Genomic DNA, 56,145 nt, shown 5'->3' with positions numbered 1-56,145 from the left:
CAAATGGCAGCCCGAAATATGGCCGATGGCATACGCCATGGTGAGCACGGTCAGGCCAAACGCGAGCGAGACGCCCACAAAGCCAATACCGAGTTGAGGAAATCCCGCGGCGAGCACTGCGCTTCCGCAGCCGCCCAGCACGAGCCAGAACGTACCAAACATTTCTGCGCCGAGGCGCTGTCCTAATCGCATGATTCGAAGTCCTAAAAATATATAAAAAACTGAAACACTTCCACTGCTTGTGATCCCCTTTATTTGGTTCGATCAGAACAGCGGGTAGGCAGTGTAATCCGAGTATCGGGAGTAAATGTCAACAATTGTCAAATGAACCAGAACTAAGGCAAGTCTTAATAAGAGTGACCTATAGTTTCAGGAATTTTCTTATTCGGTTTCAGACTTTCTGCAATTGCGTTAGCGACCGTTGCATCTTTTATTCAATGCCGTTAGGCTTCTCAATAATCGCTGCCTATTAGAAGGAATGAAAATGTCGCAATACATCGAGTTGAAAGCGCAGATCGCAAAACTTCAGGAGCAGGCTGAAGAAGCGCGTCGCGTGGAACTGGAAGCGGTACTCGCCGATATCCGGCGAAAGATTGTCGAGTATGGTCTTACGGCACAAGATCTCGGATTGACCGTTGTGCGTCGTGGGCGGCCGCCGAAGAAGGAGCCATTGCCGCCGGTCTATCAAGATCCGAAGTCAGGTAATACCTGGAGTGGCCGCGGCAAACCGCCGAAGTGGATCGTGGGTAAGAGCCGCGAGCGATTTCTGATTAATCAGGATCATTCCTGAAATAGCCGCGCATTGAGACAGGCAGCGAAAGGATTGCGATGAGCATGCCCGAAGGCAAAAAAAGTCCACCTATTGAGGTGGACTTTTTGCGTTGCAATAAACCAATCCATTCCGGTTACAGGCATTTAATCTGGCCGGATGTCGCGCTTGCGTAAATGAACAATATTGAGCGACACCGGTTTGATCAATGCGATTCCCGTTTAGCCGACTGCAACCTGACGGAGCATTGGGCGCTTTGCTGCTTGAAGAAGCGCGGTGTAGCTATCCACGTAATTCTGAGCCATTGTGCTCGCGCAGAAACGGCGTTCGAATTGCGCGCGGATTTCAGTACGCGACAGTTCATCGAGGCGTTGCAACGCGCCAACCGCACCTTGCACGTCTTCACAAATAAAACCCGTCACGCCGTGATCAATAACTTCCGGCACCGAACCGCGATTAAATGCAATCACCGGCGTTCCGCACGCCATGGCTTCGATCATGACCAGGCCAAACGGCTCCGACCAGTCGATCGGGAACAGCAACGCCTTGGCGCCTGACAAGAACTCGGGCTTTTGCTGCTCGTTGATTTCGCCGACGAATTCCACGTTCGCGCTCGACAACAACGGTTCGATCGTGCTCTTGAAATATTCCTGATCGACCTTGTCCACCTTGGCTGCAATTTTCAGCGGCAAACCAGTTTGCGCCGCGATCTGAATCGCCAGATCTGCGCGCTTTTCCGGGCAAATACGACCCAGGAACGCAAGATACTCAGGCTTCTTGTGCTTTTGCGGTGTTAGCAGATTCTGCGGCAGACCGTGATAAATCGTGTTGAGCCACGCGGCTTGCGGCAGCGGCTGACGCTGCGAATCCGAAATCGAGATAACCGGCGCTTCCGGGAATGCATCGAAAACCGGTTGCAGTTCGGGCAGATCCAGGCGGCCGTGCAGCGTCGTCACGAAAGGCGTGTCCATCTGCGAAAACGTCGAGAAGGGCATGTAGTCGAGGTGGAAGTGCAACACGTCGAACTCATGCGCGCGGCGGCGCACTTTTTCCAGCAACAGCGCATGCGGCGCGTTCCAGTCGCGGATGGTCGGGTCGAGGCGCAACGCACGTGGCCACGCGGCGTCGAGCGTCGCCTTGGTTTCCGAATCCCCGCTTGCGAAGAGCGTAACGTCGTGGCCGAGATCAACCAGCGCATCGCTCAGATACGAGACGACGCGCTCTGTGCCGCCGTAAAACTTCGGAGGAACGGCTTCATGCAAGGGTGCAATTTGTGCGATACGCATAACGTGACTCTCCTGTTCGTTACGGCTTCAAATGACAGATTTCCGATAGAAAACCGTTGAAGCCTTGCGGACGGGCCAGCCTCTATGCTGCCGCCCCCGTTGGAAATCGGACCCGGGTGAATCGGGTAATCCCTTACGACCCATTATCAAGATGACTCCGGTGATCGCCGAGTCATTTTTCAATCGCTTAACCTTGTTACAGGGCGAAACACCGCCGGTTACGATCCGGAAACAGCGGCTGAAGTCCTTACCTGGCGGGCGATTGCGCTCGTATCAGCGCTCCATGGTGATTACTGCGCGATGCCCAGGACGCAGAAGAGAGCAATGGCTGTGCCAACTTAGGCAAGAGGCGAATGCCCGCCTCATATGGGATTCGGTCGGAAAACCAGGCAATCCGCTGTCACCGAGTCAATTGTTTCGGCTCCGCGCCGTTAAACAGTCACAGCAACAGTCTTGTAAGAAAACTTTGGCGCTTTCGGTAATTTAAAAACCGCGATTAACCGCATTGCGAGAAGAATCGGCATTTTCGACCGATTGCGCCCACTAGCCCGGGCGCCACGTTTCACCTTACCTCGCACCACGCCCCGCCAATAAAGACGCAGCCGAATTCGCACCTTTCCATTCCCTTCAAAGTTTTCCATCGTCCTGCCGTAAACCACTTAACGGCGGTTTCGCCGATGCAACCAAGAGGATTCGATTGTGCTGATTTTCATCGGAACACTAGTGACGCTTTTGTCGGTTTTCGGCGGTTATGCGCTGGAAGGCGGGCATCTGGGCGCGCTGGTCCAGCCTGTGGAAATCCTGATGATCGCGGGCGCGGGCGTCGGCGCTTTCATCCTCGGCAACGGCATGAAGACGATCAAGGCCACGCTGCGCGTGATTCCCACGCTCTTCAAAGGCTCCAAGTACAACAAAGACGTGTACATGGAACTGATGGCGCTGCTCTACGTGCTGCTCGCCAAGGCGCGCAAGGAAGGCACGTTGACGCTGGAATCGGATATCGACGATCCCGCTAAAAGCCCGATCTTTTCGCAGTATCCGAAGATCCTGGCCGATCACCACACTGTTGAATTCCTGACCGATTATTTGCGCCTGATGGTGGGCGGCAACATGAACGCGTTCGAGATCGAAAGCCTGATGGACGAGGAAATCGAAACGCATCACGCCGAAGGCGAAGGCCCGGCGCAAGCGCTGCATAAGGTCGGTGACGCAATGCCGGCGTTCGGCATTGTCGCGGCCGTGATGGGCGTGGTTCACACGATGGCATCGGCTGATCAGCCACCGGCCATTCTCGGTGAAATGATCGCGCAGGCTTTGGTCGGGACGTTCCTCGGCATTTTGTTGTCGTACGGATTGATCGGGCCGCTGGCGAGCGTCGCGGAACAGCGCGTGGCCGAGTCCACGAAAATGTTCCAGTGCATCAAGGTCACGATTCTCGCAAGCCTGAACGGTTATGCCCCGGCAATTGCGGTCGAGTTCGGCCGCAAGGTGCTGTTCTCCACAGAGCGTCCGTCGTTTTCCGAACTGGAAGAACACGTGCGCCGCGTGAAGGCGAAATAACGCTTTCAAGCGACCACGCGCTCCCGGAGAAACCGCCATGTCCACCAAGAACGACCGCCCGATCTTCATCAAACGGATCATATCGAGCAAGAAGGCGCATCACGGCGGCGCGTGGAAACTCGCTTACGCCGACTTCATGACAGCGATGATGGCGTTCTTCCTGCTGATGTGGCTGCTGAGCGCGGTGACGCCCGTGCAGCGCCACGGGATTGCGGAGTATTTCAACATGCCGCTCAAGAACGCGATCATGGGCGGACAGCGGTCGGGCATGGACGCAAGCATTATCGACGGCGGCGGGCGCGATATCTCCTCGCCCGAAGACGGCACGACACGCATGAGCGACGGCACGCGGCGCTCGAATCGTATCGATGAACAAATGCTGAAAGACGCGCAAGGCGAACTCGAACGCCGCGATCAGGCGCGGTTGCATGACCTGCAAGTGAAGCTGATGTCGGCGATCGAAGCGAATCCCGTATTGCGCCAGTTCCGCCAGCAAATTCGCATCGATTCGACGCAGCAAGGTTTGCGAATCGAAATTGTCGATACACAAAAGCGCCCGATGTTCGCCCTCGCCAGCAACTCCGTGCAGCCGTACATGCGCGACATCCTGCGCGAAATCGGCAAGGCGCTCAACGACGTGCCGAACCGCATCGTGGTGCAAGGACACACCGACGCCACGCAATACGCGGGCGGCGAGAAGGGCTACAGCAACTGGGAATTATCGGCGGATCGGGCCAACGCCTCGCGCCGCGAACTGATTTCGGGCGGCATGGATGAAGCGAAGGTGTTGCGCGTGATCGGACTGGCATCGACGCAAAACCTGAACAAGAAGGACGCTTTCGACCCGGAAAACCGGCGCATCAGCGTTCTGGTCCTGAACCACAAATCGGAAGAGTCGATGACGCGCGACGACTCGCAAGCGACCACGATCACCAGCAATCCCCTCAACGCTGGCAACGCCACGCTCGGACTCGGCGCGCTCGTGCCGGGCAAGCCGGCCGCGAAATAACCAGCTTCAGGACACGCATCAAGACATCGGACAGGTACGACAAAACCATGATCAAGAACATTCTGACAATCGACGATTCCGCTTCCATGCGCAAGGTTTTATCGGCGACGTTTGTGGCGGCGGGGTATCGCGTGGAAGTTGCCGCGGACGGGGCGGAAGGCTACGAAGCCGCGCTCGCCGAGCAATTCGATCTGATTGTGACCGACCAGAACATGCCGGCCATGAGCGGACTCGATCTGATCGCGAAGTTGCGCGGGCATCGTGCGTACGCGAATACGCCGATCCTCGTGCTCACGACCGAATCCAGCGAGCAGTTCAAGGCAGCGGCACGCGAAGCAGGCGCAACGGGCTGGATAGAAAAGCCGATCGATCCCGACATGCTGACCGAACTGGTCGCGACCTTGTCGGACGCCGAGCAATCGCACTGAAGCAACTGAATTATCGAAGCACGCAGTACAAGACAAAACACACGCAGTTACGACGCGAACAGCGACGACAGACAAGGCATCCGGTGGTGACCCAGGCATGACACTCGACATTACGCAGTTCTATCAAACTTTCTTCGATGAAGCCGACGAGCTGCTCGCCGACATGGAGCAACTGCTGCTCGCGCTGGATCTGGCGAACCCCGATCCCGAGGACCTCGGCGCGATCTTCCGCGCGGCGCATTCCATCAAGGGCGGGGCGGCGACGTTTGGTTTCTCGGCGCTGACCGAGACCACGCACATCCTTGAATCGCTGCTCGACCGGGCGCGTAACAACGAACTGGTCTTGCGCCGCGACATGATCGACACCTTCCTTGAAACCAAGGACGTGTTGTCGGATCAGCTGGGTGCGTATCGTGCGAGCGCGGAGCCGGATGCGGCGGCCGCAAAAGCAATCTGCGCCAAGCTTGAATTCCTTCGTGACAACCATTCGGGTGACGCGTGTAACGACGTGGGTCATGCGCCCGAAGCCGCCGCGGAACCCGCGCCGTCTTTCGCCGATCAAGCCGCCATCGCCCAGGATCTCGCGCAGGTTGCAATGGCGCTGGGTCCGAACGAGCCGCCCGCGCATGTGGTCGAGCAGGCCAATGAAGCCGTGGAAGAAGACGGCGACTGGACGGAATTTCCGGGCGCGCCGGAAGGTACGGACGCAAGCGCTGAAGACGGTTCGCATCTGAAGATCACGTTACGGGGAGTAGGGGAGAAGGACCAGGCTCTGTTGACCGAGGAGCTTGGAAACCTGGGGACTGTCGTCGGGGAAAAGAAGTCGGGCGGCGACCTGACGTTGTGGCTGGACTCGGATGTATCGGCGGATGACATTGTTGCCGTGTGCTGTTTCGTGATCGATGAATCGCAGATCGCGATTGGCCGTGGCAATGCATCGAGCGCATCAGTAGTTGAAACGCCGGTTGCAGCCGTGCAGGAAACCAAAGAGGTGGCGCAAAAAGCACCCGAAGTTGAAAAGACGGAACCGGCGGCGGCCTCGACCGCTGCCGCCGAGTCCCGCGTGGCTACCACTACGGCGGCTGCTGCGGCAGCGGCTCCAGCCGAAGCGCCCAAGGCACGCGCGGCAGCGGCGCCGGCTGCATCGGAAGGAAGCTCGATTCGCGTCGGCGTTGAAAAGGTCGATCAGCTGATCAACCTCGTCGGCGAGCTCGTGATCACGCAAGCCATGCTCGCCGAAACCACGAGCACGTTCGATCCCGCGCTGCACGACCGACTCTTCAACGGCATGGCGCAGCTCGAACGCAATGCGCGCGACTTGCAGGAAGCCGTGATGTCCATCCGCATGATGCCGATGGATTACGTCTTCAGCCGTTTCCCGCGTCTCGTGCGCGACCTCGCCGCGAAGCTCGGCAAGGAAGTCGAACTCGTCACGTTCGGTCAGGCGACGGAACTGGACAAGAGCCTGATTGAACGCATCATCGATCCGTTGACGCACCTCGTGCGCAACTCGCTCGATCACGGCATTGAAACCGTCGAGGCGCGCCGTGCGGCCGGCAAGGCGGCGGCCGGGCAACTGGTGCTGTCGGCGGCGCATCACGGCGGCAACATCGTAATTGAAGTCAGCGACGACGGCGCGGGCCTGCGCCGCGACAAGATTCTCGCGAAGGCCGTGAAGCAGGGCATGCAGGTCAGCGAATCGATGTCCGACGACGAAGTCTGGCAACTCATCTTCATGCCGGGCTTTTCGACCGCCGATCAGGTCACGGATATTTCCGGCCGCGGCGTTGGCATGGACGTGGTGAAACGCAACATCCAGGCGATGGGCGGCCACGTTGAAATCCAGTCGCGCGAAGGCCGCGGCACGACCACGAAGATTGTCTTGCCGCTTACGCTGGCGATTCTCGACGGCATGTCGGTGAAGGTCGGCAGCGAAATTTTCATCTTGCCGCTGAACTTCGTGATGGAGTCGCTGCAACCCGTTGCCGACGATATCTACACCGTCGCCGGCGGCGAGCGCGTGGTGCGTGTGCGTGGCGAATATCTGCCGCTGGTCGCGCTGCATCAGGTCTTCGAAGTCAGCGACGCACGCACCGAACCCACGCAGGGAATCATCACGATCATCCAGTCCGAGGGACGGCGCTTTGCAATGTTGATCGATGAACTCGTCGGCCAGCAGCAAGTGGTGGTGAAGAACCTCGAAACGAATTACCGCAAGGTGCACGGCATTTCGGCCGCAACCATTCTCGGCGATGGCAGCGTGGCGCTGATCGTGGACGTGGCGGCGCTGAACCGCGAAAACCGCGCGGCGCATGGCGCTGTGGCGTCGCTTACTCATTAAGCATCAACCAAACAACCGCAATCTGGGGGCTCAAATGGCAGCAGACATTCAATCGATTACTTCCGCGGCGCAGCGCCGCGATGTTCAACGCGTTTCCACCCAGGCTGAAGCGGCCGGGCAGGAATTCCTCGTCTTCACGCTGGGCGCGGAAGAGTACGGCATCGACATCCTGAAGGTGCAGGAAATTCGCGGCTACGACAACGTCACGCGCATTGCGAACGCGCCGGGTTTCATCAAGGGCGTGATCAATCTGCGCGGGATCATCGTGCCGATCGTGGATATGCGCATCAAGTTCAATCTTGGCCGCGTCGAGTACGACAACCAGACGGTCGTGATCATTCTGAACGTGGCGCATCGCGTGGTGGGCATGGTGGTCGACGGCGTGTCCGACGTCCTCACGCTGCAAGCCGATCAGGTCATGCCCGCGCCGGAATTCGGCGCCACGCTCACGACCGAATATTTGACGGGACTCGGCACGGTCGATGGCCGCATGCTGATCCTGATGGATATCGAAAAGTTGATGACAAGCAAGGAGATGGAGTTGATCGACTCCGTCGCGGCTTGATCCCGGGATTCGAACCGACTTATCCGATTGAACCGATTGAACCGTCTGGAAGAATGACATGCTTAAGAACTGGTCGATTCGTACCACGCTGACGCTCGTGGGTTTGCTGTTCGTCGGCTTTGCCGCAGTCGTGGCCGCGTTGTCGCTGAACGGCTTGCGCTCGGCGGGCAATTCGCTGTCCACGCTCGCGGACAGCGACATGGTTTCGGTGCGCGCGCTCAACGACGCGTCGTCGTACTTGCTGCGCGCCCGCGTGACGCTCGACCGCGTGCGTTCACTCGATGAAGCCGGCAAGACCGACGAAGCGAAGAAGGCGATCGATCGCGGCCAGTTCCTGCTCGACAAATCCAACGAGAACTGGAAGCTTTTCCTGTCCACGCCGAAGCGCACTTTGCCGCAAGCCATGCTGGATGAAGTCGTGGCGAAGCGCGACACGCTGATGCGCGAAGGCGTGGATCCTGAATTCATCGCGATCCGGGCGAACGATTTGCCGGCGTATCACGCCATCGCCGATACGAAAATCAGCCCGATGTTCGTTGCGCTGGACACAGCGGCGTCCGCGGTCGTGGACTTCACGCAAAAGCACGCCGATACCCTGCGTGCCGACACGCAGGCAAATATCACGCTGCTGATCGAGGTGATTACCGGCGTGATGGTGCTGGCTGTGCTGACGCTGGTTGCCACGCGTTTCGCGATGGGCGGCATGATCGTGCAGCCGATCAACGACGCCGTCGATCACTTCGAGCGCATCGCGCGCGGCGACCTGACGCGCTCCGCTCATACCGATAAAACCAACGAGATTGGCCGTCTGTTTGCGGGAATTGAACGGATGCGGGTGAATCTGACCGCGATGGTGGGATCGGTGCATCACGGCGCGGAATCCATCGATGTCGGCGCGCGTGAGATCGCAAGCGGCAACACGGATCTGTCGCAACGTACTGAAGAGCAAGCGGCGTCGCTGCAGGAAACGGCGTCGAGCATGGAACAGTTGACGAGCACGGTCAAACAGAACGCAGAGAACGCGCGCCAAGCGTCGCAACTTGCCGTGAATGCGTCCGATATCGCATCGCGCGGAGGTGAAGTCGTCGAGCAGGTCGTGGACACCATGAACGCGATTTCATCGAGTTCGAGCAAGGTGGTGGACATCATCGGCGTGATCGAGGGGATTGCTTTCCAGACGAATATTCTCGCGCTGAACGCGGCGGTCGAAGCGGCGCGTGCCGGCGAAGAAGGACGCGGATTTGCGGTCGTGGCCGGCGAAGTGCGCAGCCTCGCGCAACGCAGCGCGGCGGCGGCGAAAGAGATCAAGTCGCTGATCGGCGACTCGACGGCGAAAGTGGAAAGCGGCTCGCAACTCGTGGCGCGCGCCGGCACGACCATGGATGAAATCGTCCAGGCGGTACGTCGCGTGACGGACATCATGGGCGAGATCAGCGCGGCGTCCGACGAACAATCGCAAGGCATCGAACAGGTCAGCCGCGCCGTTGGGCAGATGGACGAAGTCACGCAGCAGAACGCCGCGCTGGTAGAAGAAGCGGCGGCTGCGGCGGCGTCGCTCGAAGAACAGACGCGCAAGCTCAAGGACGTGGTCGGGCATTGGCAAGTCAGCGGCGACGCAACCCAGCCGGGACGCGTTGAACCGTCGGTTGCCGCGACGCTGAGCGCAACGCGCGGCATCGCCCCGATAAAAGTTGTTTCGCGGCCTAACGTCGCGGCCAATCGCGCCGTTAATAAGGTAGATGCGAAGGTAAATGCGAAGGTAGATGCGAAAGCAAACGCGAAGGTTATCTCCGAGGCTGCGGCGGCTGGAAAAGCTGAACCGACGGCCAAGGCACCGAAGCTCGCTGCAACTGCAGCCGGCGACTGGGAAACCTTCTGAGACAGCAGTAAAAAATCATGCAGGCTCACCGCACGTTCCAGCAGAACGAAGGCTAGAAAATGGCAACGCGCTCACCCGTCGATACACCCCGCGAGCGGACCCGCAATGGTTCGGAAGTGGAACGCGACTTCGAATTCACCAACGCCGACTTCGGCCGCATCCGCGACCTGATTCATCGTCGTGCCGGGATTTCGCTGTCCGAGCATAAGCGCGACATGGCGTACAGCCGTCTCGCGCGACGTTTGCGCGCGTGCAATATCGATACGTTTCGTCTTTATCTGGATCGGCTCGAAGCACAGCCGGACAGCGCCGAGTGGGAAGCGTTCACCAACGCGCTGACCACGAACCTGACCGCGTTCTTCCGCGAATCGCATCATTTTCCGATTCTCGCCACGTTCGCGAAAAGCCGGCCGCAGCCGTTTTCGGTGTGGTGTTCGGCGGCGTCGACGGGCGAGGAGCCGTATTCCATCGCTATGACGCTGATGGAAACGCTCGGCGATTCCGCCGCGCGCCAATGCACGGTGATCGCGACGGATATCGACAGCCAAGTTTTGCAGAAGGCCGACGCTGGCGTCTATTCGCTCGATTCGGTGAAGACGCTCGGCAATGACCGGCTGAAGCGCTTTTTCCTGAAAGGCACGGGCGCGCACGCGGGCATGGTCAAGATCCGTCCGGAAGTGCGCGCAATGGTGAAGTTCGAGCAATTGAACCTGACCGATTCCAAATACGCGCTGCCCGGCCAGTTCGACGCGATTTTCTGTCGCAACGTAATGATCTACTTCGATAAACCCACGCAAGCGCAAGTTCTCGCGCGCTTCGAACCGCTGATGAAAAGCGGCGGTTTGCTGTTCGCCGGGCATTCGGAAAACTTCACGTACGTGACGCAGGCGTTCAAGTTGCGCGGCCAGACGGTGTACGCGCTGTCGCGTGATTCCGTTGCTGGACCCGCGAAGAAGAAGGCGCTTGCCGGGGAATTGGCATGAGCGCTTTGCCGATCGCCACGAACCTTTATTTCGACAACCACTTCAAGCTCCCGGGCGTGAAGCTGTTGCCGAACGAGTTCTACATGACGGGCGAGAACATGGTCCTCGTCACGGTGCTCGGTTCGTGCGTGGCGGCGTGCATCACCGACCGGACAGCCGGCATTGGCGGCATGAACCATTTCATGCTGCCCGACGACGGCGCGGACGCATCGCAATCGGGCGCGGATTCCATGCGCTACGGCGCGTATGCCATGGAAGTGCTGATCAATGAAATGATCAAGCGCGGCGGCCGGCGCGAACGCTTCGAAGCCAAGGTGTTCGGCGGCGGCGCGGTGCTGGCCGGCATGACGACCATCAATATCGGCGATAGAAATTCCGAGTTCGTGCGCCGCTATCTCGCGCTGGAAAAGATTCGTATCGTGGCCGAGGATTTGCAGGGCATGTATCCGCGCAAGGTCGCGTTCATGCCGCGAACCGGCCAGGCAATGGTCAAGAAACTGATCACGCATCAAGACCCGAGCGTGGTCGAACGCGAGCAGGCGCTGGTGCGGCAATCGCCCGAAGCACGCAGCGAACGGCTCGCGAAGGCGCGTGCGCGCGTCGAGCTCTTCAGCCAGCCGAAAGCGAAAACACCCGACAAACCCCGCATCGAATTATTCGGTGCCGCAGCCGGCCTGCAGCGAACCGTCCGCATGAAGACGGCGGAGGAAGCATGACAACGGCCCGGAGCACGGAACCGAAAATCAGCGTGTTGTGCGTCGATGACTCGGCGCTGGTGCGCAGCCTGATGACCGAGATCATCAATTCGCAGCCCGATATGCACGTGTGCGCGACCGCGCCCGATCCGCTGGTCGCGCGCGACTTGATCAAGCAGCACAACCCGGACGTGCTCACGCTCGACGTGGAAATGCCGCGCATGGACGGCCTCGATTTCCTGGAAAAGCTGATGCGGCTTCGGCCCATGCCGGTTGTGATGGTGTCGTCGCTGACGGAACGCGGCTCGGAAATCACGCTGCGCGCGCTGGAACTCGGCGCAGTGGATTTCGTGACGAAACCGCGCGTGGGCATTCGCGACGGCATGCTCGAATACGCGGAAAAGCTCGCCGATAAAATCCGCGCCGCCGCACGCGCCCGGGTTCGGCAAACGCCGCATGTCGTTCACGCTGCGGCAGGTTCGAGCGGCGCGGCCGCGGCGCACAAGCCCACGCCGAACCTGAACAATCCGCTGGTGAGCACGGAGAAGCTGATCATCGTCGGGGCATCGACGGGCGGCACCGAAGCGATCCGCGAGCTTCTGCTTCCCCTTCCGCCCGATGCACCCGGCGTGATGATCGCGCAGCACATGCCGCCGGGCTTCACGAAGTCGTTTGCGCAACGGCTGAACGGCTTGTGCCGCATCGCCGTGAAGGAAGCGGAGCACGGCGAGCGCGTCTTGCCGGGCCACGCGTATATCGCGCCGGGCGACGCTCACCTCGTGCTCGTGCGCAGCGGCGCCAACTACGTCGCGCATCTCTCCGATGCCCCGCCGGTCAACCGGCATCGGCCATCGGTGGATGTGCTGTTCCGTTCCGCCGCGCAAAACGCCGGCAAGAACGCGCTCGGCGTGATCCTGACCGGCATGGGCCGCGACGGCGCGCAGGGCATGCTGGAAATGCAGCAGGCGGGCGCCTACACGTTCGCGCAGGACGAAGCGAGCTGCGTGGTCTACGGCATGCCGCGAGAAGCCGTTGCAACGGGCGGCGTCAGCGAGATCGCGCCGTTATCGGAAATGACCCGGCGCGTGATGGCGCGCCTCAATTCCATGGGCGAACGCGCGCAGCGCGTCTGACCCGCCACCTGATTCGAATACTCGTGCGGCGTGCGCGCCGCCTGAAGAAACAACGGGAATACAAGGAGCAGTGAAGATGGACAAGAACATGAAGATTTTGGTCGTCGATGACTTCCCGACGATGCGCCGTATCGTGCGAAACCTGCTGAAGGAACTGGGTTTTTCGAACGTCGATGAAGCCGAGGACGGCGCGGCCGGTCTCGCGCGTCTGCGCGGCGGCGGTTTCGAATTCGTCATTTCCGACTGGAACATGCCGAACCTCGACGGCCTCGAAATGCTCAAGCAGATTCGCGCCGACGCCACGCTTTCGCACTTGCCCGTGCTGATGGTGACGGCGGAATCGAAGAAGGAAAACATCATTGCCGCGGCGCAGGCTGGCGCGAGCGGATACGTGGTCAAGCCGTTCACGGCCGCGACCCTCGACGAGAAGCTCACGAAGATTCTCGAAAAGATGGCCAAGGCCGGGAGCTGAATCGTGAACGAAATGACGACCCAGGAAGCGCTGGCCGCGATCGAGCAAGAAGGCGATGCATCGAGCGACCGGATATTGGCGCGCATTGGACAACTGACGCGCACGCTGCGCGACTCCATGCGCGAACTCGGCCTCGACAAGCAAGTTGAAGCCGCCGCCGAAATGGTCCCGGACGCGCGCGACCGCCTGAAATACGTCGCGACGATGACCGAGCAGGCCGCCGATCGCGCGCTGAACGCCATCGAACTTGCCAAGCCGATGCAGCAAACCATGCAGCGCGACGCAGAAGCGCTCGATGCCCGCTGGGAAAAGTGGTACGGCGCGCCGCTGGACAACGCGGACGTCAAGACCTTGCTCGCGGACACCCGCGGTTTCCTGCAGCAAGTGCCGGTTCACACGGTCGCGACCAACGCGCAGTTGCTCGAAATCATGCTCGCGCAGGATTTCCAGGATCTGACCGGGCAGGTGATCAAGAAGATCACCGACGTGGTGTACGTGATCGAACAGCAATTGCTTGGCGTGCTGCTGGAAAACATCGCACCCGAGCGGCGTGAACAGTTCGCGGCGCAGGCCGCGGCGCTGGCTGCATCGACCGTTTCGGGTACGCCGGAAACGTTGCTGAACGGCCCGCAGATCAATCCCGAAGGCCGCACCGACGTCGTTCAGGACCAGACGCAGGTCGACGATCTTCTGGCCAGCCTGGGTTTCTAACTTTAAGTCTGACCTGATGAGCGCGCTGGGCAAAATGCCCGGCGCGCCCGTCCACGCGCGGCCGCGCAGGTCAAAACAACACCCATTTCGGCCAATCCGGCAACTATCGCGTTGCAACATATGTTCACTTTCCCGAGACCGACGCATTCGGCTGGCATACTGACGTCTCGGCGAATGACCCGCAACCTTGCGGCGTTTCATCAGACGAAACAGTGCATCGCTTGAAATAATCGAAACGGAGAATTGAAGTGGACACTTCGATCATTTCATTCGGCTTGCGGCGCGCTCGCGTGCTCGCAAGTCTGGCAGCAGGATTGACGTTCGGCGTGTTGGCGGTTTCGCCTGCCTACGCGGTGCTCGGCGGCGCGCCCATGACGGCGCCCGCGGGCGCAACCGTCAGCAATTCGGTATCGCATGCGGCATCGGCGTCGGCGGGTTCTGCGGCTGCGGCGTCCACAAGCGCCTTCACCGTGCGCACGACCACGTTGCCGGTTGGCACCGTGGTCAATGAATATGTGGGTGCGGACGGCACGGTCTTCGGCATTGCGTGGCAAGGCCCGCGCATCCCCGATTTGCCGACGCTACTCGGCAGTTACTTTCCGCAATACGTCCAGGGTATCCAGAACCAGCGCGCCAACGGCGGTGGCCGTGGGCCGGTGAGCGTTGCCGGCAGCGCGCTGGTTGTCCGTTCCGGTGGCCACATGGGCGCGTTCGTCGGCCAGGCATATCTTCCACAAGCCTTGCCCGCCGGCGTCAGCGCCAGCGACATCCAATAACGGACGGAGACTTTCATGATGCGTCCGACGTTTTCATCGTCATTTTTCTCTTTGAAGTCCGGCTTGTTCCGATGCCTCGCCGTGCTCAGCTTGTCCGTGGTCCTCGCTGCCTGCGGCGGCGGAGGCGGCGACTCGGGCAGCAGTTCTGTCAGCAGCGGCGGCAGTTCCGGCAGCGGTAGCAGTGGCAGCGGCGGCAGCAGCGGTGGCGATACAGGCAGCACGCCGAACGCGCAGCCGATTGCATCGACGGCCGCGAACACGGTGCCGATCACCGTCGGCCCGGGCGCGCAGAACTTCGTCAATATTCCGAACGTGACCGTGACCGTTTGCGCGCCTGGAACCAGCGTGTGCCAAACCATCGACAACATTCAGGTCGATACCGGCTCGTACGGCCTGCGTCTTGCCAGCGACGCCGCCGCGCAAATCATCACGAATCTGCCGATCAATCAGTCGACGAGCGGCGGCCAGCTCGCGCAGTGCACGCAATTCGCCGATGGCTTCACGTGGGGCACCGTGCGTACCGCCGACGTGAAGATCGGTGGCGAAACGGCCAGCGCCATTCCGATTCAGATCGTGGGCGATCTGGCGAATTCGACGGTTCCGGCATCCGGCTGTATCAATGGCAGCAACGAAAGCACGTCACGGCAACTGGGCGCGAACGGAATCCTGGGCGTGGGGGTATCGGCGACGGATTGCGGCGCTGCCTGCGCGAACGCTGCGACCAGCAACTACTACTCGTGTCCGTCGGGGACAAATTGCTCGCAGACCGCGGTGGCTATGGCAAGCCAGGTCGTGAATCCGGTGACGAAGTTCGCCGTGGACAACAACGGCGTGATCGTGCAATTGCCGCCGGTGGCGAGCGCGGCCGCTTCGGCGACGGGCACGCTGGTGTTTGGCATCGGAACGCAGAGCAACAACACGCTGACCGGCGCGACATCCTTCAAATCCTCGGCATTCGGCAATCTGGGCGGCTCGTACAAAGGCACGTCGGTGACGACGATCGTCGATTCCGGTTCCAACGGATTGTTCTTCAACGACACGTCGTTGCCGAACTGCACGACGAGCTTCACGGACTTCTACTGTCCGACTAACTCGACGGCGCTGTCTTCGACGGTAATCGGCCAGGACGGCACATCGGCCACGGTGAGCTTCACGGTCGCCAACGCCAAGACGCTGGCTGGCAGCGGCACGAACTACGCGTTGAACGGGCTGGCCGGGAACATTGGTTCGTTCCCCACGCTGTTCGACTTCGGCTTGCCGTTCTTCTTCGGACGCCATGTGTACTTCGGGATCGGCAACAACGGCAACGCGCCTTTCGTGGCGTTTTAAACTCGCCACGTAAATAGCAAAAAGCCCGGCGGATTGTTAGTCCGCCGGGCTTTTTCTTTGCCCGCGCTTGTCGCCTATTCACCCGCCCGAGGTTTTCTAGGCGCCTTCTCCATCGCCCGGTCGTAGAGCCATCGCGGAACGACATGCAGCAAGGCGCCGGCCACGCGCATCTGCCATGGAAACGTGGCAAAGCGCGTTTTCTTCCCGATGGCATCGGCGGTCTTTCTTGCAAACACATCGGCGTCCATGAGAAAGGGCATCGGATACGGATTCCGGCGCGTCATTTCCGTGCGGATGTAGCCCGGCGCGATCGTCACCACCGATACCCCCGCCGGCCGCATCTCCACCCGCAGCGCTTCGAGATACTTCAACGCCGCCGACTTCGACGCGCTATACGCGCCCGATCCCGGCAACCCGCGCACGCCCGCCACGCTCGCGATCCCCACGAGCGTGCCGCGCCGCCCGGCGACCATCTGCGCGACGAACGGCTCGAACGTCGCGATCATGCCGAAATAATTGGTATCCATCACGTCGCGGAAGGCTTCGAGATCGCCGTGGCCGGTCAGCGCGCCACGGCTGATCCCTGCGTTTGCAATGACGATATCGGCGCCGCCATGCAACGCGCAGAAGTCCGCGGCTGCGGCAGCGAGGGCTGCGGCATCGCGGACATCGGCGGGATAAATGGAGATCGATGCAGAAGGAAAGCGCGCGGCGAAAGCCGCAAGCGTGTCGCCGCGACGGGCAACGAGGCCGAGCACCGCGCCGCGCCTCAGATATTCCTCGGCGAGCGCGAGCCCAATGCCACTCGACGCGCCGGTGATGAAAACCCTCAGCCGGGCCGGCGTGTCGTTCGTAGCGGCGTTCACGTCCTTACATCTTCTTCGCGCGAACCTGATTCACGATGAAGTCCATGACCTGGATGGTGCCCGGCAGGCTGTTCGTGGTCGCCGGACCCGTTTCGTACTTGCCCTGAATCGCGATGGTCGGCACGCCGTCGATCTTGTAGGCATCGAGCAGCTTTTTGTCGCGCTGCAGATTGCTTTGGGTCGAGAACGAGTTGTACGCGTCCATGTACTTCTTCTTGTCGACGCCTTGCGTGGCAAGGAACGTAGCCTGCGCTTCAGGCGTCAGCAGGTAGTTCTTCTTCTCGTGGATCTCGTTGAAAACGGCGGGCGTGAGCTTGTCAGCCAGGCCGAGTGCATCGAGTGCGTGGAACATCTTCGAATGCGGAATGAAGTCGTCGCGAAAGGCAACCGGCACGCGCTTGAACACCACGTCGGGACCTTGCTTCTTGATCCATGCTTCCAGATACGGGTCGAATTCGTTGCAATGCGGGCAGCCGTACCACATGAATTCGATCACCTCGATCTTGCCCTGCGCCTCGACCGGCTGCGCTGCCTGCAACACGGTGTAGTCGGTGCCCGCCACAGGCGCGGCCGGCGACGCATGAGCGGCGCTCATAAAACTCATGGAGCCGGCAGCGAGGCCGAGGGAAAGAGCGAGGGCGCTGAAAAGTTTTTTCATGGTGACCGGGAATGAGCGTGAGAGGCAAAAGGGGAACACACGACGCTTAAGGGAAGCTTAAGGTCCATGGCGACTGGCTGGCCGGTCGCGGACCGCACGCGCCCTGAATGCTCTCAGGACGCGCGCGGTTCATCGAACTCATTGCTTCGAGAAGCGGATCACGGCGGTATCGACGCCTGCGTCCGAGAGCCGTTGACGCGTGTTGTTCATGTCCTCGAACTTCGTGAACGGGCCGATCCGCACGCGGTAATACGTGACGTTGCCGGCATCGCGTTGCGTGACTTTTGACTCGAACCCCTGGAAGCCGAGACGGGCGCGCTGCTGTTCGGCGTCGGCCTGGGTCTTGTAGGCGCCGACTTGCAGGAAGTAGCCAGTGTTCACGTCGCCAGGCGCGGGCGGCGTGACCTTGGCTGTTGAAGAAGCCGATGCATCCGCCGGCTTCTTGCCCGTTGCCGCGGTCGATGAACCGTTCGGCGCCGTAGCCGGTGAAGCGGGCTTCGGCGCTGCGGGCTTAGTCGTCACGACCGCGTTGTTTTCGCCGGGCGGCACTTCCACGATTTGCGGCTCGTCGAGCACACCCGACGACTGCGTCTGGTTGTTCGTCTGGCCTGGCGCGGTGTTCGGCGGCGCGGGCTGTGCGGCTTGCGGCACGGCCTGGCCTGGCGTCTTGCCTTGCAGCGGACGGTTTGGATCGTAGGGCTGGCCGGTTGCCGGCGTTGCATTCGAGTCGCTTGGAGCGGGCGCCACTTTCGCGACGAACGGGGTGGGCGCGCGCGTGATGTACAACGCCACGATCACTGCAATTGCGAGGCCGACAATCAAGCCCAGCACGATACCGAGAAAAGTGCCCCCGGTTTGCTTCGACTGCTTCGACGTGCTGCGTGGTTTTGCCATCGTATGAATCACCTGCAAAAAGTCTTCTGAATGGGCGTCGATTATAACGGCGGCCTCAGGCGCGCCATGGCTCGAACGGTCGCACAGCGGACCGGAAATCTCCGGCCCTGTGCCGTAATCACATCTTCACGGGAGCCGATACGCCGATCAGCGCAAGGCCGTTTTCGAGTACTTGCCGCGTGGCGGCCAGCAACGCAATACGTGCGTTACGCACGCTGTCTTCGTCCACCAGCACGCGCTCCGCATTGTAGAACGAGTGGAATTCGCCCGCGAGGTCACGCAGGTAGAAAGCGACGGCGTGCGGCGCGAGTTCATCGGCGGCGTGGGACAGCATGTCCGGATATTCCGCGAGCTTGTTGAGCAACGCCATGGCGCGTTCGCTCGAAAGCGGCGTCAGATCGACGTTCGGCAACGCAGCGAGATCGCCCGCGTAGCGCGTTTTCCAGTCGCCGAGGATCGTGCAAATGCGTGCGTGCGCGTACTGCACGTAATACACCGGGTTCTCGTCGCTTTGCTTGAGCGCCAGGTCGATATCGAAGACAAATTCCGTGTCCGCCTTGCGCGAAATCAGGAAGAAACGCACGGCGTCACGGCCACGGCGGATGGTGTCTTCGTCGATCTGATCCGGCGCGACTTCCTCGCCCGGCGTCATGCCGCCCGACCATTCGATCAGATCGCGCACGGTCACGTAGCTGCCCGCGCGCTTGGAGATCTTCACTTCCACGCCGTTGCGCATGACCGTCACCATCTTGTGCAGCACGTAGTCTGGATAACCCTTCGGAATGCCGATGCCAAGCCCTTGCAGCCCGGCGCGAACCCGCGCGATGGTGCCGTGATGGTCCGAACCCTGCACGTTGATCACCTTTGTGAAACCGCGCTGCCACTTCGCCACGTGATACGCGACGTCCGGCACGAAGTACGTGTACGTGCCGTCGGACTTGCGCATCACGCGGTCTTTGTCGTCGCCGTCGTCGGTCGTGCGCAGCCACAGAGCGCCGTCCTGCTCGTACGTCTTGCCCGCTGCGATGAGTGCGTCGACGGTGGCCTGCACGCGGCCCTCGTTATACAGCGATGACTCGAGATAAAACTGGTCGAACGCAACGCCGAACGCAGTCAGATCCAGATCCTGCTCGTGGCGCAAGTACGCGACCGCGAAAACGCGAATGGCGTCGAGATCATCCACATCGCCTTTCGCGGTGACGGGCGCGCCGTCCTTGGCCGCGACCGTGGCTCCGGCCAAATAGTCACGCGCGATATCCGCGATGTATTCGCCGTTGTACGCGTTCTCGGGCCATTCCTTGTCGTCGGGTTTGAAACCGCGCGCGCGCAATTGCGTGGAGGTCGCGAGATTGCCGATCTGCACGCCAGCGTCGTTGTAATAGAACTCGCGATGCACCGCGTTGCCTTGCGTGGCGAGCAGGTTTGCCAAGGCATCGCCGAGCGTGGCTTGACGGCCGTGACCCACGTGTAGCGGGCCGGTCGGATTCGCCGAGACGAACTCGATCAACACCTGCTTGCCTTCGTCGCGCGTGCTTTTGCCATAATTCACGCCCTCGGCGAGCGCCGCCGGCACGACCATTTGTTTCGCCGATGCCGCCAGCCGCAAGTTGATAAAACCCGGCCCGGCGACTTCCGCCGCTTCGACCAGACCTTGCGCCGCGGGCAGGCTCAACACGGCATCGACGATTTGCTGCGCCAGTTGGCGCGGATTGGCGCGCAGCGGTTTGGCGAGCTGCATGGCGACATTCGACGCCACGTCGCCGTGCGCCGCGACCTTCGGGCGCTCGAGCACAATGGCCGGCGTGACAAAATTCGCTTCCGATGCGCCTTGCGACGCCTGTACGACTTGCTTGACTGCATCGGTCAGCAGCGTTTCGAGGGTAAGTTTTTGTGCGGGCAGCATGCTGATTCTTGATCCGGTGATGTGTTTGTTCGTTCCGAGCGCGGGTAATTTCGTTAATCCACGCGCCGGTATAAGCGCGACAAACAGAGTTTGGGCAGTTGATTAAACTGCCGCGCGCGCATGCGCATGTTCGGGTCTGGAGGCAGGGCTGCAGCCGTTCCCGGCGAAACCGATAAACCACGGTTTTGGTATCCGGCGCAACATTTGCTCAGGTAATTCGGGATTTTAGCAGGTGCTAATATGTCGAATCAGGGTCGAGTCGGGGAAAAGAATCACGAGTTGCTAGAACGCGCGGACGCGCCGGACCGATTGGCTGGACTTCGCCGCGCACCCGCTGAACTGCCGGATAGATAGCCCAACATAGCTAAATACATAGCCAAACAATAGGCCAACAAAAGGAAGGGACCTTGCCATGCTGATCACATTCAAAACCAGCGCTGCACCCGACGTGCAGATGCTCGATAACCTTGCTGACTATTTGCTTGGCATCATCGGAAAACGGCTCGGCGAGCGCGGCGTCATCACGCACGACGAGTTGCCGGCGTGCATCCAGAAGCTGGAAGCAGCGGTCGCCGTGGATAAGCAGGAACGCGCCGAACACGACGGCCATTTCCACGAAGGCGAAGCCGGCCACGAGCCGCACGAGATTCCGGTGGGGTTGTCGCAACGGGCTTATCCGTTCCTCGACATGATGCGTCTCGCGCATCAGGCAAACGGCGACATTCTATGGGGCGTTTGAAGCCCGGTTGCAGCGAGTATTAAGGCAGCACATAAAAAACCCCGCAGCTGCGGGGTTTTTTTGTTCATATCAAAACAACCTGGCAATCGCTTTATTGCGACGCCGCCATATCGCTCATCGGCTTCTTCGCTTTGGCCTTGCGGGGCTTTTTCTTGTGCTCGGTAACCGGCGGCGAGTAGCTCGACGCGGTGCTCGTACTCGCTCCCGTACCAGGCTTTGGGGCTTGCGCAAATGCGGCCGGACTCAACGATGTACACAGCACGGCAACCGCAACAGCCACGACAGGCGTCAGCTTGATCATTTTCGACTTTCTCCGAGACGTTTAAAGAATGCGTGGCCGTCGCCATGACGGCCCTGCGCACACTCCCAAGTGTAAGGAAATCCAAAATAACCGTAACAGACTTCGCCAAAATTACGCTTTCGTGATTCCCGGTATCAGCCTAGAGCAACGGTGCGAGCGCGCGCTCGGCATCGTTCTTCGATAAAGCCATGCGCTGCGCGAAACTTTCCACCTGATCGTCGGCGATCTTCCCGACCGAAAAGTACGTACTTTCCGGATGCGCGATGTAAAAACCCGACACGCTCGCCGCCGGCAACATGGCAAGCGACTCGGTCACCGTCATGCCGATCTCGTTGGCTTGCAGAACGTCGAACATGTCCTGCTTGACCAGATGATCCGGGCACGCCGGATAACCCGGCGCCGGACGAATCCCGCGATACTTCTCTTCGATCATCGCGGTGTTATCGAGCGTTTCGCCAGCCGCATAACCCCACAATTCGCGACGCACCCGCGCGTGCAGCGCTTCGGCGAAGGCTTCGGCGAAGCGATCGGCCAGCGCCTTGAGCATGATCGCGCTGTAGTCGTCGTTATCGGCTTCGAACTGCTTTTCCTTTTTCTCGACGCCAAGCCCCGCCGTCACCGCGAACATGCCGATGTAATCCGCCACGCCCGACTCCTTCGGCGCAATGAAATCCGCCAGCGACCGGTTCGCGCGCTGCACGCCGTCCACGATCGGACGCACCGTTTGCTGGCGCAGGTTGCGCCACGTCATGGCGACTTGCGTGCGGGTATCGTCGGTATAGATTTCTATGTCGTCGTCATTCACCGTGTTTGCCGGCAGCAGCATCACCACGCCGTTCGCCTGCAGCCAGCGGCCCTGAATGATGCGCGAGAGCATGGACTTGCCATCGGAGAAAACACGCCGCGCCGATTCACCCACGATCTCGTCATTGAGAATCGCCGGATACGGACCGGCGAGATCCCAGGTCTGGAAAAACGGCGCCCAGTCGATGTAGTTCGCCAGCTCCGCCAGATCGTAATTCTTGAACACGCGCCGCCCGATAAACGTCGGTTTTTTCGGCTCGTAACGCGTCCAGTCGATCTTCGTCTTGTTCGCGCGCGCCTCGGCGTAGGTCACCATTGGCGTGGCCTTGCGGTTCGCGTGCTGCGTGCGAATGCGTTCGTAGTCCGTCTTCAGATCGGTCAGATATTTGGTCGCGCCGTCATCCGAAAGCAGGCTCGACGCCACCGATACCGACCGCGATGCATCCGGCACATAAACCACGGGGCCATCGTAATGCGGCGCGATTTTGACGGCCGTATGCACGCGCGAAGTCGTGGCGCCGCCAATCAGCAGCGGCGTTTGCTTGCCGCGGAAATAGTCGTCGCGCTGCATTTCCGACGCAACGTAAGCCATCTCTTCAAGGCTCGGCGTAATCAGCCCCGACAAGCCGATGATGTCCGCGCCTTCCTCTTTGGCCTTCGCCAAGATGGTCGCGCACGGCACCATCACGCCCATGTTGACCACTTCGAAGTTGTTGCACTGGAGCACGACTGAAACGATGTTCTTGCCAATGTCGTGCACGTCGCCCTTCACGGTCGCGATCACGATCTTGCCCTTCGGCCGCACGTCCTCGCCGGCATCGGCCATGCGCTTCTTTTCTTCCTCGATGTACGGGATCAAATGCGCGACCGCCTGCTTCATCACGCGCGCCGACTTGACCACTTGCGGCAGGAACATCTTGCCCGCGCCGAACAGGTCGCCGACGATATTCATGCCGTCCATCAGCGGCCCTTCGATCACGTTGATCGGCCGTCCGCCCGCGGCTTCAATGCGCTGACGGACTTCCTCCGTATCTTCCACGATGAAATTCGTGATGCCGTGAACGAGCGCGTGAGCGAGGCGTTTATCGACGTCCTGATTGCGCCATTCCAGGTTCTCTTCTTTCTTCGCGGCGCCGGTCTTGAATTTATCGGCGATTTCAAGCAGACGATCCGTGCCGTCTTCCCGGCGATTCAGCACCACGTCTTCCACGCGTTCGCGCAGTTCGGGATCGAGATCCGCGTACACGCCGAGCTGCCCCGCGTTGACGATACCCATGTCCATGCCCGCCTGAATCGCGTGATACAGGAACACGGTATGGATGGCTTCGCGCACCGGATCGTTGCCGCGAAACGAGAACGACACGTTCGACACGCCGCCGCTGATCTTGGCGAACGGCAGGTTCTCCTTTATCCAGCGCGTGGCATTGATGAAATCGACGGCGTAGTTGTTGTGTTCCTCGATGCCCGTCGCGATCGCGAAAATGTTCGGATCGAAGATGATGTCTTCCGGCGGGAAACCGACTTCGTTCACGAGGAAATCGTACGAACGCTTGCAGATTTGCGTCTTGCGTTCGAACGTGTCCGCCTGGCCGTCTTCGTCGAAGGCCATGACGACGGCGGCGGCGCCGTATCGGCGGATCAGCGTGGCGTGATGGCGGAACGCGTCCTCGCCTTCTTTCAGCGAGATCGAGTTCACGATCGCCTTGCCCTGCACGCATTTGAGACCGGCTTCGATCACGTCCCATTTCGATGAGTCGATCATGATCGGCACGCGCGAAATGTCCGGTTCCGACGCGATCAGGTTCAGGAACCGCACCATGGCCGCCTTCGAATCGAGCATGGCTTCGTCCATGTTGATATCGATGATCTGCGCGCCGTTCTCAACCTGCTGCCGCGCGACGGCGAGCGCCTCGTCGAACTGGTTGTTGAGGATCATGCGTGAGAACGCCTTCGATCCCGTCACGTTGGTCCGCTCGCCCACGTTGATGAAGAGCGAACCGTCGGTGACGTTGAACGGCTCGAGGCCGGAAAGGCGCATGGTGTGATCGGTCATGGCTGGGCTTTAGCTTATGGATTCTGGGATTCGGACGGCCAGTGGCTGCGCGCCAATTTGCAGCAGTCGTTCAAACCACTGCCGGAAATGCGGGCACTGTTCGCGGATTTTATCGAGCGTGATTCTTATTGCGCTTGCCGGGCCGTGCGTTGTTTTTCTATAGCGCGGACGAAGAATCTCAAGACGTTTGGATGGCGCGGTCTGCGGAGAATCATTGATGCATTCCGGATTTGTTACTTCGGCGCGAACTTTTGCCAGCGCCGCGCGATGTTTGTCCCACTCCGGTTCTGCATCGCAAAGTTTGCCAATGTCCGAGAACAACAACGACTCGAATTCGTGAGGCTGGACATGCGCGATGAAACGCTCCGGCCGGCATCCGACGCGCGCGACAATGTCCGCGTGCAGCAAACGCTCGATATGCGAAGCACGGTTTGGCGGTGCCATGCCGACAGATTCGTTGACACCTGCAAAAGACTTGTCGAGCGCGTAGAGGTCGAACATCGTGCTTACGTATGCATCTTTATGCTCCAGCAGCACGTTTCGGACGGCGCGTCTTGTGCGGTCGAGACTGAGTCCGCCACCGCGATGTCCGCGCGACGTTTCGATGAGCAAGGGCTTCGCAATGATGTTGGATAAACGCAGGACGGGCGCCAGCACGGATTTCACAAAAGCCTCTTCGGTCTGGCCCTCGCCGACAATAAACAAAAGCGTCATCGCGATGGTCTCCCGCCCAGCACATTCTGATTCCAGAGTTCACCGAGCGAATAATCTTCGAGCCAACCTTTGAGTTGCTCTGAATCGAGTCGTCGAAATGTAGATGCGCCGTCTTTCCGATCCACGACGACGACATCTTCAGGCTCCATCAAATTCATCAGTTCCACAGATTGCGTGGAGACGATAACTTGCTTGCGTTCGGCCGCGCGCTTCAACAGGTCGGCGAGTATGTTGATTGCATAGGGGTGAAGGCCCAGTTCCGGTTCATCGATAAGAATCGTGTCCGGCATCAAGTCCCACGGCTGCATTAAAAGCGTGCTCAAGCAGATGAAACGAAGCGTTCCGTCGGATAGCGCGTGGGCGTTGAACACCACGTCAGGCTTGCCTGTTTCCAGCCATTCAAGCTGAATCTGCTTGCTTTCTTCGCGCACCGGGACGAAATCGTCGAAAAACGGGGCGACGAGTCTGATCGTGTCCACGATCATGCTGTAACTGTCGGGATGGGACGTTCGCAGCATGCCAAGATAGGCAGCAAGGTTTCCCCCATCGACTTGCAGACGCAATGTGTCGAAGGGAGCGTGAAGTTGTTTTACCTTGGCCGTGGCGCCGGTGTCGTGGAAGTGATACACGCGCCAACGATCCATACCTAGGCGTACGGACGAAGTGTAGCGGCCACCGCGTTCTCCAAACCCTGTTTCTGCATTCGGTCCGACAAAGCCTTCTTCTTGTCCAGAGGCGTCGTATTTCCCTAGCGGTCGGTCAATTCTGTTCCAAAGCCCCTCGTCCTCAAAAACCAGACGGTTATCGTTTGTCGGGACTAGCTGAAAATAATATGAGTCGTCTTCGCCTGCTAATTCTGCGTAGATTTCCTGCGTTGCCTGCCGCGAAAAATGCAGCAACGCATCGGGCCCCCCCTGGACCGCTACGAACAGCTGAAATCGCTTTCCAACAATCTCTGCCAGCATCCGGAAGAAGCTAATAAAGTTCGATTTCCCCGCGCCATTGGCCCCAATCAACACGTTCAAATTGCGCAACTCGAAGTCGCGCAATTCACGTATTGATTTGTATCCTGTGATCGTCAGTTTCTTGACGGCGGCCATTGATCAGTTCCAGTAGGAAACGCGTGGAAAACAAAGCTTCAAACCGTCTCTGCCTCATCTTCACGATAATGCGACGGCCATTGCCTCGGCTTCACATCGGCGAGCGCCTTCGCGATTTCCGCGATATGTTCCGGCGTCGTCCCGCAGCAGCCGCCGGCCAGATTCACCAGTCCAGCCTGCGCGAATTCCTTCAGCAAATTCGACGTGACATCCGGCGTTTCATCGAAGCCGGTATCGCTCATGGGGTTGGGCAAACCCGCGTTGGGATAACACGACACATACGTATCGCAAAGCTTCGCCAGTTCCGCGATGTACGGCCTCATCAGCGCCGCGCCCAACGCGCAGTTCAGACCAAACGTCAAAGGCCGCGCGTGACGCAGCGAGTTCCAGAACGCCTCGACCGTCTGGCCCGACAAGATCCGGCCGGATGCGTCCGTCACCGTGCCCGAAATCATGATGGGCAACAATTCGCCCGTATCTTCGAACAACTGATCGAGCGCGAAAAGCGCGGCCTTCGCGTTCAACGTGTCAAAGATGGTCTCAACTAGGAACAGGTCGCAGCCTGCGTCCATCAACGCCTTGGCTTGCGCGTAATACGCGTCGCGCAGTTCGTCGAAGGTGACATTGCGCGCGGCTGGATCGTTCACGTCCGGTGAAATGCTCGCGGTCTTGGGCGTCGGTCCAATAGCGCCCGCGACAAAACGCGGCTTGTCCGGCGTCGAAAATGCATCGCACGCTTCACGCGCAAGCTTCGCGGATTGCGCGTTCATTTCGTCCGCGATCGATTCCATGCCGTAATCGGCCTGTGCCACGGTCGTCGCGCCAAACGTGTTCGTTTCGATAATGTCAGCGCCCGCCGCAAGATATTTATCGTGGATCTCGCGAATCACATGCGGCTGCGTAATCGATAACAACTCGTTATTGCCTTTGATATCGCGGTCATAGTCCGCGAACCGTGCTCCCCGATACGCCGCTTCGTCGAGCTTGTAACGCTGGATCATGGTTCCCATTGCGCCGTCTAGGATGAGAATGCGCTGCTGCAAAAGGGCAGGCAAAACGGCGCCGCGCGTGTACGGGCGGCGTTCGGCGGCGGATTTCGGGGCGAGGGACGGATTCATGACGGACATGGCTCCAAACAGGCTTAAATAGCCCAACATTGTATCTGTAGTAAGGCACAAACGCTTTTTGACGGCACTTCTGCACAATGCCGCAAAGAACAAAAAACCCCGCCACTTTCGTGACGGGGTTTTTTAAGGGTGTCGCGGGTGTTCTTACTGCTCAGCCGGGATTGCTACGGTTAATGAAGAATTACCGGCTGGTTCATCAGTATGTCGAATTGGCCGAGAAACTCATCGACATCTTCAAGCGATTGTTCTTCCTGCATCAATTTTTGAACATGTTCGCGGAATCGTGCCGCAAGGGCGCCATCGATAAAAATTTCGCGTTGCATGGTCTTGTCCACGATCTCGTAACCGCCGGCTTTCATCGCGAGATGATTGTCCTGCGGCGGGAATTCGACTACGCAATAGTTGGGGCTGTTGTAAATCATCTGCATGGCGACACTCCTTATTCCTGTTTGCCCGTAAGGCGTTTCTGCGTCTTACATTGAGCGTTTGGGTTGGAATTCAAGGGGTGGCCTCGACGTTGATTCCGAAAGCCCATCGAGGACCTTTGTTAGACATTCTCCCGCAAAAATGTTTCCAGAAGAGCCACGAAACGCAGTGTTTCTTCTACCGGGGACAGATGTGCCGCATCAAGTATTTCAAATTTTGCATCAGGAACTGAATTCACCGCCACTTCAGACTACGCCTACGGTCAATCAACCTGCATTCACTATAACAACGTGCCGGGCGCCTTTGTCGTTGACGTTCCAGCAACCATCCAGCCAACGTTCATGCCACTTCAGGATGCGCTTTCCGTGCTGCTTTGTCAGAACACTTTGTACCGTTTTGATCACGATACCTAACGTGCTGTTTTGCCGCACGTTCGCTATGCCGCTCATATCGATAAATCTGCCGATGTTCTTGTCACGCAACCCACGCGCCCGAAGCTATTCGAATACCTTTTTAACGGTTGTTTCCGTAGCAATCTTTAACGCGCCTTGCATGCTTTGCCGTTGCATGCAACACGCCGCCGGTCAGGGCTTGTCGGGCTCGGGCGCGCCGGGTGTCGCTTCTGGCGACGCATCCGCCGTGCCCGCACCCGTCGCGGGCGTCGGCGGCTGAAGTTTGCCGCGCCAAATCAGTTCCATCTGCAAGCCGTTGGGCTCGGTTTGCACGATCCGGACCGGCAACCATCCAATCGACGGCGCAAGCCAGATATCGAGACGGCGCCGATCGCCATCGCGTCTCGCCAAGCGTGTGAAATGGCGCGCCTGGACGTTGCCATCGCGGGCCTGGACGTTTTCGTCGCCCACGGTTTCTATCGGCCAGATCTCGTTGCTGTCGTTGTCAGCAACGCTGAACTGACGCACCACACCGGGTTTATAGGTATCGGGCGAACCGCGTACGAGGCTGGCAAGTTGCATGACGACGCTAAAACGATCCTGGGCACCATCGGCGAGCGGCTGGCTGTTCGGCGTACGCGTATAGACGAGTTGTTTCGTGGTGCGATCGAAGACGGTGATGTCGGCCGCGCGACGGCCGCGCTGTTCGGAATATTGCTCGGGCGCGATGCCGAAGCCATCGATATGACCCTTGCTGGAATAGACGAACGGTCCAACGAAAGGCAAAGGAATCGATACAACCATCTCGTAGTGTTGCGCGGAATTGATCCAGTGGATGGTGCCGGTCTGGTTCATGACGCCGTTGATGAGCGTGTCGTAGCGAAGCTCGCCAGTGGGCGGGACGTCGAATTTATCGCCGGATGAGGCCGCTTTTGCAGTTGCAGCCGACGCTGCCTGGGCAGCGGCTGCATCGCTGGATGCTTTTGCTGCGGCTTGAGCGGCCTGAGCCGCTTGCTGGGCTTGTTCGGCTTTTTCCGCCTCAACCGCAGCGGTCTGTGCGGTCTGTGCCGTTTGCTGCGTGGTCGTGATGGCGTGCGCCGGTTGCGGAGCCAGGCGAGGCGCGGGCGTGGGTTTCGGCGCTGGCGTCGGCGCGGCAGTCGCCGGTGCTTGCGCGACCGGCTTGGGCGTCAGCAATTCGACCTGTACCGGAACGTGCTCAGGCGGCGCGGGATTCGACACATTCCGGCTCCTGTCCACCCAACGTCCCGCCACCCAATGCAGAGCCAGAACCGCAAGCAGCACGGCCAGCCACAAGGTCCATCGGAAGGATGGAGCAGCGGATGAGTCATCGGACGATGCGCCGGATACTGCGCGGCGGCGGCGAAACAAGGAAAACGGCATCAATTAGGTCGAGAGCGTTCGAGCACGTAAAAGTCGCGCATGGAAGGACAGTTTCATGTTGCTGATGGTGCTCATGATGTATTGGCAGGCACTAGAGCAATGTGACTCGCGCAAACCTCGCGACGTTCCCTGCGCGTCAACGAACCCGATGGCTGAAATCTTATCGTTCACCCGGTTTGTATCCGAGTTCGTAGGAAAGCTGATTGGCGCAACCGCGCAATGCGATATCGATGTCACCGCCCCAGCGGGTATCGAATGTTCCTTCATGACCTAGCGCTATCAGCCCAAGCGCCAGGTCGCCGGTCGAATCGAATACCGGCATGCAGAACGCGTGGATCCCTGGCAGCAACATGCCTTCCACACGCGATGCGCGGTGCGCGCGAATATCGGCGAGTTGAGGTTCTATGTCAGCCATGGTCCGGCGCGTAGCAGCGAGTTCGCGATCGAGCATGACCTGCGTCTTGCTGCGCGGCAGCCACGCGGCAAACAGCAAACCGGTCGCCGATGACAACAGCGGCATCACATCGCCGAGCTTCAACGACGCCTTCGCCGGATGGCTCGATTCCATCCAGTGCACGACCGTCGGTCCCTGATTGCCCCACACGGCAATGCCCACCGTCTGGTCCAGTTCATCGCGCAAACTGTTCAGTGCGATGCGCGCGAGCTTCACGCCATCTACACGGGCAAGCCGCGCCAAACCCATCTGCAATGCAAAGCCGCCGAGTTCGTAGCGCCCCGAAACCGGATCCTGCGATACCGCGCCGAGCCGCAGGAAACTCACGAGATACCGGTGCGCCTTCGCCGGACTCATGCCCGCGCGCTGGGCGAGATCGCGCAACATCATGGCGCGCGGTTCGTTGGTCAATACGTCGAGGAGGCGAAATCCGACTTCGATCGACTGGATGCCGGAACGCGACTTTTCCCCGGCGGGGTCCGGTGAGTCCTCAACATCGGATTCGGGCAGTTCCAACGTGGCAAACGATGCTGGACGACTTGAAGATGACATGAAGAAATCGATTCCGGCTGACGATGGCCGGTAAAAACGAGGTTGAATGCGATTCACCATCGTAAAATAGATTCCTTCCATCGTCACTAAACGTCGAAACGCTCTATGAAACTTGCCACGCTGAAGGACGGGACACGCGACGGTCAACTGGTCGTCGTATCGCGCGATCTGCGGACGGCGGCGATTGCCGATGCCATCGTGCCAACGCTGCAACGCGCGCTGGACGACTGGAATTTCTACGCGCCGCAATTGCTCGATTTGTCCGACGCCCTGAATCAGGGCCGCGCGCGCCATTCGTTTTCGTTCGATGCCAAAGCCTGCATGGCACCGCTTCCGCGCGCGTTCCAGTGGGCCGACGGCTCGGCGTACGTGAATCACGTCGAACTCGTCCGGCGCGCGCGCAAGGCCGAAATGCCGCCCGAATTCTGGACCGACCCGCTGATGTATCAAGGCGGCGCGGACGACTTGCTGGGTCCGACTGACGACATTGTGTGTGCATCGGAGGCATATGGAATCGATTTCGAGGCCGAGGTCGCCGTGATCACCACCGACGTCCCGATGACCGCCACTCCCGCCGACGCGCTCAAGCATGTGCGCCTTCTGATGCTCGTGAACGACGTCTCGTTGCGCAACCTGATCCCCGCGGAACTCGGCAAGGGTTTCGGCTTTTTCCAGAGCAAACCTGCCACGGCGTTCTCGCCGGTTGCGGTCACGCCCGACGAACTCGGCGATGCATGGAGCGAAGGCCGTGTCCACCGACCGATGATCGTTCACTGGAACAACAAGAAAGTCGGCCAGCCCGATTGCGGCACGGACATGGTGTTCGACTTCGGCCAGCTGATTGCGCACGCGGCCAAGACGCGCAACGTGCGGGCGGGATCGATTGTGGGTTCCGGCACGATCTCGAACAAGGACGCAAAGCGCGGCTATGCGTGCATCGCGGAAAAGCGCTGCCTGGAGACCATCGAGCATGGCGCGCCTGCGACCGAGTTCATGAAGTTCGGCGACAGCGTCAAGATCGAAATGTTCGATGACGCCGGCAAGTCGATCTTCGGCGCCATCGATCAATCGGTGGTCGCCTTGCACGAGCAAAACGTTACCCGCTAACGGGTTTCGCCCGATGCGCCGCCATGCCGCGCCGCCCTACACTTAGCCGAATTATCCATAACAAGGAGATTTCAATGCATTCAGGCGGGGGATGGGGCGCGGTTTTCAGGCGTGTGGCGGCGGCAAGTGCATTGATCACGCTTTCGGCAGCAGGTTGGGCGCAGACGCCGCACGTGAAGATCGGGCTGGTGTTGTCGCTGACGGGGCCGGCTGCGTCGCTCGGCATTCCGGCGCGCGATACGGTCGCGTTATTGCCGAAGGAAATGGGCGGACGTCCGGTGGATTACATCGTTCTCGACGATGCATCGGATACCACGCAAGCCGTCCAGACCACGAAGAAGCTCATCTCCGAAGATCATGTGGACGCGATCATCGGGTCGTCGATCACGCCGAATTCGCTCGCCATGATCGATGTCGTCGCCGATGGCAAGACGCCCATGATCTCGCTTGCGTCGTCATCGAAGATCATCGAGCCCGTCGATGCCAAGCGCCACTGGGTCTTCAAGACGCCGCAAACCGACGCCATGATGGCTTCCGCCATTGCCGAACATGCCAGCAATCACGGCGTGAAGACGATGGCGTTCATCGGCCAGGCCGACGCGCTTGGGGAGACGTTCTACGCGGAAGTATCGAAGTTCGCGCAGCTTCACAAGATCACGATGGTCGCCAACGAGCGCTTCAATCGCACGGACACGAGCGTGACCGGACAAGTGTTGAAGATCCTCGCGGCGAAGCCCGACGCGGTTGTGGTGGGCGCGGCGGGAACGCCGGCCGCATTGCCGCCGAAGACCTTGCGCGAACGCGGTTTCAAAGGCCCGATTTATCATAACCACGGCACGGGAAATCGCGATTTCCTGCGCGTTTGCGGCGCCGATTGCAACGGCACGTTCTTGCCGACAAGCCCGGTTCTCGTCGCGTCGCAATTGCCCGACGATCATCCGGCCAAACGTCTCGCGCTCGACTACATCAAGCTCTATGAAACGAAGTACGGCGCGGGCACGGTGTCGGCGTTCGGGTCCTACGCGTGGGACGCGGGCATGTTGCTGAACCGGGCGGTTCCCATCGCCATAAAAGCCGGCGCGCCGGGCACGCCAGAATTTCGCACCGCGCTGCGCGATGCGCTTGAAAACACGAAGAATTTCTCCGATACAAACGGCCAGGTCAACATGACGGCGAACGATCACATCGGCCTGGATCAGCGGGCGCGCGTGATCGCGGAAATCGAGAACGGCAAATGGGTTTATCAACCGCGCTGAGAGACTAAAACCATGAGCGATCTTTCTCTTTACGCGCGCTACACGTCGCTGGAATTGCGCCGGCACGATCACGGCGTGCTCGAAATCATCATGAACGGCGCGGGCGCGAACAAGAGCGGGCTCGCCACGGCGGATGCGAATACACATCGCGAACTCGCTGATATCTGGCGTGATATAGATCGTGATCCGGACACGCGCGTGGCGCTGATTCGCGGCGAGGGGAAAGGGTTTTCCGGTGGCGGCGACCTGCATCTGGTTGAACAGATGGCATCCGACTTCGATGTCCGCGCGCGCGTCTGGCGCGAGGCGCGCGATCTTGTCTACAACGTGATCAATTGCAGCAAACCGATTGTGTCCGCCATGCACGGCCCGGCGGTCGGCGCGGGTCTGGTCGCGGGGCTTCTCGCGGATATATCGGTTGCGGCGAAAACGGCGCGCATCATAGACGGTCATACGCGGCTCGGCGTCGCTGCCGGCGATCACGCGGCGATCGTGTGGCCGCTGTTGTGCGGCATGGCGAAGGCGAAGTATTACCTGCTGTTGTGCGAACCTGTCAGTGGCGAGGAGGCGGAGCGGATCGGGCTGGTATCGCTCGCTGTGGATGAAAGCGAGTTGCTGCCAAAAGCGTTCGAAGTCGCGAATCGCCTGGCGCACGGTTCGCAAACGGCCATCCGATGGACCAAGTATGCGTTGAACAACTGGCTGCGATCGGCGGGTCCCGCCTTCGATACTTCCCTCGCGCTCGAATTCATGGGTTTTGCCGGACCCGATGTGCAGGAAGGCATCAAGTCGCTGCGCGAAAAACGCGCGCCGGACTTTCCGGGCGGCTCGCCGTTCTGATTCATGTTTCTCAAAATTTCCCGCAGCAAAGGAGCCCAGTCTCATGACCGATACACCCGGCGGCACGCCGCCCTTTGGAAGTTTCCCCGGCATGTCCGGCTTTCCTCAAGGCGACATGATGGAAAAGATGTGGGACATGATGAAGATGAACCCGTTCGCGGCGGTCGTATCGCCGGGTGGATCGCCTTCGCTTTCCATGATGTCGGACATGCTCGCGCCGCTTACGAACGTCGAGGAACTCGATAAGCGCATCAAGGACATGCGCGCCGTGGAGCAATGGCTGAAGCTCAACCTGAATATGCTGCAATCGGCAATTCAGGCGCTCGAAGTGCAGCGCGCGACGCTCGCCACGTTGCGGGCGTTCGGCGCGTATGCGCAGTCATCGGTGGACAGTGCGAAGAATGCCGGCGCGGCGAATGCGGCGAGTGCATCGGCGGGCGCCTGGCCAGCGCCACCTTTGAAGGAAGAACAGCCTGCGCCGGATTCGGAAGCGACCGACGAAACCGGCGCGCACGACGCTTCATTCGATCCCGCCGGCTGGTGGAACATGCTCCAGTCGCAGTTCAACAATCTCGCCACGCTGGCGATGGCTCAGCAACCGGGACCGGCTGAGGCAACGAGCGAAAACGCCGAACCGCCAAAAGCCGCCGCGCCCAAAGCGCCGAGAAAAACCGCTGCGAAGAAAGCGGCCGCGCCCAAAACGGCGGCGAAAAAAAAGCCGCTATAAAGCGGCATCATTCGAAGCGGCGCACTTTACTGCGCCGCTCCATTCGCGAGCAACTGGTTGCGCAATCCTGGCGCCGATGTCCTCGGATCAAGCCAGATCGAGAAAAACGCGCGTGCGAAGTCATCGCCGGGAATGGTGCCGATGACTTTGTCGTCGGCATAAAACGTGGTGCCACGCTCGGGCACGAACACGCCGACCACATGATCGCCGGGCTGAACGTCCGGGAATATCTTTTCCAGTTCCTGCTGCCATAACAGCGTCTGCGACTTGCTGGCGAGCTTGAGATCGTCCATTTCTTCGCGGCCGCGCTTGGCAATGGATGCGCCCTTGAAAGCCCGCGCGTATTCAATGTCGAGCGCGAACGGCCGCGCCGTCAGTTCCTTGCTCGACAAACCCGTTGGCCCGACGTAAAGCTTGGCATCGTAGATATGAAAGCCGTACATGCGCAACTCGCCTTCGCCCTGAACGCGCGCTTGCGGAATTGTTTGACGCACGAGCGGAGCGGCATCGAAGGCGAATGCCTGAAGCGGCAAAAAAAGCAGCGCCAGGGCGATCGCAAAAATGCCGCTTATCAGGCGTGTTCCAGCGTGAACTGAATGACGTCGGTGTTCGAGTGCGCGAACGCGGCCTCGCAATAACATAGATAAAAGTCCCACAAGCGGATGAAACGTTCGTCGAAGCGTTGCGCGCGGATTTCGTCGAGGCGCGCCACAAACGCATTACGCCACAGCTTGAGCGTGCGTGCATAGTCGAGACCGAACGAAAGCTGATTGACCACTTTCAGTCCGTGGCGTTCGGCGGCCTGCACGAACACGGCCGGCGAAGGCAGCATGCCGCCCGGAAAAATGTATTGCTGGATAAAGTCCGTGCTCGTGCGGTATCGGTCGAACAATGCGTTATCGATGGTGATCGTCTGCACGCATGCGCGCCCGCCGCGCTTCAGGTTGCGCTTGATGCACTCGAAGTAACTCGGCCAGTATTCTTCACCCACGGCCTCGAACATTTCGATGGACGCAATGGCATCGAACTGGCCGTGGGTATCGCGGTAATCCTGCAGGCGCAGATCCGAGCGATCGGCAAGACCGGCGTCGGCCATGCGTTGCTGCGCGAACGCGAGTTGTTCGGTGGAAAGCGTGAGTCCAGTCACACGCGCTTTCGCTTCGCTCGCCGCGAGTTCGGCGAAACCGCCCCAGCCGCAACCAATTTCCAGCACGTTCAAATCGACGCCATCCAGTTTCAACTCGTTCAACAATCGCCGATATTTCGCACGTTGGGCATCGGCGAGGGTCTGGTCGGGCGAGCCGTCGAAGAGCGCGCTCGAGTAGGTCATCGTGCTGTCGAGCCAGAGCGTGTAGAACGCGTTGCCGAGATCGTAATGTGCGTGGATGTTGCGCCGGCTGCCTTCCTTCGTGTTCGCATTGCGCAAATGGCGCAGGCGGTTCGTGAGCTTGCCGAACCACGAACCGTAGATCACGGCTTCAATCGTCGTGCGATTCCTGACCATGATGTCGAGCAGTGCGGCGAGGTCATCGGTATGCCAGTCGCCTGCAAGATACGTTTCAGCAAAGCCGATATCACCGCTTTTCAAGGCCGCGGCGCACACGTTCCAGTTCGTCAGTACAACTCGCGCGTGTGGTGCATTTACGGCGGCGGGATCGTCGGCGGTCTGGCCGAAACGGCGCGTGGTGCCATCGGGGAGCTGGACATCGAGGACGCCGTATTGCAATTGCCCGAGCAACCGGAGAACCACGCGCGCCGCCGCGGGTTTATGCAGCGCGCGGCGCGTGCGCAAGAGCGGCTGGATAAACCACGACACCGCTGGACTTCGAAGCGATGAAGGAGAAGAGGGCTGTGTCGACATTTGCAAGTCACCTGGTCGGCAGTTCGGCCCGCTCGTGCGAGACATTCGCGGACGGCGGAGTGGGTTTGCTCAGAAACGGCACGCGTTTGAAGAACAGCTTCATCGCTTGCCAGTGAATTTTCGCGACGACGCCAAACGTCATCAGCGGATAACCGAAGAACACGCGCAGCACGTTGCTGGCATTAAGTGGACGCGCTTTTCCCGCGATGCTCGTCAGCAAAAGCGGACCATCGTTGTCTTCATAGTCGATACGCGCAAGCGAGCGCATCGGCTTGCCGTGCTTGGGCGGCGAGAACATGAAGCGGAAGGTGTAGCGCCCCTCGACCTTGCAGAACGGCGATACATGGAAAACCTTGCGCGCGGTGAGCGGCGCGCCGTTCAGGATGCCGCCGCCGGGATCGAGCAGATAGCAATGGCGCTCGCCGAACGTGTTGTTCACTTCGCAGACCACGGCGCGCATCGATCCATCCGCGCGTTCGCAAAACCAGAAGCTGACGGGATTGAATACATAACCCAGCACGCGCGGGAACGTCTGGAGGTAGATCTCGCCGTCGGCGTCGTAGATGCCGTTTTCATGCAGCATCGATTCGATCCATTGCAGCGCCGTTTGCCCCGGCGCGCCGTGATCGCTGTCGTGAAAGCTCAGCAAGCCGAAGCGGTTGTATGCGAATACGCGCGAGTCTTGCAGCGTGCCTTGGGCGAGTCGCGCGGCGCGAGCGCGAAGCGGCAGGCGCAACGTGTACACGCCGTATGAAAACGCGTTGCGCGCAGGGCGTAAGCGCGTGTGACGCACGGGGCCGACGAGCAGCGAATCGGGCGAATCGAATGACGGCGGGTTCATGCTGCAAGAGCCGGTTCGTCGCGATTCAACGCAATGGCGGTCAGTCTGGCCGCGGCGTCCAGCCCGGATTTCAGGCCGTCTTCGTGGAAGCCGTAGCCCGTCCATGCGCCCGCGAACCAGGTATTGCGTGCGCCTTGTATCGATGGCAAAGCGCGTTGAGCCTGGACAGCGGTTTGATCGAAGACGGGATGGCTGTACGCGAACTCGCGCAGCACGGTTGCGGCGCGTGGCTCACGAACCGGATTGAGCGACACGATCACCGGCGTTTTAAACGGCAACGGCTGCAGTTTGTTGATGAGGTAATGCACGCACAATTGCGGTTCGGCACCAAGCTCGCCGGTCCGGCTTTCATAGTTCCACGCGGACCACGCGCGTTTGGCCGGCAACAGCGACGTGTCCGTATGCAACACCGCGCGATTGGGCGCGTAGCCGATTGCGCCGAGCGTCGCGGTTTCATCGTGAGAGGGATCGGCGAGCAGCGCAAGCGCCTGGTCGCTGTGGCACGCGAGCACGACGTGATCGAAGTGTTCTGCACCTCGCGCGCTTTGAATTTCGACGCCGAGAGCACCCCGTTTCACCGATGTAACCGGCACGCCCGCATGCGCACTGCCAATGGCGGGCAACATCCGCCGTACATATTCGCGCGCGCCGCCGTTGACCGTGTGCCATTGGGGCCGATCGTTGACTTGCAGCAGGCCGTGGTTGTGACAAAAGCGGATCAATGTGCCGATGGGAAACGCCATCATCTGCTCGGTCGAACATGACCAGATTGCGCCGATCATCGGCAGTAGATACCAGTCGCGAAACGCCGCGGAATACCTTTCCCGTTCGATAAAACCGCTCACCGGCTCGGCCAGTTCGGCGTCCTTGCCGGCGAGCGCCATGGCGGTCGTCGTGCGGTTGAAGCGCAGGATATCGGCAAGCATGCGCAGGAACGCGGGGCGCAACAGGTTGCGGCGCTGCGTGAAAACCGTGTTGAGATCGCTGCCGGCCCATTCGAGATGTTTGTCGGTAACGGCCACGGAAAACGACATATCGGTTGCGGTCGTTGGAACGTCGAGTTCCTCGAAAAGCTTCACAAGATTCGGATACGTGCGGTGGTTGAACACCAGGAAACCCGTGTCCACCCCATGCGTGACGCCGTCCAGGGTGACATCGACCGTGTTTGTGTGGCCGCCAAAATATGCGTTGGCTTCGAACAACGTGACATCGATACCCGCCTGAGACTTTGCAAGTCTGTAGGCGCACGCCAACCCCGAAATCCCCGCTCCGATTACCGCAACTTTCATGACGTTGCTCCGTGTGTCTTTGTGTCCGCGTCCGGCGTTTTTTGCCATTGAACGTCTGGCGTCGCTCCTCGACAGTCAAGGTGATTTACGCAATCTCCGAAGCGCTGGATGCAGGACTGAGGAATTAATGTCCACGCGTAAGGTAAGTTTTGTCCACTACAAAACGCGAAACTCGTCTATCATCAATAATGTTGCTAATCGTTAAGAATGTCCATAGGTATTGGGTTTCTGGCGATTTCCAGGGTCTTGTCAAACTTATTGAGTTGTAATTTTGTCCATGACAACTACATCGGAAAATAGTCTGCCCCTCAAAAACGGTGCGCATGAAGATGGGAACATTGGCGCGCAATCGGGCGCTGTTGGCATCGGCGTCGGCATTGGGGCTATCGCGCACGAGATCGGCCTGACCAAGGACACGCTGCGAGTCTGGGAGCGGCGTTACGGCTTCCCGCAACCGCTGCGATCAACGGGCGGCGAGCGGCTTTATCCGCAGGAGCAGGTCACCAAGCTGAGACTCGTCAAGCGTCTGCTCGACGCCGGTCATCGGCCGAGCAAGGTATTGCCGCAATCCATCGCGTTGCTGCAGCAATTGGCCGAAGACTCTGGTGTGGGGCAGGATGCGCCGGACGTGGAGCTGGACAAGATGGTGGAATTACTGCGCTCCGGCCGATACGACGACTTCCGCTTCGAACTGCTCAAGCGCGCCACGCGAGAAGGCCTTGCGCATTTCGTGCTGGACGTAGCGGCGCCGCTGTCAGCGCGTATTGGCAATGCGTGGGCCGCCGGAACGCTGCAGGTCTATCACGAGCATCTTTTCAGCGAAGCCATGCAGGTCACGCTGCGTTCGCTGATGCGCCCGCTTTCCGAGGCATTGCGCGGTCGCGGTGCACATCCGCGTGTATTGCTCACGACCATGCCGGGTGAAGGTCATGGCCTGGGCATTCTGATGGCCGAAGCCATGTTCGCGCTGGCCGGCTGCGAGTGCATTGCGCTTGGAACGCAGACGCCGCCGCAAGATATCCTCGATGCCATTCCCGCCCACGACGTCGATATCCTTGCGTTGTCTTTCTCGGCGTCAATGCCGGTGCAGTCCGTTGTCAACGGGCTTACCGATCTGCGCCATGCATTGCCGGCTAAGGTTTCGATCTGGGTTGGCGGGAGCAGTCCTGCGCTGCGGCGCAAGTTGCCCGACGGCATCATCACGGTGAATGGACTTGCACCGATCGAAGATGCCGTTGCGGAGTGGCGCCAAAGCGCCATGCTATGATCGGCGCGGCTGTTTGCCGTATGGAGATGCACCCGCTGTCAAGGATTGCAGACGGTATCCCTGGGTTGTTACCAACGCTCGAAAGGGAACGGCACACGTCTTGCGCCTGTCATAACTGAAAGGCATGCTCGGGCGCTGTACATCGAACGTCGGACGGCTTTTAAGAAGTCTCTAAATAGTTTCAAACGAGCCTCGAACAGCTCGCGCTTCGTACTTACCTCAGGCACAGGGTTCGCTCCTCACCCACGGTAGACATTGCTTCCCGTCCAGTGCGGCGGAGTGGCAACGGGCAAATCGTCGCAGATGGACGCGACAGGCGCTTCTTTACCGCTTTTGCATCTGGGCGCCTGATTCCCGCGTAAAATTGAAAGCTTCGCTGCTGGCGGCGCGGTTGATCGCGCGGGCTGGCTACAGTTACAACAGACAGATTCGTCGCACTACGTTGCAGACCAGGGGTGGACTATGAACACAATGCTTTATCCAGAACTGTACAAATCGCTTGAATCGGTTCGTTGGGACATGGAGAAAGACATTCCCTGGGACAAGTTCGACTCGGCACTCCTGACCGACGAACAAGCCGAAACCATCAAGATGAACGCCATCACGGAATGGTCCGCGTTGCCCGCCACGGAAATGTTCCTGCGCGACAACCACAACGACAGCGACTTCTCCGCGTTCATCAGCGTTTGGTTTTTCGAAGAGCAAAAGCATTCGCTCGTTCTCATGGAATATCTGCGCCGCTTCAAGCCGGAAATGGTGCCTACCGAAGCCGAACTCGACGCAGTGCGTTTTGAATTCGATCCAGCGCCGCCGCTTGAAACACTGATGTTGCATTTCTGCGGCGAGATCCGCTTGAATCATTGGTATCGGCGCGCAGCCGAATGGCATACCGAACCGGTCATCAAGCACATCTACGAAACCATTTCCCGCGACGAAGCCCGTCACGGCGGCGCGTATCTGCGCTACATGAAGAAGGCAATGGTGCAGACCGGCGATATCGCGCGTGCGGCTTTCGCAAAAATCGGCGTGCTGATGGCATCCGCGCGACGCACGGAAAAACCGTTGCATCCGACCAATCTCCACGTGAATCAGGCGCTCTTTCCGCGCGATACCATCCAGTCGCGTCTGCCCGATCCGGAATGGCTCGAGCGCTGGCTCGACGACCAGATTCGCTTCGACGACAGTTGGGAAAAGAAAGTTGTCGAACGGATTTTGCACAATTTATCCATCCTGTTCGAACGTTCTTTCCTCACGGCTCAGGAATTGAACCGGTATCGCAAGGAAGTGGTGTTGCGGTTGCAGGCGGCAAAAGGCCCATCGGAACAGCCAGCCTGATCTGACTTGATTGATGAATAAACAGCCCGCCGGTCACTGACCCGCGGGCTGTTTTGTTTTCAGCGCGTGTTTTCGAAGCGCGACTGCTTGCGTGGCACACTACGCACCTTCCCGTTTTTCTCACTGTTCCTGCTATGGCCGCTCTTTTCGAACGCAAGATCATGACGCGTGAAGCGCTTGGCGCGTTGCGCACGCAACTGACCGCGCCCGTGGTCTTTACGAACGGCGTCTTCGATATCCTGCATCGCGGACATGTGACCTATCTCGCCAATGCCAAAGCGCTCGGCGCAACGTTGATCGTGGGTGTGAACAGTGACGCGTCGGTGCGTCTGCTCGGCAAGGGCGATGACCGCCCGATCAATCGCGAGGATGACCGGATGGCGTTGCTGGCAGCGCTGGAAAGCGTGGATTGGGTGGTGAAGTTCGAAGAGTTCACGCCGCTCGAACTAATTGGCGAACTGCATCCGGATGTGCTCGTGAAAGGCGGCGATTACGACATGGACAAGCTCGCCGAATCCGCGTTGGTGCGTAGCTGGGGCGGCAAGGCGCTTGCGATTCCTTTCGAACACGACCGCTCGACAACCGCGCTCCTCAAAAAAGTCCGCACGCAGCGCTGAGCGCCCGCGATTATTGCGTAAGCGGCGCGGCCTGGACGGCCGCCGCTGGCGCTGGGCCACCGACTACAGCTTGATCCGCCGCTTCTTCAGGGCTTATTGGACGCACGCGGACGAGTTCCGGATGAATCTGTCGGTCGAGGTGTTGCGGTTCGCGTCCGCCAGCCGACGGCAGCGGTCCGAACACGCCTTGCACGACCACGAACATCAGCAGGTTTGCGAGAAACAACAGGGCGATCAGCCAGCGCAACATGGGTAAGCGCTCCATCAGTGGGTTGAACGGTTTGATGCAGAAGGCGCAACGCTCTCGCGAGCGATCAACGCGAGTCCGGCGAGCACCAGCGAATCGTGTCGAGTATGCGGCACCTTTAACGCGCCCGCCACTTCGCTGGCTGCGCCGCCGCCGAGGATCAGGCGGAAATCGACGTTCCATTGCGCGCGCAGATCGTGCCACGCGCGCTCGATCAATCCGGCCTGCGCCAGCAAACATCCCGTCGATAAAGCCGCGCGCGTGTCGGTGGCAAAAACGCTTGCGGATGACGTGAGCGCGTTGCGGGCGGTATCGGGGAGAAGGGTGGGCAACTGCGCCGTATGACTGCCGAGCGATTGCATCATCAATTGCCAGCCGGGAGCGATCAGGCCACCTGTGAAATTGCCATCGGCGAGCAGCGCTTCCAGTGTTGTTGCCGTGCCGAAGGTCGCGATCAACAGGTTTTCGCCTGAATACGCGGCATGCGCGCCGATCATGCCGCACCAGCGGTCGCTGCCAAGCGATGACGGTTCCGAATAGCTGTTCGTCACGCCGGATTGTTGCGCTTGTGCACGGACAAACTTTTGTGGCAAGCCGGGCCAGACTGCTTCGATCAAACCGGTTATCCGCTCCGTGACCGCCGTGCCCGCCACGTTCGAAATCCACGCGCTGGCCGGCGTCACGGCAGCTGGCCAGTCGGGCAGGCTTTGGTCGTTATGCTCGAATGCGCCTTCGTGCAGCGTTTCGCCGGCGATCGTTACGATCGACCACTTGATCCGGCTATTGCCAGCATCGATGAGCAAAAACCGTGTTTCGCTCACGGACGTTGCTCCGCGAGGCGCAACGAGACGTCGCCGTTGCTGGCGGTTCGGAGGCCGGTTGGGGTATCGATTTGCAACTGGCCGTTGTCGTCTATGCCCACCGCCAGACCGCGCGCAACCTCCACGCCTTGTTCCAGCAACACGACCTCGCGCCCCGCATACGCGTGCGCCGCGAGCCATTGCTGGCGGAACGGGCGGAAGCCATCGGCGGCGAACCGGGCAAGCGTGGCGTCCAGCGTGTTCAGGACGGCAGCGAGGGTATCGGTGAGATTGGCGTCGGCCCACGCTCGCGACAACGACGCCGGCGTATTACCGGGCGTGGGAAGCGCGTTGCGGCGCTGCGCTTCGTCCAGTTCCGCCGCCAGTTCCGCCGCGCCGTGCAGGTTGATGCCAATGCCAATCACCACGGCGCTCGCCCGCGGGGTGTTCCACGCGGTTTCGATCAGGATGCCAGCGAGCTTGCCGTCATCGAGCAATATGTCGTTCGGCCATTTCAGCGCAAGTCTCGCCGATGCCGACAGCGGCAACGTGTTCAACGCCTCCAGCACGGCAGTGCCGACCGCGAGGCTCAAACCCGCCAGCCCTTCAAGCGGGCGCGGCAACACGCAGCCCACGGAAAACGTCAGCGCGTTGCCCGGCTGCGCGATCCACGCGCGCCCGCGCCGGCCGCGCCCGGCGGTCTGCAGGTATGCAACGCGCACGAACGGCGCGCCATCGGCGGCTTTCAGCGTGGAACGTGCCGAGAACGAGTCCAGCCCCGACGCCGATGTCTGGTTGCGCGGCTGCGCCTTGAGCTGCGCCATCAGGTCGGCGTTCGTGGAGCCCGTTTCATCGACGATCTCGATCGACCAGTCGCGCACCGGCCGCCCGGCCCGCTGCGTGAGCCGTTCGCGGTCGATCCGCCAGGCGGCATCGAGAGGAAAAGACGAATTGGATGAGTTCATATGCGCATTGTAGCGATGTAGCAAACCCGGTCGCAGCGTTGAAAACCTTCGCGACGGTTGTTGCGCGGGGCAGAGCGCGGAAAACCCGGCCGAATGGCTAACGCGCCCACCTTTCGGGAGATTCGAGAATAGCTTCGCTACAATGAGTGCTCCCTGAAACCTACTCCGAGCGTTTTAGAGCCTTGAACTTCGATACTCCGCCTGGCCTGAAGGTCGAGGCCGGCCAGCAGGGCAAGGTTGTCCGGCTTTCCGGCCAGTGGACCGCGCTCGCATTGGCGCGCGATCACGCGACTACCAAGCGCGGTGTTGTGGAACGGTTGCGCGGCGTGGGTCAGGAAGCAATCAAGCAATGGGATCTGCTCCCGGTCGAACGGCTCGACCACGTGGGCGGGCAGGCGCTGTGGCGCGTCTGGGGTAGGAAACTGCCGGAACAGGTTTCGCTTTCTGCCACGCAAAGGGAAATCTTCGAGCGCGTCGCTCTGCTCGACGCAAACCGTGAAGAGCCCGAGGTCGTGGATCGAACGGACCCCATCACGCGTTTCGGGCTGATCCTGTTTTCGTTCTTCGAGCATCTTTCCGGCGGCCTTGCAATGTTCGGCGGCTTCGTGCTGGATCTGATCGGCCTGGTGCGTCGTCCGAAACGGATTCCGTGGACGGAGATTTCCGCGAACATCTATAGCGCCGGTACGCAGGCACTCGGCATTACGGCGCTGGTCGCGTTCTTGATCGGCATCGTGCTGAGTTATTTGTCCGCGCAACAATTGCGCATGTTCGGCGCGAACCAGTACATCGTGAATATCCTGGGGTTGTCGGTGATACGCGAACTGGGGCCGGTGTTGTCGGCCATCTTGGTCGCCGGGCGCTCGGGGTCCGCGATCACCGCGCAAATCGGCGTGATGCGCGTGACGGAGGAACTCGACGCCATGCAGGTCATGGGCATTCCGCACGGCTTGCGCATTGTGCTGCCGCGCGTGCTGGCTCTCGGTATTGCCATGCCGCTGCTGGTGATGTGGACCAACATGGTTTCGCTGCTTGGCGGCGCGCTCGCGGCGAAGCTGGTCTTGGGTATCGATCTGTCCTTTTTCGCGCGTTCGCTGCCGTCGGTCGTGCCGATTGCGAACCTGTGGATCGGGCTTGGCAAAGGCGTGGTGTTCGGCATGCTGATCGCGCTGGCCGCGTGTCATTTCGGCTTTCGCATCAAGGCGAATTCGCAAAGCCTGGGCGAAGGCACGACCACCTCGGTGGTGTCGTCCATCACCATCGTGATTCTGGCGGATGCCGTGTTCGCAATCCTTTTCCAGAGGGTGGGAATCTGATGTCGGCAACGCTTGCTTCAGCCGTTCGCGACAAGCCGACGCCGGTGACGGCTGAGCCTGTCATTGAAGTCGTGGATGTGACCAAGCGCTACGGCAGCACCGTGATTCACGAGCATTTGAACCTCGAAGTTCGGCGCGGCGAGATTCTCGCGCTCCTCGGTGGTTCGGGTTCCGGCAAGACCACGCTCGTGCGGCAGATGCTGGGACTCGAATCCCCCACGTCCGGCACTATCCGCGTGCTCGGCGAAGAGTGGGCGAAGATGGACGAGGAAACCGCGCGAATGCTGCGCACGCGTTCCGGCATGATGTTCCAGCAGGGCGCGCTGTTTTCGTCGCTGTCGGTGTACGACAACATTGCGCAGCCGTTTCGCGAGCTCGGCAAAATTCCGGAAGACCTGATCCGCGAGTTCGTCATGCTCAAGCTCGAAATGGTCGGGCTTTCGTGTAAGAACATGAGCAAGATGCCATCGGCGTTATCGGGAGGGATGGTGAAGCGCGTGGGCATTGCGCGGGCGATTGCGCTCGAACCCGAACTGCTTTTCCTCGATGAACCCACGGCCGGGCTCGACCCGAAGGCGTCCGATGAATTTGTCGATCTGATCGCCACGTTGCATCGCGCGCTGGGATTGACCGTTGTTCTCGTGACGCACGATCTGGACACCATGGTCGCGCTTTCCACGCGCGTTGCGGTGCTTGCCGATCGGCGGGTGCTGGTGGCGGCGCCGGTTGAAGAGGCGGTCGCGGTCAATCATCCTTTTATCCGTGAATATTTTCTCGGGCGGCGCGGCAGGCGTGCGTTGCAGGCGCTGCCACCGGAGCGGCGCAAAAAATTACCGGCGGCCGCGCTCGAAGATGTGCCATGCGGCCCCACGCTCTAGGCGTTCTCATGAGCGGCCTCGTATTGCGCTCAGGCAGTAAGCAGTAACCAAGGAACCTGCTGATGGAAAACAAATCCCATGCGTTTTTGGCCGGTCTGTTCACTATCGGACTGATGGTCGCGATCGGCGTCGCGGTGTTCTTCTTCAACGTCGACCGCACGGTGCGCGTGCCGTACGACCTGGTCGCGCGGACCAATGTGACGGGCCTCTATACCGACGCCGACGTGCGCTACCGCGGCCTGGGCGTGGGCAAGGTGCAGTCCATCAAGTTCGATCAGGGCCATCCGGGCCAGATCCGGATTCGCATCATGGTCGATAAAACCGCGCCGATCACGCAATCCACATTCGCCACGCTCGGGTTCCAGGGCGTGACGGGCATTGCGTTCGTGCAACTCGACGACACCGGCAAGGATCCCGCGCCGCTGCCGTCATCGTCGGCGCAGGTGGCGTCGCTGCCGTTGCGCCCCGGTTTGTTCGACCAGTTGCAGCAGCGCGGCGACATCCTGATCAAAAAGTTTGAACGCATTGCCGACGACGCTGACAGATTCCTGTCCGAAGACATGCGCGATCAGGTCATGCAAACCACCAAGAGCCTGCAGGGCGCGGCTGACGGCATTGCGTTGCTGAGCAAGCAAGTGGCGCCGGTCGCGGAACAATTGCCGCGCACGCTGACTCAACTGGATCGCACGCTCGCTTCCACGAACACGCTGGCGAACAACCTGAGCCGCGCCGACGGTCCCTTTGTCACCAACATGAACAAGGCGGGCGACGCAGCCGAACGCGCGGGCCGCGTGCTGAACGAAGTGAACGAGTCGTTACAGGAGATGTCGGCGCGAGTGGGCTATGAAACCTTGCCGCGCGTGAATTCGCTGGCTGACGACGTGGGCAGCGCGGCGCGTTCCGTGGATCGCGCTGCGGACACCTTCAACCGCAATCCACGCAGCGTGTTGTTCGGCTCGCCGCAGCCCGAGCCGGGTCCGGGCGAGCCGGGTTTCAAATGGCCGTCGGCGCCGTCGAAGTGAACCTCGTGCCCGATGCCGCAACCGCTTGATTTCCGGCATCCGGGCTTATTGCAAATTGAATCAGGAAACTGAGATGCCACACACGATCTTGCAGGCGAAGCGCTTGGTCAAGCGCGCTGTGCGCCCGCTACCGCGAGCGCGCTCCGGTTTTATTGCTGTTTCCCTGGCCGCAATGCTCGCCGGTTGCGCTTCGGGACCGCCCGCGGCAGTATCGAATATTCGATACGACCTCGGCGATCCCGCGCCGCTCGGCAACACCATGCCCATGCCGCCGGTGAAGGTGCTGGCGGTGAGCGCATCAAAAAACCTGGATACCGATGCGTTTCTGTATCGCCTGAAATACGCCGATGCACAGCGCATCGGCCGTTATGCCGACAGCCACTGGACCATGTCTCCGGCCGATCTTTTGACGCAGCGGTTGCGTGTCGCGCTGGCATCGCGCGGTCCCGTGCTGACGGGTTCCGATCCCGTGCGCGCGCCCATGTTGCAGGTCGATCTGACGGATTTCGAACAAGTCTTCGATGCCCCCGAGAAGAGTCACGGCGAAGTATCGGCGCGCGTGACGTTGTCGCAGCATGGCCAGGTGGTCAGCCAGCGCACGTTCATTGCGCGCGCGCCTTCCTATACGCCCGACGCCGCCGGCGGCGCGCGGGCGCTGGCCGCCGCGTCCGACGACCTGATCGCGCAAATGGCCGCGTGGCTCGGCGTGCAGCCGCTGGTCGCATCGAAATGATGTCGAGGGCGAACCGTGCAGCGCTGCGTTTTTCGAGGCGGCCTGCATGATCGTCAAGCACTGGCAACGCCGGCCTTCGGCGTTGTCGCGGCAGGCGCTTGCCGTTTATACGTTGCTGATTGTCTACGGTTCGCTGTATCCGTTTTCCGGCTGGCGCTCGCTCGGCATTGGTCCGTTCGCGTATCTCACCGACCCGCTGCCGCAATATCTCACCGCGTTCGATGTCATCACCAACGTGCTCGGTTATATGCCGTTCGGCGCGCTGGCCGTGCTGGCGCTATATCCGCGATACCGCGGCGTGCCGGCTGCGGGCATTGCGTTCATCGGCGGCGCTATGTTGTCCGGCGTAATGGAAGCGGTGCAGACGTATTTGCCGACGCGGGTTTCATCGAATCTCGATCTCGCCGCGAACGCGCTCGGCGCGCTGCTCGGCGCCGCGCTGACCGCGCCGGCCACGAGCATGCTGCTCGACCGCGGCGCGCTTCGGCGTCTGCGTTTCATGTGGTTCGAGCGTGACGCGGCGTACATGCTGGGGTTATCGGCGCTCTGGCCTTTCGCCACCATGTACCCCGCGCCGTTCCTCTTCGCCGTCGGCAATTTGCCGCGCTTGTTATGGCAACAGCTCGACCCTGTCATGCAGGACGCGCTGCTTTCGTGGATTCCGGCCGCCTGGAACGTGACCGCGTGGCCGCTGCGCCTCGGCAACCTGCTTCCTGACGACACGTGGGAAATGCTCATCACATCGCTGAACCTGTTCGCGGCGCTGGTGCTGACCACATTGCCCATGCGTCCGCGCGCACCGCGCGTGCGTCTGCTGCTTGGCCTCGTGATCGCGACGTTGTGCGCGAAAGCCGGCGCGACCTTCCTGCAATCGCGCTCGGGTCTGACATTCGATTGGGCTACCGATGGCGCCGTGTACGGCATCGCGGCCGGCACGGCGGCGGGATTGCTGTTTCTGCGCCGTTCGCGGGCTTGGCGCGCAACGCTCGCCGGCGTTGCGCTGATCGTGGCGCTCGTGCTGGTCAATTTGCTGCCCGTGAACCCTTACTTCGATATCGTCGTCGCTGACTGGCGTCAGGGGCGCTATCTGCATTTCAACGGCCTCGCGCACTGGCTCGCGTGGGTGTGGCCGTATGCCGCGCTGGGATGGCTGGCATCGACGGCTGAAAGGGCGTTCATCGCGCGGAGGCGGGGCAGCGGCGTCAAAAGCTGACCTCCAAGTGAACTAAAGCGCCGGTCGTTATAATCGAATCAAACCCCACACATTTCCCCGGCCAAAGCACATGGACCCTTTCTACAAGTATCACGTGTTCTTCTGCCTCAACGAACGCGCGCCCGACGCGCCGCGCCCGAGCTGCGCGAAATGCGGCGCGCAGGCCATGCAGGAGTACGCGAAGAAACGCGTGAAGCAACTCGGTCTTGCAGGCGACGGAAAAGTGCGCATCAACAAGGCGGGTTGTCTCGAACGATGCGAACTCGGACCCGTGATCGTCGTGTATCCGGAAGGCACGTGGTACACGTATGTGGATGAAGCGGATATCGATGAAATCGTCGATTCGCATTTGGTGAACGGCAAGATCGTGGAGCGTTTGCTCATCGATCAGCCGGCGGCCTGAGGTTCGGGGAATGAACGCACAGACCGAAAAATTCCTGATCGATGGCCCTGCGGGCAAGATCGAAGTCGCGCTGGATCGTCCCGCGGAAGGCGCTGCGCCGCGCGGCATTGCGCTCGTCGCACACCCGCATCCGCTGTACGGCGGCACCATGGACAACAAGGTGGCGCAGACGCTCGCGCGCACGATGGTCCAGCTTGGCTACATCACGTATCGCTCGAATTTTCGCGGCGTGGGAGAAACGCAAGGCGAACATGACAACGGCACGGGCGAGCGCGACGATCTGCTTGCGGTCGTTGCCCATATGCGCGCGCAGCCCGGTCAGGCCGATGTCCCGCTCGTGCTCGCCGGTTTCTCGTTCGGCACCTTCGTGCTCTCGCATGTCGCGAAGCATTTGCGCGAGTCCGGCGAAACCATCGAACGCATGGTGATGGTCGGCACGGCGGCGAGCAACTGGCCGGTCGCCGAGGTGCCGGACAACACGCTCGTGATCCACGGCGAAGTGGACGACACGGTCCCGATCACTTCCGTCTACGAATGGGCACGCCCGCAGGAATTGCCCGTGGTCGTGATCCCGGGCGGCGAGCATTTTTTCCATCGAAAGCTGCATGTGCTGAAGAAGATCATTGTCGATGCATGGCGTTGAAGCCTGTTGAGGCTCACGTTTGAACCAGTCGTTCCCTTCTGCAATTTTCATCGCGCGGCGCCGAGGCTTTCAACGCCTTTGCGCCGCGTCTGTTTTTACACTCGCTTTCAAGAATCCCCGCCAAATCAAGCCATTTCCACGGCAAAAGCCACATTGCGCACGCGTATAATAGCGCAGACTTTTGCGCGGCCGACTGGTCGGCCGGCGCTTGGCCGTTGCGCATGAAGCACGCGAATCACCGCTTTGAATCGATGATCGCGTCCAGCTCATGCGCCGCTCGAGTATCGAAGCGCGCGGAGGCCGGTCCGAACAAAGCGTCGCGCCATGCATTCAAGCAAAGCGCTCCGCCGGACCGACCTTCCGCCTGTACAACCCGCGAGTCGCGTTTCCCCTGGACACCCGGAAAACGCCGACCCGCCGATGCCTTTTCTGCCGATCCGAACCTATGCGCTTTTCCCCTTCCGGCTTGCCCTTCGTTGCTCCTTCCCTTGTTCATCGTGCCATCGTCGCCGCGGTCGTTTTGCCCGCGACGCTCGTCGCGGCGAGCGCGTTCGCCCAGGTTCCGCCGCCCGATGTCACGGCGCGTTCGTGGGTTCTCGTCGATGCAACCAGCAACCAGGTGCTTGCTTCCGGCAACCCGGACGAACGCTCGGAACCCGCGTCGCTGACCAAGCTGATGACCGCGTATCTCGTCTTCGACGCGCTGAAGTCGAAGAAGATCAACATGGACCAGACCGTCATGCCGAGCGAAGCCGTGCGCCGCGTGGGCACGGACGAGTCGCGCATGTTCATCGAGGCGAACAAGCCGGTGACCGTGCATGATCTCGTGTACGGCATGATCATCCAGTCGGGTAACGACGCCGCCATCGCGCTGGCCGAACTCGTAGGTGGAAGCGAGGGGAATTTCGTCACGCTGATGAACGCGGCGGCCAAGCAGATTGGTATGAAAAATACCCATTTCGCCGATGTCAACGGCATGCCCGACCCGCAGCACTACACCACGGCGGGCGATCTGGCCGTGCTGTCCACGCGCCTGATCCGCGACTTCCCCGAGTACTACAGCATCTTCTCGGTGAAGGATTTCACCTATAACAAGATCAAGCAGCCGAACCGCAACCGCCTGCTGTGGATCGATTCAACCGTCGATGGCCTGAAGACCGGCCATACCAAGGCAGCAGGTTATTGCCTGATCGCGACTGCCAAGCGCCCGCTGGAAGGCGTGCCCGATGCCAGCCGCCGTCTGGTTGCAGTGATGATGGGCGAGCCGAAGGAGCACAACCGGGTGCAGGACAGCCTGAAGATGCTGAACTACGGCTACACGGCTTATGACGCGGTGCGCCTATACAAGGCGGGTCAGGTGATCGATTCGCCGCGCGTCTACAAGGGCACGGAAAACGCGCTCAAGGCCGGCGTGGAGACGGATCAGTACATCACGGTGCCGAAGGGCATGGGCGACAAGGTGAAACCGACGGTGACGCACAACGACACCATCGTCGCGCCGATCAAGAAGGGCCAGCAGATCGGCACCGTCAAGATGATGGCCGACGGCAAGGAAGTCGCGCAATTCCCGCTGGTCGCGCTGCAGGACGTTCCGCAAGCGGGTTTTGTCGGCCGGACGTGGGATTCGCTGCTGATGATGTGGCAGAAGAAGAAGTAAGGTTGAAATAAGCGGGGAGAGGACAAGTTGGAATCGGCGAATCCGGCTCCATCTGTGTCTGCTGTGAGACGCCCGGACGGCCCGGGCGTCCTGTGATGGAGAACACCATGAGCTCACCTGATATCGACGCCCTGTTCGATTTCCCCTGCGATTTTCCGATCAAGGTGATGGGCGCGACGCATCCGGAATTCCGCGATGCCGTCGTCACCGTGATCCGTGAATTCGACGACCAGTTCGACATCGAGCGCATTGAAACCCGTCCGTCGTCGGGCGGCAAATACACCGGCTTGACGCTTACCGTGCGCGCTCAAAGCCGCGCGCATCTTGACGATATCTATCGCGCGCTCACCGGCCACCCGATGGTCAAAGTGGTGCTTTAAGCGATTGCGGCAAGGATTCTCCCAGCGGCCTGGACGTGCGCCGGGGTTCGTCGCACACGGCTGGCGTGCGTTCGTAAAGCTGCTTGAACTGCATGATCTCGTTCAGAAGCCACGTGCGAAACGTCTGCACCCGCTGCGTTCCAAGCAGCGCCGGCGGACATACGAAGTAGTAATTCCACGGGCTCGGCCCATCGATATTAAAAAGTCTCACCAGCCGTCCCGCCACGATTTCATGCATGGCGAGCGACCGGCGCACGAGCGCGATTCCCTGGCCTTGAATGGCCGCCTGCAGCAAATTCGACGAATCTTCGTACAACACTCCGCGTTTGGGTTCGGGCAAGTCCACGAGCCCGGCGGCGTCGAACCACGGTCGCCAGAGTTCGTCGTGCGAGCGCAGCAAAGGTGCGTCGGCCAGATCGGCGGGCGTGCGCGGCAATTTTCCGCCCCGGAAATTTGGCGAGCACGCAGGGAAAAACACTTCGTCGAGCAATTCTTCCGAATGCAATCCGGCGTATTTCCCGGTGCTGGCAAACCGAATGGCGACATCCACGTCTTCGCGCGTGAAGTCCGTCAACTCGTTCGTGGACAGCAATTCGAGATTGATCTCCGGATGTTCCTCGATAAACCCGCCAATGCGCGGCGTCACCCAGCGCGCGGAAAACGACGACAGCATCGATACCACCAGCCGCCGGTCGCGATCCCCGGCGCGCACTCGCCGCGTGGCTTCCGCGAGCGTGGCGAGCGTGGTGCGGACCTCGGTGGCGTACTGCCGGCCGATATCCGATAAACGCACGCGTTTTCCATCGCGGGCGAAAAGCGTGACGCCGAGATCCGCTTCGAGCGCGCGAATTTGATGGCTGACGGCGCCGTGCGTGACGAAGAGTTCGTCGGCGGCGCGGGAGAAACTTTCGTGTCGCGCAGCGGCTTCGAAAGCGCGCAGCGCATTGAGGGCGGGAAGTTGGCGTAGGTCCACGATCATCGGCCTGAATGTGTGTATGTGTGAATATATCTCACATACCGAAGAAAATTGCTCGTTTTGCTTAAAGCCTTGCTGAGTCTATCTTCTACTCATCAACACGATTTTTGGCGGAGGCTGTCATGCGAGAAATATCCACAAGCATCACGTTTGAAATAGGCGATGGCGAAACGGTGCCCATGCTTATCGGTCATGGCGTCAAGCTGTCGGTGCAAGGCGCGCCGGTGTGGGCAACGCGCAGCAACGATATTGAAGATTACTGGCTCGTCCCGGGCGATTCCTTGAAGCTGCGCCCACGCGAACGGCTTTGGCTCAGCACGGAAAAGGGCCGCACTGCGCAAGTGATTTTCACGCTCGCGCCGCGCCCGGATCAAGCAGCGCTAGGCTGGCTGGCACGTGCTTACGAGCGGCTCACCTCGCGTTTGCGGTCGGGCTGGCGGACGGTTTAAATTAGGTTGAGCGGTTGCTTTCATTCGTCCTCCGGCGAGGGCGGCGGGATTTCGGTAAACTAACGGAATTATGTCCGCCACGCCGGTAACAACTTCCCCCTCCGCTGTCCTCGAACGCGCTTTAAGCGCGCCGACGCCCGAGGTCAACGTGATTTGGCGTGGCATCCAGCCGTACGCGGAAATCTTCGACGCCATGCGCGCGTTCACGGAAGCCCGCACACCCGAATCCGCCGATGAAATCTGGCTCGTCGAACATCCGCCGGTTTTCACGCTCGGTCTGGCCGGCAACCCGTCACATCTTCTGAATCCCGACAGCGGCATCCCTCTTGTAAAAGTCGATCGTGGCGGCCAGATCACGTATCACGGGCCGGGGCAGGTCGTGGCGTATCTGATGCTCGACCTGCGCCGGCGCAAATTGATGGTCCGCGAACTGGTGCAGCGGATCGAGCAGGGCGTGATCGAAACCCTTGCATCGTATAATCTCGAAACGGAACGCAAGCCGGGCGCGCCCGGAATCTACGTTGCTGAAACGCCTGCTCGGCATTCTCATGCGGGCGCGAAAATCGCGGCGCTCGGCCTGAAAATCCGCAATGGCTGCAGTTATCACGGCGTAAGTCTCAACGTGAAGATGGACCTGCAACCGTTCCTCGCGATCAATCCGTGCGGTTACGCGGGACTCGAAACCGTCGATATGGACACGCTCGGCGCGACGGCCGGCTGGAACGACGTGGCTCAAACGCTGGCTGAAAACCTTATTCACCACATCGGCGGACAAAGCGCTCCCGCCGCCCAACCGCAGAACGGCGCGCTGAACGTGTCAATGCACGCTCATGCAAACCGTCTGAATGGACCGACCGAATGACTGACGTAACCGGAAATATCGCAGCACAGGGCGCAACGCCCGCCGTTCCCTACGACGCAACCGCCAAGCAAAAGGCGCAGGCGAAAACGGCGCGCATCCCGATCAAGATCATCCCTATCGAAAAGCTGAAGAAGCCGGAATGGATTCGCGTGAAAGCCGCGACCGGCAGCTCGCGCTTCACCGAAATCAAGCAGATTCTCCGCGAGCACAACCTGCATACGGTGTGCGAAGAGGCGAGCTGCCCGAACATTGGCGAGTGCTTCGGCAAGGGTACGGCGACGTTCATGATCATGGGCGACAAATGCACGCGTCGCTGCCCATTCTGCGACGTGGGCCATGGCCGTCCCGATCCGCTCGATGCCGACGAACCGCTGAACCTGGCACGGACCATTGGTGCGTTGAAGCTGAAGTACGTGGTGATCACGAGCGTGGATCGTGATGATCTGCGTGACGGCGGCGCCGCGCACTTCGTGGAATGTATCCGTCAGGTGCGCGAACATTCGCCGCTGACGCGTATCGAAATTTTGACGCCAGATTTCCGCGGCCGTCTCGATCGCGCGATCGGAATCCTGACCGCCGCGCCGCCGGACGTGATGAACCACAATCTCGAAACGGTGCCGCGTCTTTACAAGGAAGCGCGTCCGGGTTCGGATTACGCGCATTCACTGAAGTTGCTGAAGGACTTTAAGGCGCTGCATCCGGAAGTCGCGACCAAGTCGGGCCTCATGGTCGGTTTGGGCGAGACCGAAGAGGAAATTCTCCAGGTAATGCGCGATCTGCGTGCGCACGACGTGGATATGTTGACCATCGGCCAGTATCTGCAACCCTCCGAGCATCACCTTCCGGTGCGCTCGTACGTTCACCCCGATACCTTCAAGATGTACGAGGAAGAAGCGTACAAGATGGGTTTCACGCACGCGGCTGTCGGCGCAATGGTTCGGTCGAGCTATCACGCGGATCAACAGGCGCACGACGCGGGACTTGTCGGGGCGGTTTGAGCCTTTCGAGCTTCTTCGAGCGCCATTAGAAAACCCACGGAAACGTGGGTTTTTTTATGTCCGGCAACGTCTGTTTGCCCGGAATTATCGAACGCGAGATCCGCGATCACGAACGGCGAGAAACCTCGGGAAAGCCCGTAGATAAAGCCTCTAAGGGATTACCCGAATGCCGTCCGGATCATCGGACTGTGTTTATCCGGTTTTCCGGAAACACGGATTAACGCTGCTTCATAGCAACAAAAAACGTATAAAAATCAATGGCCAACGCGTGCCAAAAACTGGCATCGACCTTGCAATGTAAGAGACAGGCCAACAAAGCCGAAAAATAACAGGAGACGCTTCAGATGCAGCCCATTCCCTTTAGCCTGACCTGATTTTGCCGACGCCAGACGCGCATCGCCGCAGTCAAGCGCCGGCGCGTTTTTGTCTCACCCTTTCGTTATTCGCCGACCATGCCCGGAACAACTGTGACAACCGTCAAGAAACCTTTTTATAAAGTCCTGTATGTGCAGGTGCTTGTGGCTATCGCCATCGGCATTGCGCTCGGACATTACTATCCCGCGCTCGCCACCGACATGAAGCCGCTCGGCGATGCGTTCATCAAGCTCATCAAGATGGTGATCGGGCCGATCATCTTCTGTACGGTCGTGACCGGGATTGCCGGCATGGAAGACATGAAGAAGGTCGGGCGCGTGGGCGGCAAGGCGCTGCTCTACTTTGAAATCGTCTCGACGTTCGCGCTCGTGCTCGGCCTCGCCGCCACGCACATCTTGAAACCGGGCGTGGGCTTCAACATCGATCCGGCCACGCTCGACGGCAAGGCAGTCGCTTCGTACGCCGCGAAGGCGCACGGCCAGACGACGACCGACTTCCTGCTGCACATCATTCCTGACACCATGTCGTCCGCGTTCGCGCAAGGCGAAATCCTGCAGATCCTGCTGATCGCGCTGCTGTTCGGCGCGGTGCTGGCAACGGCGGGTGAGAAGGGCCGCGTGGTGACCGGGTTTATCGAAGGGCTGTCGCATATCCTCTTCGGCATCGTGCGCATCATCACGAAGCTGGCGCCGATCGGCGCGTTCGGCGCGATGGCGTTCACCATCGGCAAGTACGGCATCGGTTCGCTGATTCCCATGCTCAAGCTGA

The 56,145-nt window shown here is 60.3% G+C and carries 58 protein-coding genes (2 of these 58 cut by a window edge); 35 read left to right on the top strand and 23 right to left on the bottom strand.

Features of this window, described 5'->3' with window-relative positions; translation table 11 throughout:
* Nucleotides 1-192, bottom strand: the 5' portion of a protein-coding gene (aqpZ, locus tag ASG35_RS14415; protein WP_056358277.1) for an aquaporin Z. Its footprint begins 528 nt before the window's first position; the window shows 192 of its 720 coding nt (coding positions 1-192); its start codon is at nt 190-192; its stop codon lies off the left edge, out of view.
* Between the two features lie 292 nt (nt 193-484).
* On the opposite strand from aqpZ, the gene ASG35_RS14410 reads away from it, so the two are divergent.
* Nucleotides 485-790: an H-NS histone family protein gene (locus ASG35_RS14410; protein ID WP_056358871.1), complete on the top strand. Its 306-nt coding sequence runs from the start codon at nt 485-487 to the stop codon at nt 788-790.
* 200 nt (nt 791-990) lie between these two features.
* On the opposite strand, the gene ASG35_RS14405 is transcribed toward ASG35_RS14410, so the two are convergent.
* Nucleotides 991-2,055, bottom strand: a complete 1,065-nt coding sequence (locus ASG35_RS14405) for a glycosyltransferase family 4 protein (RefSeq protein ID WP_056358274.1) — start codon at nt 2,053-2,055, stop codon at nt 991-993.
* A gap of 699 nt (nt 2,056-2,754) precedes the next feature.
* Here ASG35_RS14405 and motA point away from each other — a divergent pair.
* The 13 genes from motA to ASG35_RS14340 all read left to right on the top strand — a co-directional run bounded on the left by motA (nt 2,755) and on the right by ASG35_RS14340 (nt 15,936).
* On the top strand, nt 2,755-3,615 hold the full coding sequence (gene motA, locus ASG35_RS14400) for a flagellar motor stator protein MotA (RefSeq protein ID WP_056358270.1): 861 nt from the start codon (nt 2,755-2,757) through the stop codon (nt 3,613-3,615).
* Between the two features lie 37 nt (nt 3,616-3,652).
* Nucleotides 3,653-4,624 carry a flagellar motor protein MotB gene (motB, locus tag ASG35_RS14395; protein ID WP_056358266.1) on the top strand — a complete coding sequence of 324 codons (972 nt, stop codon included), beginning with the start codon at nt 3,653-3,655 and terminating at the stop codon, nt 4,622-4,624.
* Between the two features lie 47 nt (nt 4,625-4,671).
* Nucleotides 4,672-5,052: a response regulator gene (locus ASG35_RS14390; RefSeq protein WP_056358263.1), complete on the top strand. Its 381-nt coding sequence runs from the start codon at nt 4,672-4,674 to the stop codon at nt 5,050-5,052.
* 97 nt (nt 5,053-5,149) lie between these two features.
* Nucleotides 5,150-7,393, top strand: coding sequence for a chemotaxis protein CheA (gene cheA / locus ASG35_RS14385; protein ID WP_056358260.1), 2,244 nt, complete (start codon nt 5,150-5,152; stop codon nt 7,391-7,393).
* Between the two features lie 34 nt (nt 7,394-7,427).
* A complete protein-coding gene (gene cheW / locus ASG35_RS14380; protein WP_056358256.1) occupies nt 7,428-7,958 on the top strand; it encodes a chemotaxis protein CheW in 531 nt (176 codons plus the stop codon).
* A gap of 58 nt (nt 7,959-8,016) precedes the next feature.
* Nucleotides 8,017-9,837 (top strand): methyl-accepting chemotaxis protein, encoded by a 1,821-nt coding sequence (locus tag ASG35_RS14375; protein WP_056358253.1) that lies wholly within the window; start codon nt 8,017-8,019, stop codon nt 9,835-9,837.
* Nucleotides 9,838-9,896: 59 nt separating this feature from the next.
* Entirely contained in the window at nt 9,897-10,820 is a 924-nt protein-coding gene (locus tag ASG35_RS14370; protein WP_082508387.1) for a CheR family methyltransferase, read from the top strand.
* The gene (cheD, locus tag ASG35_RS14365; RefSeq protein ID WP_056358251.1) at nt 10,817-11,536 is read left to right on the top strand and encodes a chemoreceptor glutamine deamidase CheD; all 720 of its coding nucleotides are present in this window, start codon (nt 10,817-10,819) and stop codon (nt 11,534-11,536) included. Before ASG35_RS14370 ends, cheD begins: the two co-directional genes overlap by 4 nt.
* Nucleotides 11,533-12,648 (top strand): protein-glutamate methylesterase/protein-glutamine glutaminase, encoded by a 1,116-nt coding sequence (locus ASG35_RS14360; protein WP_056358248.1) that lies wholly within the window; start codon nt 11,533-11,535, stop codon nt 12,646-12,648. The genes cheD and ASG35_RS14360 overlap by 4 nt, the downstream gene beginning before the upstream one ends.
* Nucleotides 12,649-12,724: 76 nt before the next feature.
* On the top strand, nt 12,725-13,120 hold the full coding sequence (cheY, locus tag ASG35_RS14355; protein WP_056358245.1) for a chemotaxis response regulator CheY: 396 nt from the start codon (nt 12,725-12,727) through the stop codon (nt 13,118-13,120).
* Between the two features lie 12 nt (nt 13,121-13,132).
* Nucleotides 13,133-13,831, top strand: a complete 699-nt coding sequence (gene cheZ, locus ASG35_RS14350; RefSeq protein WP_056358866.1) for a protein phosphatase CheZ — start codon at nt 13,133-13,135, stop codon at nt 13,829-13,831.
* Nucleotides 13,832-14,106: 275 nt separating this feature from the next.
* Nucleotides 14,107-14,607, top strand: coding sequence for a DUF2844 domain-containing protein (locus ASG35_RS14345; RefSeq protein ID WP_056358863.1), 501 nt, complete (start codon nt 14,107-14,109; stop codon nt 14,605-14,607).
* Between the two features lie 18 nt (nt 14,608-14,625).
* Nucleotides 14,626-15,936: a DUF3443 domain-containing protein gene (locus ASG35_RS14340; RefSeq protein WP_056358860.1), complete on the top strand. Its 1,311-nt coding sequence runs from the start codon at nt 14,626-14,628 to the stop codon at nt 15,934-15,936.
* Between the two features lie 74 nt (nt 15,937-16,010).
* Here the strand turns inward: ASG35_RS14340 and ASG35_RS14335 are convergent, their stop codons facing one another.
* From ASG35_RS14335 to argS, 4 genes are all read right to left on the bottom strand, one after another.
* On the bottom strand, nt 16,011-16,802 hold the full coding sequence (locus ASG35_RS14335; protein ID WP_056358243.1) for an SDR family oxidoreductase: 792 nt from the start codon (nt 16,800-16,802) through the stop codon (nt 16,011-16,013).
* Nucleotides 16,803-16,806: 4 nt separating this feature from the next.
* Nucleotides 16,807-17,460: a thiol:disulfide interchange protein DsbA/DsbL gene (locus ASG35_RS14330; protein ID WP_056358240.1), complete on the bottom strand. Its 654-nt coding sequence runs from the start codon at nt 17,458-17,460 to the stop codon at nt 16,807-16,809.
* A 138-nt stretch (nt 17,461-17,598) separates the two neighbouring features.
* Nucleotides 17,599-18,354 (bottom strand): SPOR domain-containing protein, encoded by a 756-nt coding sequence (locus ASG35_RS14325; RefSeq protein WP_056358235.1) that lies wholly within the window; start codon nt 18,352-18,354, stop codon nt 17,599-17,601.
* Between the two features lie 118 nt (nt 18,355-18,472).
* Nucleotides 18,473-20,257 carry an arginine--tRNA ligase gene (argS, locus tag ASG35_RS14320; RefSeq protein WP_056358233.1) on the bottom strand — a complete coding sequence of 595 codons (1,785 nt, stop codon included), beginning with the start codon at nt 20,255-20,257 and terminating at the stop codon, nt 18,473-18,475.
* Nucleotides 20,258-20,669: 412 nt separating this feature from the next.
* Here argS and ASG35_RS14315 point away from each other — a divergent pair, with 412 nt between their 5' ends.
* Nucleotides 20,670-20,996: a DUF1840 domain-containing protein gene (locus tag ASG35_RS14315; RefSeq protein WP_056358228.1), complete on the top strand. Its 327-nt coding sequence runs from the start codon at nt 20,670-20,672 to the stop codon at nt 20,994-20,996.
* Nucleotides 20,997-21,087: 91 nt separating this feature from the next.
* Here the strand turns inward: ASG35_RS14315 and ASG35_RS14310 are convergent, their stop codons facing one another.
* The 9 genes from ASG35_RS14310 to ASG35_RS14270 form a co-directional block, all read right to left on the bottom strand.
* Nucleotides 21,088-21,297 (bottom strand): hypothetical protein, encoded by a 210-nt coding sequence (locus tag ASG35_RS14310; RefSeq protein WP_056358226.1) that lies wholly within the window; start codon nt 21,295-21,297, stop codon nt 21,088-21,090.
* Nucleotides 21,298-21,436: 139 nt separating this feature from the next.
* Complete coding sequence (metH, locus tag ASG35_RS14305) at nt 21,437-24,154, bottom strand: methionine synthase (protein WP_082508386.1); 2,718 nt, start codon at nt 24,152-24,154, stop codon at nt 21,437-21,439.
* Between the two features lie 9 nt (nt 24,155-24,163).
* Nucleotides 24,164-24,868: a DUF4276 family protein gene (locus ASG35_RS14300; RefSeq protein ID WP_056358222.1), complete on the bottom strand. Its 705-nt coding sequence runs from the start codon at nt 24,866-24,868 to the stop codon at nt 24,164-24,166.
* Nucleotides 24,865-25,968 carry an AAA family ATPase gene (locus tag ASG35_RS14295; RefSeq protein WP_056358219.1) on the bottom strand — a complete coding sequence of 368 codons (1,104 nt, stop codon included), beginning with the start codon at nt 25,966-25,968 and terminating at the stop codon, nt 24,865-24,867. Before ASG35_RS14295 ends, ASG35_RS14300 begins: the two co-directional genes overlap by 4 nt.
* A gap of 38 nt (nt 25,969-26,006) precedes the next feature.
* A complete protein-coding gene (locus tag ASG35_RS14290) occupies nt 26,007-27,086 on the bottom strand; it encodes a homocysteine S-methyltransferase family protein (protein WP_056358857.1) in 1,080 nt (359 codons plus the stop codon).
* Between the two features lie 179 nt (nt 27,087-27,265).
* Entirely contained in the window at nt 27,266-27,523 is a 258-nt protein-coding gene (locus ASG35_RS14285) for a BTH_I0359 family protein (protein ID WP_056358215.1), read from the bottom strand.
* 264 nt (nt 27,524-27,787) lie between these two features.
* Nucleotides 27,788-28,003: a hypothetical protein gene (locus tag ASG35_RS14280; RefSeq protein WP_056358212.1), complete on the bottom strand. Its 216-nt coding sequence runs from the start codon at nt 28,001-28,003 to the stop codon at nt 27,788-27,790.
* Between the two features lie 102 nt (nt 28,004-28,105).
* The gene (locus tag ASG35_RS14275) at nt 28,106-29,314 is read right to left on the bottom strand and encodes a DUF3108 domain-containing protein (RefSeq protein ID WP_056358208.1); all 1,209 of its coding nucleotides are present in this window, start codon (nt 29,312-29,314) and stop codon (nt 28,106-28,108) included.
* Nucleotides 29,315-29,474: 160 nt separating this feature from the next.
* A complete protein-coding gene (locus tag ASG35_RS14270) occupies nt 29,475-30,320 on the bottom strand; it encodes an IclR family transcriptional regulator (protein ID WP_056358855.1) in 846 nt (281 codons plus the stop codon).
* 105 nt (nt 30,321-30,425) lie between these two features.
* Here ASG35_RS14270 and ASG35_RS14265 point away from each other — a divergent pair, with 105 nt between their 5' ends.
* The 4 genes from ASG35_RS14265 (at nt 30,426) to ASG35_RS14250 (ending at nt 34,250) form a co-directional block, all read left to right on the top strand.
* Nucleotides 30,426-31,427 carry a fumarylacetoacetate hydrolase family protein gene (locus tag ASG35_RS14265; protein ID WP_056358203.1) on the top strand — a complete coding sequence of 334 codons (1,002 nt, stop codon included), beginning with the start codon at nt 30,426-30,428 and terminating at the stop codon, nt 31,425-31,427.
* Nucleotides 31,428-31,501: 74 nt separating this feature from the next.
* Nucleotides 31,502-32,683: an ABC transporter substrate-binding protein gene (locus ASG35_RS14260; RefSeq protein ID WP_156393166.1), complete on the top strand. Its 1,182-nt coding sequence runs from the start codon at nt 31,502-31,504 to the stop codon at nt 32,681-32,683.
* Between the two features lie 12 nt (nt 32,684-32,695).
* Complete coding sequence (locus tag ASG35_RS14255; RefSeq protein WP_056358201.1) at nt 32,696-33,523, top strand: enoyl-CoA hydratase/isomerase family protein; 828 nt, start codon at nt 32,696-32,698, stop codon at nt 33,521-33,523.
* A 43-nt stretch (nt 33,524-33,566) separates the two neighbouring features.
* Nucleotides 33,567-34,250, top strand: coding sequence for a PhaM family polyhydroxyalkanoate granule multifunctional regulatory protein (locus ASG35_RS14250; RefSeq protein ID WP_056358198.1), 684 nt, complete (start codon nt 33,567-33,569; stop codon nt 34,248-34,250).
* 26 nt (nt 34,251-34,276) lie between these two features.
* On the opposite strand, the gene ASG35_RS14245 is transcribed toward ASG35_RS14250, so the two are convergent.
* The 4 genes from ASG35_RS14245 to ASG35_RS14230 are packed head-to-tail and all read right to left on the bottom strand — an operon-like array spanning nt 34,277 to nt 38,241.
* Nucleotides 34,277-34,783 carry a chalcone isomerase family protein gene (locus ASG35_RS14245; RefSeq protein ID WP_056358196.1) on the bottom strand — a complete coding sequence of 169 codons (507 nt, stop codon included), beginning with the start codon at nt 34,781-34,783 and terminating at the stop codon, nt 34,277-34,279.
* Between the two features lie 38 nt (nt 34,784-34,821).
* Nucleotides 34,822-36,111, bottom strand: coding sequence for an SAM-dependent methyltransferase (locus ASG35_RS14240; protein ID WP_082508383.1), 1,290 nt, complete (start codon nt 36,109-36,111; stop codon nt 34,822-34,824).
* A gap of 7 nt (nt 36,112-36,118) precedes the next feature.
* The gene (locus ASG35_RS14235; protein WP_056358194.1) at nt 36,119-36,952 is read right to left on the bottom strand and encodes a DUF1365 domain-containing protein; all 834 of its coding nucleotides are present in this window, start codon (nt 36,950-36,952) and stop codon (nt 36,119-36,121) included.
* Nucleotides 36,949-38,241 carry an NAD(P)/FAD-dependent oxidoreductase gene (locus ASG35_RS14230; RefSeq protein ID WP_056358846.1) on the bottom strand — a complete coding sequence of 431 codons (1,293 nt, stop codon included), beginning with the start codon at nt 38,239-38,241 and terminating at the stop codon, nt 36,949-36,951. The genes ASG35_RS14235 and ASG35_RS14230 overlap by 4 nt, the downstream gene beginning before the upstream one ends.
* Nucleotides 38,242-38,518: 277 nt before the next feature.
* Between ASG35_RS14230 and ASG35_RS14225 the strand changes: the two genes are divergently transcribed.
* From ASG35_RS14225 to rfaE2, 3 genes are all read left to right on the top strand, one after another.
* On the top strand, nt 38,519-39,508 hold the full coding sequence (locus ASG35_RS14225; protein ID WP_056358192.1) for a MerR family transcriptional regulator: 990 nt from the start codon (nt 38,519-38,521) through the stop codon (nt 39,506-39,508).
* Nucleotides 39,509-39,970: 462 nt separating this feature from the next.
* Complete coding sequence (locus tag ASG35_RS14220; protein WP_056358189.1) at nt 39,971-40,843, top strand: hypothetical protein; 873 nt, start codon at nt 39,971-39,973, stop codon at nt 40,841-40,843.
* A gap of 134 nt (nt 40,844-40,977) precedes the next feature.
* Nucleotides 40,978-41,460, top strand: a complete 483-nt coding sequence (gene rfaE2, locus ASG35_RS14215) for a D-glycero-beta-D-manno-heptose 1-phosphate adenylyltransferase (RefSeq protein ID WP_056358184.1) — start codon at nt 40,978-40,980, stop codon at nt 41,458-41,460.
* Nucleotides 41,461-41,470: 10 nt separating this feature from the next.
* Here rfaE2 and ASG35_RS14210 read toward each other — a convergent pair whose 3' ends face one another.
* The 3 genes from ASG35_RS14210 to ASG35_RS14200 are packed head-to-tail and all read right to left on the bottom strand — an operon-like array spanning nt 41,471 to nt 43,472.
* A complete protein-coding gene (locus tag ASG35_RS14210; protein WP_056358182.1) occupies nt 41,471-41,710 on the bottom strand; it encodes a hypothetical protein in 240 nt (79 codons plus the stop codon).
* 14 nt (nt 41,711-41,724) lie between these two features.
* Nucleotides 41,725-42,528: a type III pantothenate kinase gene (locus tag ASG35_RS14205; protein WP_056358179.1), complete on the bottom strand. Its 804-nt coding sequence runs from the start codon at nt 42,526-42,528 to the stop codon at nt 41,725-41,727.
* Nucleotides 42,525-43,472, bottom strand: a complete 948-nt coding sequence (locus ASG35_RS14200) for a biotin--[acetyl-CoA-carboxylase] ligase (protein ID WP_056358176.1) — start codon at nt 43,470-43,472, stop codon at nt 42,525-42,527. Before ASG35_RS14200 ends, ASG35_RS14205 begins: the two co-directional genes overlap by 4 nt.
* A gap of 182 nt (nt 43,473-43,654) precedes the next feature.
* Between ASG35_RS14200 and ASG35_RS14195 the strand changes: the two genes are divergently transcribed.
* The 9 genes from ASG35_RS14195 (at nt 43,655) to ASG35_RS14150 (ending at nt 51,717) form a co-directional block, all read left to right on the top strand.
* A complete protein-coding gene (locus ASG35_RS14195) occupies nt 43,655-44,788 on the top strand; it encodes an MlaE family ABC transporter permease (RefSeq protein WP_056358173.1) in 1,134 nt (377 codons plus the stop codon).
* Nucleotides 44,788-45,666, top strand: a complete 879-nt coding sequence (locus ASG35_RS14190; protein WP_056358170.1) for an ABC transporter ATP-binding protein — start codon at nt 44,788-44,790, stop codon at nt 45,664-45,666. The genes ASG35_RS14195 and ASG35_RS14190 overlap by 1 nt, the downstream gene beginning before the upstream one ends.
* A gap of 62 nt (nt 45,667-45,728) precedes the next feature.
* Nucleotides 45,729-46,688 (top strand): MlaD family protein, encoded by a 960-nt coding sequence (locus ASG35_RS14185; RefSeq protein WP_056358169.1) that lies wholly within the window; start codon nt 45,729-45,731, stop codon nt 46,686-46,688.
* 73 nt (nt 46,689-46,761) lie between these two features.
* On the top strand, nt 46,762-47,421 hold the full coding sequence (locus ASG35_RS14180; protein ID WP_056358166.1) for an ABC-type transport auxiliary lipoprotein family protein: 660 nt from the start codon (nt 46,762-46,764) through the stop codon (nt 47,419-47,421).
* Nucleotides 47,422-47,467: 46 nt separating this feature from the next.
* Complete coding sequence (locus ASG35_RS14175) at nt 47,468-48,634, top strand: VanZ family protein (protein WP_056358162.1); 1,167 nt, start codon at nt 47,468-47,470, stop codon at nt 48,632-48,634.
* 70 nt (nt 48,635-48,704) lie between these two features.
* Nucleotides 48,705-49,037, top strand: coding sequence for a (2Fe-2S) ferredoxin domain-containing protein (locus tag ASG35_RS14170; protein WP_056358159.1), 333 nt, complete (start codon nt 48,705-48,707; stop codon nt 49,035-49,037).
* Nucleotides 49,038-49,047: 10 nt separating this feature from the next.
* Entirely contained in the window at nt 49,048-49,680 is a 633-nt protein-coding gene (locus ASG35_RS14165; RefSeq protein ID WP_056358156.1) for an alpha/beta hydrolase, read from the top strand.
* 445 nt (nt 49,681-50,125) lie between these two features.
* Entirely contained in the window at nt 50,126-51,337 is a 1,212-nt protein-coding gene (locus ASG35_RS14155) for a D-alanyl-D-alanine carboxypeptidase family protein (RefSeq protein ID WP_056358843.1), read from the top strand.
* 107 nt (nt 51,338-51,444) lie between these two features.
* Entirely contained in the window at nt 51,445-51,717 is a 273-nt protein-coding gene (locus ASG35_RS14150; protein WP_056358839.1) for a DUF493 family protein, read from the top strand.
* Here ASG35_RS14150 and ASG35_RS14145 read toward each other — a convergent pair.
* The gene (locus ASG35_RS14145) at nt 51,701-52,690 is read right to left on the bottom strand and encodes a transcriptional regulator GcvA (protein WP_056358836.1); all 990 of its coding nucleotides are present in this window, start codon (nt 52,688-52,690) and stop codon (nt 51,701-51,703) included. The genes ASG35_RS14150 and ASG35_RS14145 overlap by 17 nt on opposite strands.
* 125 nt (nt 52,691-52,815) lie before the next feature.
* On the opposite strand from ASG35_RS14145, the gene ASG35_RS14140 reads away from it, so the two are divergent.
* The 4 genes from ASG35_RS14140 to ASG35_RS14125 form a co-directional block, all read left to right on the top strand.
* Nucleotides 52,816-53,142 carry a DUF2917 domain-containing protein gene (locus ASG35_RS14140; RefSeq protein ID WP_056358150.1) on the top strand — a complete coding sequence of 109 codons (327 nt, stop codon included), beginning with the start codon at nt 52,816-52,818 and terminating at the stop codon, nt 53,140-53,142.
* 70 nt (nt 53,143-53,212) lie between these two features.
* Nucleotides 53,213-54,004 (top strand): lipoyl(octanoyl) transferase LipB, encoded by a 792-nt coding sequence (gene lipB, locus ASG35_RS14135; RefSeq protein WP_056358147.1) that lies wholly within the window; start codon nt 53,213-53,215, stop codon nt 54,002-54,004.
* Complete coding sequence (gene lipA / locus ASG35_RS14130; protein ID WP_056358143.1) at nt 54,001-55,002, top strand: lipoyl synthase; 1,002 nt, start codon at nt 54,001-54,003, stop codon at nt 55,000-55,002. Before lipB ends, lipA begins: the two co-directional genes overlap by 4 nt.
* Before the next feature lie 452 nt (nt 55,003-55,454).
* Nucleotides 55,455-56,145: the 5' portion of a dicarboxylate/amino acid:cation symporter gene (locus ASG35_RS14125; RefSeq protein ID WP_056358140.1), read on the top strand. Its footprint extends 617 nt past the window's final position; the window shows 691 of its 1,308 coding nt (coding positions 1-691); the start codon lies at nt 55,455-55,457; the stop codon falls past the right edge of the window.

This window comes from Burkholderia sp. Leaf177 (assembly GCF_001424345.1).
GTDB lineage: Bacteria > Pseudomonadota > Gammaproteobacteria > Burkholderiales > Burkholderiaceae > Caballeronia.
This window is presented reverse-complemented; position numbering and strand designations above follow the sequence as displayed.

Excerpts from the sequence above, each read along its gene's own strand:
- ASG35_RS14410 (WP_056358871.1), top strand. The coding sequence starts at position 485 with ATGTCGCAATACATCGAGTTGAAAGCGCAGATCGCAAAACTTCAGGAG.
- ASG35_RS14405 (WP_056358274.1), bottom strand. The coding sequence starts at position 2,055 with ATGCGTATCGCACAAATTGCACCCTTGCATGAAGCCGTTCCTCCGAAG.
- motB (WP_056358266.1), top strand. The coding sequence starts at position 3,653 with ATGTCCACCAAGAACGACCGCCCGATCTTCATCAAACGGATCATATCG.
- ASG35_RS14390 (WP_056358263.1), top strand. The coding sequence starts at position 4,672 with ATGATCAAGAACATTCTGACAATCGACGATTCCGCTTCCATGCGCAAG.
- cheA (WP_056358260.1), top strand. The coding sequence starts at position 5,150 with ATGACACTCGACATTACGCAGTTCTATCAAACTTTCTTCGATGAAGCC.
- cheW (WP_056358256.1), top strand. The coding sequence starts at position 7,428 with ATGGCAGCAGACATTCAATCGATTACTTCCGCGGCGCAGCGCCGCGAT.
- ASG35_RS14375 (WP_056358253.1), top strand. The coding sequence starts at position 8,017 with ATGCTTAAGAACTGGTCGATTCGTACCACGCTGACGCTCGTGGGTTTG.
- ASG35_RS14370 (WP_082508387.1), top strand. The coding sequence starts at position 9,897 with ATGGCAACGCGCTCACCCGTCGATACACCCCGCGAGCGGACCCGCAAT.
- cheD (WP_056358251.1), top strand. The coding sequence starts at position 10,817 with ATGAGCGCTTTGCCGATCGCCACGAACCTTTATTTCGACAACCACTTC.
- ASG35_RS14360 (WP_056358248.1), top strand. The coding sequence starts at position 11,533 with ATGACAACGGCCCGGAGCACGGAACCGAAAATCAGCGTGTTGTGCGTC.
- cheY (WP_056358245.1), top strand. The coding sequence starts at position 12,725 with ATGGACAAGAACATGAAGATTTTGGTCGTCGATGACTTCCCGACGATG.
- cheZ (WP_056358866.1), top strand. The coding sequence starts at position 13,133 with ATGACGACCCAGGAAGCGCTGGCCGCGATCGAGCAAGAAGGCGATGCA.
- ASG35_RS14340 (WP_056358860.1), top strand. The coding sequence starts at position 14,626 with ATGCGTCCGACGTTTTCATCGTCATTTTTCTCTTTGAAGTCCGGCTTG.
- ASG35_RS14330 (WP_056358240.1), bottom strand. The coding sequence starts at position 17,460 with ATGAAAAAACTTTTCAGCGCCCTCGCTCTTTCCCTCGGCCTCGCTGCC.
- ASG35_RS14325 (WP_056358235.1), bottom strand. The coding sequence starts at position 18,354 with ATGGCAAAACCACGCAGCACGTCGAAGCAGTCGAAGCAAACCGGGGGC.
- argS (WP_056358233.1), bottom strand. The coding sequence starts at position 20,257 with ATGCTGCCCGCACAAAAACTTACCCTCGAAACGCTGCTGACCGATGCA.
- ASG35_RS14315 (WP_056358228.1), top strand. The coding sequence starts at position 20,670 with ATGCTGATCACATTCAAAACCAGCGCTGCACCCGACGTGCAGATGCTC.
- ASG35_RS14310 (WP_056358226.1), bottom strand. The coding sequence starts at position 21,297 with ATGATCAAGCTGACGCCTGTCGTGGCTGTTGCGGTTGCCGTGCTGTGT.
- metH (WP_082508386.1), bottom strand. The coding sequence starts at position 24,154 with ATGACCGATCACACCATGCGCCTTTCCGGCCTCGAGCCGTTCAACGTC.
- ASG35_RS14300 (WP_056358222.1), bottom strand. The coding sequence starts at position 24,868 with ATGACGCTTTTGTTTATTGTCGGCGAGGGCCAGACCGAAGAGGCTTTT.
- ASG35_RS14295 (WP_056358219.1), bottom strand. The coding sequence starts at position 25,968 with ATGGCCGCCGTCAAGAAACTGACGATCACAGGATACAAATCAATACGT.
- ASG35_RS14290 (WP_056358857.1), bottom strand. The coding sequence starts at position 27,086 with ATGAATCCGTCCCTCGCCCCGAAATCCGCCGCCGAACGCCGCCCGTAC.
- ASG35_RS14285 (WP_056358215.1), bottom strand. The coding sequence starts at position 27,523 with ATGCAGATGATTTACAACAGCCCCAACTATTGCGTAGTCGAATTCCCG.
- ASG35_RS14275 (WP_056358208.1), bottom strand. The coding sequence starts at position 29,314 with ATGCCGTTTTCCTTGTTTCGCCGCCGCCGCGCAGTATCCGGCGCATCG.
- ASG35_RS14270 (WP_056358855.1), bottom strand. The coding sequence starts at position 30,320 with ATGTCATCTTCAAGTCGTCCAGCATCGTTTGCCACGTTGGAACTGCCC.
- ASG35_RS14265 (WP_056358203.1), top strand. The coding sequence starts at position 30,426 with ATGAAACTTGCCACGCTGAAGGACGGGACACGCGACGGTCAACTGGTC.
- ASG35_RS14260 (WP_156393166.1), top strand. The coding sequence starts at position 31,502 with ATGCATTCAGGCGGGGGATGGGGCGCGGTTTTCAGGCGTGTGGCGGCG.
- ASG35_RS14255 (WP_056358201.1), top strand. The coding sequence starts at position 32,696 with ATGAGCGATCTTTCTCTTTACGCGCGCTACACGTCGCTGGAATTGCGC.
- ASG35_RS14250 (WP_056358198.1), top strand. The coding sequence starts at position 33,567 with ATGACCGATACACCCGGCGGCACGCCGCCCTTTGGAAGTTTCCCCGGC.
- ASG35_RS14240 (WP_082508383.1), bottom strand. The coding sequence starts at position 36,111 with ATGTCGACACAGCCCTCTTCTCCTTCATCGCTTCGAAGTCCAGCGGTG.
- ASG35_RS14235 (WP_056358194.1), bottom strand. The coding sequence starts at position 36,952 with ATGAACCCGCCGTCATTCGATTCGCCCGATTCGCTGCTCGTCGGCCCC.
- ASG35_RS14230 (WP_056358846.1), bottom strand. The coding sequence starts at position 38,241 with ATGAAAGTTGCGGTAATCGGAGCGGGGATTTCGGGGTTGGCGTGCGCC.
- ASG35_RS14225 (WP_056358192.1), top strand. The coding sequence starts at position 38,519 with ATGACAACTACATCGGAAAATAGTCTGCCCCTCAAAAACGGTGCGCAT.
- ASG35_RS14220 (WP_056358189.1), top strand. The coding sequence starts at position 39,971 with ATGAACACAATGCTTTATCCAGAACTGTACAAATCGCTTGAATCGGTT.
- rfaE2 (WP_056358184.1), top strand. The coding sequence starts at position 40,978 with ATGGCCGCTCTTTTCGAACGCAAGATCATGACGCGTGAAGCGCTTGGC.
- ASG35_RS14210 (WP_056358182.1), bottom strand. The coding sequence starts at position 41,710 with ATGTTGCGCTGGCTGATCGCCCTGTTGTTTCTCGCAAACCTGCTGATG.
- ASG35_RS14200 (WP_056358176.1), bottom strand. The coding sequence starts at position 43,472 with ATGAACTCATCCAATTCGTCTTTTCCTCTCGATGCCGCCTGGCGGATC.
- ASG35_RS14190 (WP_056358170.1), top strand. The coding sequence starts at position 44,788 with ATGTCGGCAACGCTTGCTTCAGCCGTTCGCGACAAGCCGACGCCGGTG.
- ASG35_RS14185 (WP_056358169.1), top strand. The coding sequence starts at position 45,729 with ATGGAAAACAAATCCCATGCGTTTTTGGCCGGTCTGTTCACTATCGGA.
- ASG35_RS14180 (WP_056358166.1), top strand. The coding sequence starts at position 46,762 with ATGCCACACACGATCTTGCAGGCGAAGCGCTTGGTCAAGCGCGCTGTG.
- ASG35_RS14175 (WP_056358162.1), top strand. The coding sequence starts at position 47,468 with ATGATCGTCAAGCACTGGCAACGCCGGCCTTCGGCGTTGTCGCGGCAG.
- ASG35_RS14170 (WP_056358159.1), top strand. The coding sequence starts at position 48,705 with ATGGACCCTTTCTACAAGTATCACGTGTTCTTCTGCCTCAACGAACGC.
- ASG35_RS14165 (WP_056358156.1), top strand. The coding sequence starts at position 49,048 with ATGAACGCACAGACCGAAAAATTCCTGATCGATGGCCCTGCGGGCAAG.
- ASG35_RS14155 (WP_056358843.1), top strand. The coding sequence starts at position 50,126 with ATGCGCTTTTCCCCTTCCGGCTTGCCCTTCGTTGCTCCTTCCCTTGTT.
- ASG35_RS14150 (WP_056358839.1), top strand. The coding sequence starts at position 51,445 with ATGAGCTCACCTGATATCGACGCCCTGTTCGATTTCCCCTGCGATTTT.
- ASG35_RS14140 (WP_056358150.1), top strand. The coding sequence starts at position 52,816 with ATGCGAGAAATATCCACAAGCATCACGTTTGAAATAGGCGATGGCGAA.
- lipB (WP_056358147.1), top strand. The coding sequence starts at position 53,213 with ATGTCCGCCACGCCGGTAACAACTTCCCCCTCCGCTGTCCTCGAACGC.
- lipA (WP_056358143.1), top strand. The coding sequence starts at position 54,001 with ATGACTGACGTAACCGGAAATATCGCAGCACAGGGCGCAACGCCCGCC.